Genomic DNA, 52,039 nt, shown 5'->3' with positions numbered 1-52,039 from the left:
GCCCTGAGTGCCCAGGACCGCCGTCACCGTGCCCGCCCCGACCGTGCGGCCGCCCTCGCGGATCGCGAAGCCGAGGCCCGTCTCCAGCGGCACGTCGCGACCCAGCAGGACCGTCATGGTGACGGTGTCGCCGGGCCGGGCGACGGTGTGCTCGCCGAGGTCGACGTCACCGACCACATCCGCGGTGCGGATGTAGAACTGCGGTCGGTAGCCGGTCGCCACCGCCGTGCGCCGGCCGCCCTCGGCTGCCGACAACAGGTGTACCTCCGCGGTGAAGCGCCGGCGCGGCGCGATGCTGCCTGGCGCGGCCACGACGTCGCCGCGGCGGACGGCGTCGCGTTGGACGCCGCGCAGCAGCAGCGCGACACTGTCGCCCGCCTCGGCGGACTCCATCGGCTTGCCGAACGTCTCCAGGCCGGTGACGACCGAGGCGATCCCGCTGCCCGGCACCTCCACCCGGTCGCCGGCCCGTACCGTGCCCCGCTCGATGGCGCCGGTGACGACGGTGCCGCGCCCGGTGATGGTCAGCACGTTCTCCACCGGCAGCAGGAACGGCCCGTCGGTGTAGCGCATCGGCAGCGGCACATAGGTGTCGACGGCGTCGAGCAGCGCCTCGATCGCGTGCGTCCACCGCTCGTCGCCCGCCAGCGCGAGCAGTCCGGAGACCCGTACGACGGGCGTGCTCTCACCCGGGTAGCCCTGCGCCGAGAGCAGTTCCCTGACCTCCAGTTCGACCAGGTCGGTGAGCTCGGGGTCGCCCGCGTCGGCCTTGTTGAGTGCGACGACGATGTACTTGACGCCCACCCGGCGGGCGAGCAGCACGTGTTCGGCCGTCTGCGGCATGACGCCGTCGAGCGCGGAGACGACGAGGATCGCGCCGTCGAGCTGCGCCGCGCCGGTGATCATGTTCTTGATGAAGTCGGCGTGGCCCGGCATGTCGACGTGCGCGTAGTGCCGGGTGTCGGTCTCGTACTCGACGTGCGCGATGTTGATCGTGATACCGCGCGCGGCCTCCTCCGGAGCCCGGTCGATGCGGTCGAAGGGGACGTACGAGCCCGAACCGCGGGCGCTGAGCACCTTGGTGATCGCGGCGGTAAGGGTGGTCTTGCCGTGGTCGACGTGGCCCATGGTGCCGATGTTGAGGTGCGGCTTGGTGCGCACGTATGCCTGCTTGGACATGGCTGCTTCCTCGGAAGTGTCGCGAAGGTGGGACCCCTGGGTCTGGCCGACCCTCCCCTTGTGGGGTCGCCGGACGATCCGGGAAGGGTCAGCTTCGGGCGCCGCCGATGGGCGCTGCGGCAGCGACTGCCGAGGATTCGACGGCAGCCTTCGACGCGTCCGCGACTGCGGACGGGGGCGAGGGGAAGGCGTGCCGGAACATGTGTGAATGATCGTGGCCGGGCGCTCGCGAGTCCAACGATTTAGCGCGCGGCCCAGCCGCCGCGACGCCCCGCCACCGCCTAGCCGCAGGGCCGGAAGACCGCTCGGGTCACCGCCTGCGGGGAGCCGCTGGTCCGCGTACGGCGTTACGGCGATCACACACGTGAGTCGGCTACTCTCCCGGAATGCCCGACCTTGCCATCCGGCCCGCTGGACTCACCGTGCGGTGCGCCAGGGCGCTGCTGTCCCCGTGGTCACGGCTCGTCCTCCTCATCACCCTGCTCGCGGGCGCCGCGACGGCTGTTGTGCTGTTCGAGCCGCAGCGGCTGCTCGCCGACGGCTGGCCGCCCCAGGTGTCGGGCGGCGCGGCCGTGGTGCTCTTCGCCGTGGCGTACGGACTGTGCACCGCCGCGCTGCTGCCCCGGCCGTTGCTGAACCTCGCGGCGGGCGCGCTGTTCGGCTCGCAGGTCGGGCTCCCGGCTGCCATCGCGGGCACGGTGCTCGGCGCGGGCATCGCCTTCGGCCTCGGACGGCTGCTCGGCCAGCAGGCGCTGCGGCCCCTGCTGCGGGCCCGCTGGCTGGCTGCGGTGGACCGTCAGCTCAGCCGGCACGGATTCCGCTCGATGCTGGCCGTACGGCTCTTCCCCGGCGTGCCGTTCGCCGCCGCCAACTACTGCGCCGCCGTCTCGCGCATGGGCTGGCTGCCGTTTCTGCTGGCCACCGCACTGGGAAGCATCCCGAACACGGCCGCGTACGTCATCGCGGGCAGCCGGGCGGCGGCGCCGACCTCCCCGGCCTTTCTGATCGCCATGGCCTTCATCGCGATCACCGGTCTGGGCGGCCTGATCGTCGCCTGGCGCAAGCGCGGGCGGCTGCGGCCGGACACCTCGCGGGACGGCTGAACCTTGCCCGTACCCAGCTCTCGCCCGGCCCCCGCACGGTGCCCGCCGGTCCGGGATGCGGGTCCGGGATGCGGGTCCGGGTGATCGCGGCGATGCTGAGAGTGTCAGGCGTTCCCAAAGGAGGACAGACATGTCCATGCTCGACAAACTCAAAGGCATGCTCAAGGGGCACGAGGACCAGACCGGCCAGGGTGTCGACAAGGCCGGCGACTTCGTCGACAAGAAGACCCAGGGCAAGCACAGCGGTCAGGTCGACTCGGCCCAGCAGAAGCTCAACGAGCAGCTGGGCGACCGCCGCCCGCCGCCCGACGAGCGGTAGCGCCCCGCCGGCCATGCCCACTGCCTCCTAGCTGGGTCGCCGCCACGACGCCCGCGAGCCGAGCCCGCCGCAGGCGTTCGGCGGACCGGCGCGCGCCGGCGGTCACGGGCGAGTGCTCCGTACTCCGGATCGACGGGAGTCATGACCAAGGGAGTTCAGGGAACACATGGGGGTGGGAGACTCCCGGGCGCCCCGGAGGTGCGACAGCGATGGCTCTGCTGCGATCACGACGTACGACGACCCCGCCCGCTCCCCCGGAAGCTCCGTCCCCCCAACGGGGGTCCGAGCGCGGTGCCGGCCGCCGGCCCGGCGCGTCCTGGTGGATCAAGCTGCCGGCCGCACTCGTCGTCCTGATCCTCGCCGTCGTCCTCGCGGGGCGGCTGGACCTGCTGCCAAAGCTGCAGAACCCCTTCGGCACCGAGACCGAGGACCGGACCGGGCCGACGCTGCTCCAGTCCATCAAGGACATGAGCCGCTACCAGGCGGCCACCGGGAACTTCCAGGTCGTCGTGGACCTGGACAAGGACGCCAAGTTCCTGCCGGACGCGGTGCGCGGCAGCCGTACGCTCTTCGTCGGCGCGGGCGAGGTCGGCGCGTACGTGGACCTCGGCGGTCTCGGCAAGCGCTCGGTCAGCATGAGCGACGACCGCAGGAGCGCCACCGTCAGGCTCCCGCACGCCGAACTCGGCAAGCCCGCCCTGGACTCGGACCGCTCCTACGCCGTCACCGAGGAACGCGGCCTGCTGGACCGCCTCGGGGACGTCTTCTCCGACAATCCGGGCGACGAACGCGAGGTCCACAAGGTGGCCGTCCAGCACATCGGCGAAGCCGCGAAGAAGAGCGACCTGCCGGCCAGGGCGGAGAAGAACACCCGGAGCATGCTGGAGAACCTGCTCAAGTCCTTGGGATTCGACCGGATCACGATCGACTTCCCGAAGAGCCGCTGACCGCCGCCGGTAAGCGGACCGGAGGGCCTCCCGCGTACTGCCAAGAAGCCCTCCGACCGCCGCCGATCCCCCGATCAGTGGTGCGTGACGGTCCCCGCCGTCAGCTTTCCGCAGTTCGAGCCGGTGACGCTGACGCTGACGTTCTGGATGGTCCCGCCCCAGTCCACGCAGGCGCCCTTGGCGGCGAGGTAGACCGGACCCGCGTACGAGCGGTATTCGCCCTCGTCGAAGACGGCGTCGCCGCTGCCGTCGGTCCGGCCGAGGTAAGTGAAGATGTAGACCGGCGAACCGGTGGTGTTGCGGACGGTCACCACGCAGTTCTTGCCGCTCGTGCGGTTGTAGGTGAGGTACACCGTGCCCTTGCCGGTGATCGCCGCGGAGTTGACCACGCTGTACCCCCTGCCGCACGCCCCGTTGTAGGCAGCGGCGGCACCCGCCGGAGCGGCTGACGCGGTGGTCGCGGTCGCCATGGTGGCGATACCCGCCACCGCCATAACCGCGGCCCCTGCCATCGCACTTGAACGCTTCATACCCGTTCTCCCCCTTGCGTTGTGGTTTCATCGGGTAAGACACGGGCCGGCCGTGGATGGTTGTACGCGGACGCGGACGCCGGCGGGTCAGCGGAGCTTTTCGAAGAACTCGCGGATGTCGGCCGCGTGCGCGTCGGGGACCTCCATCGCGACGAAGTGCCCGCCCGGGTTCTCCTCGGGCCAGTGGGTGATGGTGCTGTGGCGCTCCGCCAGCCGCCGGATCGCGGGCGGCCCTCGGTAGACGCCGGTCGGCGCCTTCGTCTGCCCCTGCGGCCAGGCGAACTCGGTGCTCTCGTACATGATCCAGGAGGAGGAGCCGGACGTCCCGGTCAGCCAGTACACGGTCGCGTTGGTCAGGAGCAGGTCCCGGTCGATGGCCTCTTCGGCCAGGTCGACCGTGACGGCGAATTCCCGGAACTTCTCCATGAGCCAGGCCAGTTGGGCGGTCGGGGAGTCGTGCCAGCCGTAGCAGAACGTCTGCGGCGCGGCGCGCAGCAGCTTGTGGTGGTCGACGCCGCCGCCGCGCCACCGCTGCAACTGCTCGTACTGCTCGAATTCCCCGGGCGTCAGTTCCGGGACGTCCCGCTCGGTGGGGAAGCCGATCCCGCCGTTGATGTGAACGCCGACGACATGCTCGGGGGCCGCCTCCGCGACCGCCGGGGCGATGTACGCGCCGAGGTCGCCGCCCTGGGCGCCGTAGCGCTCGTACCCGAGACGGCTCATCAGCTCCGCCCACATCCGCGCCACCCGGGTGACGCTCCAGCCGGTCCCGCGGGGCGCTGCGGAGAACCCGAAGCCGGGCACCGACGGCACGACGACGTGGAACGCCTGAGCCGGGTCGCCGCCGTGCGCGCGGGGGTCGGTGAGGGGGCCGATGAGGTCGGTGAACTCCACGAAGGAGTTCGGCCAGCCGTGGGTGAGGATGAGCGGCAGCGCGTCGGGCTCGGGCGAGCGGACGTGCAGGAAGTGGACGTCGTGACCGTCGATCTCGGTCATGAACTGGGGGAACTCGTTCAGCCGCGCCTCGTGCCGGCGCCAGTCGTAGTCGTTGCCCCAGTAAGCGGTCAGGTCCTGGAGGTAGTCGACGGGGACGCCCCTGCTCCAGCCTTCGCCGGGCAGTTGCCGGGGCCAACGGGTGCGGGCCAGTCGTTCGCGCAGGTCGGCCAGGTCGGCCGGGGGGATGTCGATGCGGAAGGGACGGACCTCGGCGTTCATGGCTCTCCTGAGGGGGTGTTCTACGGTGACGTAATCCGATCGTAGAGGCCATATAGGTCAGTTCCTGTCCTCAATGGAGGGGGAATCACGGCGCGGCGACGGCCCGGCTCCGACGGTCGCCCCGAGAGAGCAGAAGGGCAGGTCGAGCGCAGATCGAGAGCAGGGCCAGAGCATGCCTGCGGCTTTTCGGGCGAGTCCCCGGTGACGGCTGATCGTGCGGCGTCGTTGGTCGGGTGACCGATCCCGTTGCACATCACTCACTGGAGCTGACATGCGCCGCACTCTCGCCGCCGCCCTGGCGGTCACCGCCCTCGCCCTCAGCGCGGGGCACGCCGCCGCCGATGCGGGCGATCTCTCCGCGCCGGTCACCGCCCAGGACCTCGCCGCCGGGGAACTGAGGCCCGACACGGGGCGGACCCTCGGCTACGTCGAAGGGGCGGGCGACCAACTCGGCCTCTGAGACATCGAGGGCCCGGCCGGCCACCGGGCCGCCACCGGCCGACGAGCGGGGCTGCTCAAGACCAGGCCCGCCGGCCCCGACGAGGGGCGGATCGGCGACCCGTCAGCTTCCCGCGTTCAGCAGGGCCGCGTCGGCGGTGCCGTCGATGACCTGACGCGCGATCTCGGTGAGGCGGACCTGGTGGCGGCGGGCGTGCCGGCGCAAGAGCTGGAACGCCTCCTCGGCGTCGATCCGGCGGCGGCAGCACAGCACGCCCTTGGCCTGCTCGATGATGATGCGGCTGTCCAGGGCCTGTTGCAGCTGGGCGACCAAGGTCATCTGATCGCGGACCGCGCGCTGCTGGAGGATGCCGATGGCAGCGGTGTCGGCCAGCGCCTGGGCGAGCCGCACCTGGGTCGCCTCCAGCGGACCGGGGCGGTCACGGAAGAGCGCGAGGGCGCCCAGCGTCTGGCCGTGTCCGCGCAGCGGGGCGGCGACCACCGAGCTGAAGCCCAAGTCCCGCGCTCGGGTCGCGAAACGCGGCCAACGGCGGTGCGCGTCCTGCGCGCCGAGCCGCACTTCGGCGACCGGCGCGCCGGTGCGACAGCAGTCGCGGCAGGGGCCCTCGTCCCACTCCACACCGGACAACTCCAGCTTGCGGGTGCGGTCGTCCGAGGCGGCCGCCTCCACGATGTGCCCGTGCGGGGCGCCCAGCAGCACGCCGGCGGCCGTCACGTCGAGGAGTTCGACGCAGTGCTCGGTGAGCGTGTACAGAAAGCCGATGACGTCGAAGTCGCCCACCAAGGTGTCGGCGAGCTCGACCAAAGCTGCGGCCAACCGTTCCTCGCGCGGCAGTTCAGGCATGACAGGCGTCCTCCCCATAAGCGACGGGCGGCCCCCGGGCCCGCCCTCCCCCGCCTCCGGCACGCGAGACTCTCGTCGCCGTGTCCGGGGCGTGTTCATGGTCCCACCTGCGGGCATCTCCCGGCGGGCGACTCGGCCGATCCCGGCGGTGCGGCCCTCGAATCCCGGGTTCGACGGGTCCGCTGTGGTATAGAGGCGTCGGGGTGGCGGGCGGTGGCTGGGAGCCTCTCTCCGGGGCCGCCGGACTGGGCCCACCGGATGCCGGCGTCAGGGCCGCGCTCACAGCAGAGGGCATCGACGGACACCCTCGCGGGCACTCGGCTCGCCCGCCCCGACGCGAGTGACGATACTCCGGATGACTCGCCGCGGACCCGGCGCTCACCTGACCTTCTCCGGCGACCGGGACAGCGACCGGGACAGCGACGGGGACGGCGATGGCCCACGGCGCCCAGGCCCAGGACAGCGGCGGCCCAGCCGTCACTCCGCCCCGGCACCGACCGTGACAGCTGGGGCTTCAGGAAGTCCGTTCACCCGGGGGCGCTAGGCTGCGTTCCGCCGCGAATGATCACTTTCGGCTCACACTCGAACAAGCCCGAACAAGGGAGCAAGCGGCTGACGACGCGCCAGGTACGTCGGCGACGGGGCGGCGCGAGGCCGCTCGCAGCCCCTTCCGTACGACCGCGCACGCACTTCGCACAGAAACCCGGCAAGCCCGCCCGACCTTCGTTTCCGCCGGTCAGGCCATGATCATTATTTGGATGGCACCAGCCTCATGTCTTGGTTCGAATCATTCATCCTCGGACTCGTCCAGGGGCTGACGGAGTTCCTTCCCATCTCCTCCAGTGCCCACCTACGCCTCACCGCCGCTTTCGCCGGCTGGCACGACCCGGGGGCGGCCTTCACCGCGATCACCCAGATCGGCACCGAGGCCGCCGTGCTGATCTACTTCCGCAAGGACATCGCGCGGATCATCTCGGCCTGGAGCCGGTCCCTGTTCAACAAGGACATGCGCGGCGACCACGACGCCCGGATGGGCTGGCTGGTCATCATCGGCTCCATCCCGATCGGTGTGCTCGGGGTGACCTTCAAGGACCAGATCGAAGGCCCGTTCCGCGACCTGCGACTCATCGCCACCACGCTCATCGTGATGGGCATCGTGCTGGGCATCGCCGACCGGATGGCCGCCCGCGACGAGACCGGCGGCAAGCACCGCGCCATCAAGGAGCGCAAGAACCTCACGGACCTCAGCACCAAGGACGGCCTGATCTTCGGCCTCTGCCAGGCGATGGCCCTGATCCCCGGTGTCTCCCGCTCCGGCGCGACCATCAGCGGCGGCCTGCTGCTCGGCTACACCCGCGAGTCCGCGGCCCGCTACTCGTTCCTGCTCGCGATCCCGGCCGTGCTGGCCTCCGGCGTCTTCGAGCTGAAGGACGCGAGCGAGAGCGGCCATGTGTCCTGGCCGCCGACGATCTTCGCCACGATCATCGCTTTTGTGGTGGGATATGCCGTTATCGCATGGTTTATGAAGTTCATCACCACCAAGAGCTTCATGCCGTTCGTGATCTACCGGATCCTGCTCGGCATCGTGCTGTTCGCGCTCGTCGCGACCGGCCACCTCAGCCCGCACGCGGGCGAGTCGGCGGGCTGACCGACGCCTGACCTGGTGTTTTGTGGGCCGTATGGCTGCTTGCGCTGGGGGCCGTGCGCTCAGGATGGGCCGGAGCCGACCTTCGTTGACCAAGGTCGCCTCCGGCCCATTCCCCGCTCACCCAAGCCTCGCGGGTCGTGCCAGTTAGCTCGCTAGCTAGTCTCACTTAGTCCTGAGCGTCCTGGCTTAGACATGATCATCTCCCATTCGTCTCCCACGCCCACCCCCTGAGGTCGGAGCGGGAGCCACGTGGACAGACGCAGACCAGGCCCGGATCGCGGTGTTCACCTTGGGGGGTGGGACTGCGGTCCGGGCCTGGCTTTCTGCTCAACGAGTGCGGGCTGCACTGATGTTGCAGAAACGGTTCACTCGTTCGAGTGAAATTGACGCGCTACCGTCAATAACTGGAGACCGCCCACCCTCGACTACTGGGGTGCTGCCGATGATGGACGGCCGATCAGGGGGTTGATGCCGAGAACTCTCTTTGCACCTTCAACCATTTTCGCATTCGCTGGAGGCGATTCACAGCCTCCAGCCTCGGCTGGATATATCCAGCAGACCGCCAGATTTCTAGCCTGAACCCTCACGAAGCATGATCATCGAGGGGTCGGGATGGCGGAGGCGCGACACCGTCGCATCGCAGCCGACCTCACCCGCCGCATCCACGCCGGCCACTGGCAGCCCGGCCAGCAGATCCCCTCCCGCGTCGACCTCGCCGCCGAATACCACGTCCATGAACAGACGATCCGCCTCGCCGTCACCCTGCTCCGCCGCCGCGGACTCCTCGAAGGAGAACCGCGGCAGCGCCTGTACGTAGCGCATCCTCCAGCCATGCGCGCGCTCACCGACCCGGACGCCGACTGGCCCCACACCTCCGAGACGACCGACACCCGCCCCCGGCGCGCCACCCCCGAACTGGCCGCCCGGCTCGGCGTGAAACCCGGCGCGGTGCTGCAGCACGAGTCGCTGGAGTGCCTGGACCCCGGCGGCCGGTCGGCGATGCTCGTCTCGTCGTGGTGGCGCGGCCGGCGCGTCAGGCACGTCAGGCGCCTCGTGGAGGTGGGGGTGATGGAGCTCGACGTGTCCCAGGCTCATTCGCTGGGGCTGACCGTCGGGGTGCTGGCGTACCGGGTGGTGCGGACCCGTCTGGACAGGGAGGGCGGGGTGCTGGAGACGGCTGATCTGGTCCTCCCGATGGACCGGTGGGTGCTGAGGTTCGATCTCGGTGAGTCTGATGCGCCGCGCTGTGTGACTGGTTGAATCTGAAAGTGTGTCACGGAACCGGTGTATGCGTCAGGCATATGCCTGGACTTCGTATACGGCCCCCGCGGTCACGGCACCTCGCGCGAGCGTGACCCACAGCAGGACGGCCAGCGTCGCAGCGTGCACGAGGCCACAGCCGTCACGCACGCCGCGCCCGCTCGGCGTCGAGCCCACGCTGGATGCTGTCTATCAACTCAACGTCCGAGGGCGGCATGGGGTACAGGTCCTGATGTCGGCTGCACGCGGCGACCGCACCGCCCGGGCCGTTGGCCGTCTCGACGGTGGAGATGAGCCGGACGTTCGTCGTCGTCGTGCCGCAGTGGGTGCAGCTCAGCATGGCCCGACCTCCGCGCGGTAGGTGTCGGTGAGTTCGGCGAGGCGGGCCGGGTCGACGAGGGCGCCGGAGCCGTCCGGGGGCTGCATCCAGTGGACGGCCTGCCCGCTGATGCGGCTTGGTGTGGGGACTGCGATGTAGCAGCTGTCGCCGAGACATGCAGTGCCGGCCACGGTCCATGTAGTGGCCGTCCCGAGGGGTACCAGGTAGTAGTAGGAGCCGTGGTCTTGGATGACGGGGCCGTCGATGCCTGCTTGGAGGATGCGGGTGGCGAGTTGGCCGTCGATGCGGACGGCGTCCCAGATCCTGCCGACGGGGAGGAGCGCGACGCCGGCGTTGGCGAACCAGGTGCGGGCGTGTTCTCGGTCGGGGTCGGCTTTGGCGAGCCAGGTGCGGGCGGCTTCGGTGGTGGGCATGACGCGATCCCCTCATTGTGATCAGTGAGGGGATCGTGTCGTATCGCAAGGGGGCGTTTACCCACAGTTTGTGGGGATGATTTTTCGCCTTACGGCTTGACGTTCCGTCACATCCCTGCCCAGCGTGCGAATCCGGCGACGGAGTCGTCCTGGCCTCGGTCGAGGCGGACGAGTGTCGCTGCGGTGGCTCGCAGGGTGGGGTGGGAGCGGGCGTGGTTGGGGCTGATGCGGCGGGCTTCGGCGAGCTCGTGGTGCGCGCCGTGTCGGTCGCCCTCGATGAGGCGGGCTGCGGCGACGTCGATGTGGTGGTGGGAGGTGCGTTCGGCTGCGATGCCGTCGGGGAGTTCCCACTCGTCGCGGTCCTGCTCCTGGCCCCACTCGCGGAGTCGGGCGAGGGCTTGCTCGGTGTCGCCGGAGTCGATGAGCGCGGCGACCTGGTGGATACGGACGTTGGTCGGCCCGAACGACATCTCGTAGTGGGTGGTGTCGCCGCGCAGGAACGCCGCCGCGGTACGGGCCTCAGCCAGGCGGTGCTCGGCGCGGGCGGGCTGTCCGTCGCGGGCTTCCAGGATGGCGAGTTTCAGGAGGATCGCGCCCTGGACGGCCATCTGCTCCTCGTTGAGCGACGCCTCCGGGGCGAGGCGATCCACCTCGTCAGAGAGCCCTTCAAGGACTCGGCGGGCGGAAGCGTAGGCACCCATGCGGACCATCGCGCCGGCCTTGAGGTACGCGCTGGTGACCTGCATGAGGGAGTCGCCCGAGCGGTCCGCTGCCCAGCGGACTCGCTCGATCGCGGTGAGGCTCAGGTCGTGGTAGCCGAGCTTGTGGGCGAGGGAGTTCGTGGCGCGGTAGCCGCGGGAAAGCCACCAGAACGCTTGCTGCTGCTCCCGTCCCCGACTGTCGAGGGCGACGTGCGTCAGCTCGGTGAGCAGGCCGGGGAGGAGCGGGCCCATGGGGACGTAGCGGCCGTCCTGCCGCATCTGGGTGACGTGGTCCATTTCGGCGGCGAGGACGGGGAGGGGGCGGGGGTTGGTGAGGAGGTCGTCGGGGTTGTCGTAGGTGAGGAGTATCCGCCGCAGCTCGGGGATGACGGCTTGGACCTGCTCCTCGGACTCGGTGCCGTTCATGTAGGGCTGGCCGGTGAGGCGATCTGGGCCGATCTTGAGGGTGCGGGCGATTTGCGCGATGAGGCCGGGCGTGGGGTTGCGGTCACCGGCTTCGATCTTTTCGAGGAGGCTGACGCTGATCGCCAGTTTGCCCGCTAGCTGGCGGACGGATAGCTGCCTGACCTTGCGGTACTCGCGGATTCGCATGCCGACGTGGTGCGTGCTGCTCATGCTGCCCCCAGCTGTGGCGGTTCGGAGGGCCAGCGTATGACCGCCGGCCCGAATCGGGACAGCGGCGCAGGCGAACGGTATGTAACTGGCGGCTTGCATCTGCCGCTTGTCACCGCCCGCAGATACCATGTGACGCATGCCCCCTGTCCTCCCGCGTCTTGCTGCGGGTCCGTCTGCCGCTGAGGTGAACGTGCAGATCCGGGCGTTCGTCCGGTCGCGGCGTGGGCTGGCGTGGTCGGCGGAGGACCGTGCGGAGTACGCGCGTCTGCTGGCGGCGTGGTCGGCTGCCGCGGCCCTGTGCCCGGCCTGCTCGACGGCGTGAAGTAGGGCCGGGAGCCGGATTCGAACCGGCACCATCACGGACACTCGACCCGATGTGTGCGTCTACCTGTCTGCGCCATCCCGGCACCGCCAGTGTCCCACCCGGAGCTGACAGCGGGCAGATCCACAACGCCGGGCGTTGTGGATCTGCTTGTGCCTCTGGAGCAGCAGCTAGCGCATAACGTCCTATGGGTTATGCGCTAGGGGCGCCGAACCCGTCCCATGGGGACCCGTACTGCTCCGCCATCTGAAGCATCGCGGCCGGAGGGCGGTCCCGGTACGCAGCAAACGACGGGGCGTCGGAGAACGCCTCGGCCGTGTTGCAGTTGGTGCACAACAGCCCTCGGATCAGGCCCGACCTGTGGCAGTGGTCGACCAGCAGTCGGCCGCGGATCGCGCTGCACATGGCACACGCGCCCGCCTGCCACAGCCGGAGAGCCGCCGCGGCGGACAGATGAGGCGGAACTCTTCCGCTCGGCGCTTCCCATGCGTGGCATGAGGGGGTGCCTTGCCGGTCGAGCACCTCTGCCTCTGCGAACGTGGGCCGCCTGGTCGTTGTCGAGCCCAGCCAGTCGCGCTCCGCATCGCGCTGGCGGCTCACCTCCGTCATGGCCCACTCAAGGCTGGCGCGCTGCTCCTCGGGAGTTGTGTGCTCCGAGCAGGGCCCGCCTCGTCGCATGCAGGGCTTGCCATTGGCCTTGGGGCGATCGCAGCGGGGGATGTCGTCGTGGTGGGTGGTCACAGGCCGATGTCCTCGGATGCGGCGTCGGTCCACTTGTCGGCTTCGCGGATGTATCCCCAGAAGGCGGGGCTGTTCTCGGCGTGGCCGGACTGGGCGCGGATCTTCTCTTCGCGCTTGCCTGCGACGCGTGAGGTGGTGATGAACCCGGCCCGCATGCTGTGGCCCGTCAGGCGCACCGCGATTCCGGCGCGTTCGGCGTTCCGGGCGATGATCTCGCGGACGGCTTCGGCGGACAGGTGTCGGTCGCCGATGTTGCCCCAGACGTCGATGGCGCGGAAGGCGGCCCCGGCGGTGATGCCGCCGGCTGCCTTCCAGGTGGACCAGGCGCGGACGGGGCAGGTGTCGGGGTTCTTGCCGTACATGACGACGACCTCGCGGGCGGGCCTTCCTTTGACACCGGGGACGCGGATCTTGAGGCCCTTGCTGTGGAGGGTGATGCCGTCGACGCGGAGGGCGGCGACTTCGGCGGAGCGTCCTGCGATGCCGAAGGCCATGAGCCAGAGGGCGCGGTCGCGGAGTCCGGTGAGTCCTTCGGGTACGGCGGCGCTCATCTGCTGGAGTTGTTGGGGTGTTGCGGCTGCGGCTTGTCCGCGTCCGCGAGCGATGCGGTCTTCGTCGGCTTTGAGCGGTTTGAGGGCTTGGCGGGCTGCGACGGTTGCTTCCTTGGGGACTTCGACGCCGTGTTCGCGGCGGGCGGTGACGGTGACCCCGGTGATCCTGCGGTCGATCGATGTTGGCGCGGCGAGCTTGATCGTGTCGAGCCAGACGACGAAGCCCACGAGAGTGCCTTTGGTGACATCGGTCAGGGCGAGCGGGTGCCCGGTTCGTTCGGCGAGCCACTGGTGGAACTCTTCCCACAGCTTCCAGTCGTTGGCGTAGCCGCGCTTCGTGTTGTGGGGGCGGATGGCGTCGAGGTGCTTCTCGGCTGCCTCTTCCATGGCGGCCAGGACGGCGAGCGTCGCCGGGTCGTAGGCGGCGGGGGCGGCGTCCGACTGACGAGGGACGAGGGCGTCGGTCACTGGGCCTCCTGCCACACAACCTCGTCGATGCCGCCATGGCCGACTGCGACTCTGACGATCCCAGGGTTGATCCACATGACAGTCTTCATAGGCACGTCGAACATCTTGAGCTGGAACCCGGCCTGCTCGGCGGCAGTCTCCAGTTCCTGAGCGGGCCGGTAGTCACCAGCGATCGTGCGGAAGGCACTGGCCCACGACGGATTGTCCGGTCGCCAGTCTTCCGGTCGCTTACTCAGCTTCCGCTCGATCATTTCGGCGAGTGCGACGCGGAAGTCGTCGATCTGCTCGGGCGTCTTCGGCTTGCGGCTGACAGCAGTCGCAGCGTTCGCGAAGTCCGACTGCTCTTGGGCTCCGATCCCGTGGACGGGTGGCTGTGCAAGTTGGAGCGCCCACCAGTCGGCGGCAGCAACAGCTTCGGGACGGGGGGGCGTTCGCTCGCTGTCGAGGCCGCTCCAGTAGCGGTCGATCTCGAAGCTGAGGCATTCGCAGGCCAAGCCGTAGGAGTCGCGTCCGGAGCACACGTCGTCGTGCTCCGAACGCACATGCGCACAGGTACAAACAAGCGGGAGGTTCTGAGGAACGCGCGGTCCGTAGTGCTTACTCATCGTCGCCCCTCCCAGCGGGCCGGGCGGTGCCGTTCTTGGTCGTCCACCGCGCAGGCATGGATGCCTGCCGCGCGCTGGCGCTCGAACATGGCGGCAATCCAAACATGATCAGGTGCGTGAAGCGCGAGGTCGGCCCAGCCTTCAGGGCTCAGCCGCATCGGATCCTTGCGGTCGCCGCAGTCGCAGGGGCAGTCCGGAGAGGGATCGAGGAGGACGTCTACACCCGCGCACTTGTGGTGCCAGTGCCGGGAGCACGCCTCGCAGGCGTTCGCGGGGATGAAGAAGAAGGTGATCCACCCGGGTAGATCATCTTTGCTTGAGGGGAGCGAGGCGCCGTTGCTTGCACGGCGCGTACCCACTCTTTGGCGCTTGGAGCGCCGACCGGACAGTTCGTCATGCGGGTTGTCAGCCATAGCTAATTGTACCGTTTTTGCGCCCGCGATATCGCATGTTATCAAGGGTGGGCCGTTCCCTGAGTGAGCTTCACGTCGGGCATGGCCTTGACTGTAAGTCTTGACTTCGCCTCTTGGCTTGCTACCTTGAGTTCATGATGACAACCGAGAAGCAAGCAGCGACCCCGGCCGACGAGTTGGCCGTGCAGGTACTCAGTAACGAGGGTGCCATGTGCGGAGTCTGCGGCGATGAGCCCGGCGACCACAACTGCCCCGACTGTGAGCGGTGCCGCCGTGACTACGTTGCCGCGCTGCGCGCCGCCGGATGGGCCCCTCGCACCGACACTCTCGCCGAGGCGATCGAGGCCGCGCGTGGCGAGTACCTGACGGACGCCCCCGGTACCCCAGAGGCGTACAACGAGGCCGTCGCCGGCGCTGTCGCCGCAATCGGCGTACTACTGCTGGAACGTTCGAAGTGACCGACCGTCTCATCCCCACCGGTACCTGCTGGTGTGGCTGCGGCAAGGAGGTCGGCATCGGCCGGTTCTTCGCCCAGGGCCACGACAAGGTCGCCGAAGCCGCCCTCATGGCCGTCCGCTACGGCGCGTCCGTCCCCCGCCTCCTCCACGACCACGACTTCGGCCCCGCCAACTCCGTCACCGCAGCCGCCGTCGAATCGGGTGCGTGGGAGAAGTGTTCCGACTGCGACTACGTCGGAGCACCCGCCAGCATCCGCAACCATCAGAAGAAGACCGGGCACTGAGCCCTCCCCCACCCCACCGTTCCCGCGAGTGGGTCCGCCGCACCACCGAGCAGTGAGGAGCATGGCCATGGCCGTCAGGGCGGGTCAGATCTACATCGCCTGCAACCCACGCCAGCCCACCCACCTGCGTGTCGACCGGATCTACGAGGGCCGCGCCCTGGTCACCGACCCGAGCAGCCTTCACGCGCGGTACCGGCTGCGCTGGATCAAACTGTCGTCCCTGCACGAGACGGGGCAAACCCGCAACGGGATCCCCCGGCGAACCGGCTACCGGCTGCACAGTCAGCCCCCGCAGCTCGGACAGATCCTCTGCCTGCGCTGCTGCCGGTACGTCGACCGCGAGCAGCTCCACGAGACCCGCCTCGGCGTCACCGAACCCACCTGCAAGCCCTGCGCGGATGACATCGCAGCCCTCGTCGCCACCTGGACCACGAGCAACGACGAGGAGATCGGCTACCGGGACGACGTCCGGGACGTGCTCACCGCACAGGGCTGGACCGAGAACTCTGAAGGCGCTCTGATCAAGAACGGAGCACTCTGGACCGAGGCCAACGACTGCCTCGACTCCGGCGTCGTCGGGCCCGGCCAGGACTACAGCGTCGCCTTCGACAGCGGCGTCCCCGCGCGCGTCATCACGGCCGCCTGCGAAGCCGCCGCAACCGAACAGGCAGGAGCATGACCATGAGCATCCCGAAGACGATCTACTACGGCATCTGGGACCCGGTGAAGGAAGAGGACGGACCCGCCAACGGCCGCGCCTGGATGGAATGGTGGCCCTCCATGCGCGCCGCCCACACATCGATGCGCGGGCGCATCTACAGGGGAGGCATCGACTATGGCCCCGGTCACGGGATGAGGACGTCCCGCCAGTACGCCTTGTTGGTCAGCGATGTGACGGACCCGGTGGACAGGGCCATGTAGCCGCCGCGGTAGAGCGAGTTGGTCACGGTGAGGACCACGTTGGGGGTCACGTCGGTGCGGCGGAGGATGACTTGTGTCGGCGTCACTGTGGTCTCGAAGGTCATCGTCGCGCCGGCGACGGGCGTGGCGCTGGCGATGGTGCCGAGCTGGGTGCCTGCGGTGACGCCGGTGGTGTGCGTGTAGATCTGGAGGTCGCCGTTGCCGCGGATCGCGATGTGGTAGCCGCCGGTGGGGTTGGCCGTGGCGAATTTGTAGATGTCGTCGGCTGTCTTGCAGAGCGCGATGCCGGAGTGCTCGGTGGATCCGGGCAGCGCTCCGAATTTCATCGACCAGTAGATCGTGTACGTCGTGGCCGTCACTGGCCCCAGCGAGGCGAGGTCGGCCGATGCGTTGGGGGTGACGTTCAGGTACGCCCAGCCCGTCCCGTCGTACTGGAGGGCTGTGGCGGCGTCGTAGTTGACGGTGCCCATGTCGCCGGGGCTGCGGACCTGTGTGGCGAATGCGTCGCGGGTGAGCAGCGGCGTGGTGCGGCGGACGTGGACGAGCTCGGAGCACATCATGCCGCGGACGCCGAGGCTGGAGAGGTGGTCTCGCTCGGAGCGGCGGTGGACTTCCCAGCAGATGACGGGCTTGCCGCGCGCGATGACGGCAGAGATCCGCGCGTCCGACATGGTGTGCGGCACGCCCCACATGTCGATGTTGGCGGCCACCGCGTCCATCTGCGCGTCCGTCGTCCCCGCATCTACATAACCCCAGGTCTGGAAGCCGTTGGCTTTGGCCCAGGCGAACGTGTTGCCGGTGTAGTACGCCTTCCAGACGACGCTGCGCGGGGCCTCCGGGTAGGAGGCGAGGAGCATGGCCTGGACGATCGGGACGGCCGAATTGCCCTTGGCCTCAAGGAAGATCGTGACCTTGCCGAGGTATTTGTCGAGGACTTCCCGCAGGGTGCACAGGGGCGGGTCTTCCCACCCTGCGCCGAGCAGGGGCTTCGCTGAGGCGCGGACCTTCTGACGCAGCGCCGAGTACGTCCAGTCCGCGACGGTGACGACGCCGGTGGTGATGTTCGTCGTCCGGGTCAGCGTCCCGTCGTGGATGCAGACCGGGACGCCGTCGGCGGTCGCCTGGACGCTGACTTCGATCGCCTTCGCCCCGGCGGCGACGGCCGCGTCGTAGGCGGGCATCGTGTGCTCCGGTCCCAGCTCGGCACCGGAGCCCCGGTGTGCGATGTAGAACGGGGTCGCCGCGATCAGGTCGGCGACGGTCGCCACGTAGCCGGGGGCGGGGAGTCCCTGGGCGCCGGTTGGCCCGGTTGCTCCTGTGGGGCCAGTTGCTCCGGTCGGGCCAGTGGTTCCCGTTGGTCCTGTCGCTCCCGTTGATCCTGCCGGGCCTGCTGCTCCGGTGGGGCCGGTGCTCCCCGTCGCGCCGGTTGTGCCCTGTGGTCCGGTTGCTCCGATGGGTCCTTGGGGGCCTTGGGCTCCGGCCGTACCTGTCGGGCCCGCTGCCCCAGCGGGGCCTGCGATGCCTGGGGGTCCTGCGGCTCCGGTTTCGCCGACGGCTCCGGCCGTCCCGGTCGTTCCTTGCGGTCCGGCGGTGCCGGTGTCGCCCTTGATTCCGGGGGCTCCGGCAGCGCCCGCCGTCCCGTCCGCTCCGGCTGGCCCCCGTAGGGACACTAGCCACTGGGCTTCGGTGCCGCCGTAGCCCTCCTGGACTGCGAGGTGGTAGGCGGATGCGCCGGCTTCGCCCTGGGCGCCCGCCTGTCCTGCGACCCCTGGTGTGCCTTGGATGCCTGGCGCGCCGGGGGGTCCGGCCATGCCGGGGATGACGACGTAGTCGTCGGGGAGCGTCTCGTAGATGGGGAGGCTGGCGAGGGTGACGGTGCCGGCCGCAGCGGGGACGCTGATGTTGAAACTGCGGGGTGGCTGGCCGGAGATGTCTTCGTCGACGCGCCACAGGAACGGTTCGTCGGCGGCGTCGTTGGCCACCAACTGCTTGGCGAACGCGCCGAATTCGTCCAGGGTGACGTTTTCGCTGCCGACGAGGACGACGCCGAGGCTGCTCGATGCGAGGACGGCGGGGATCGGTGTGAACCGCAGCGTGCCTTCCCGTTCGGTCCCGTCGGGTGAGAGGGGCGGGTACTCACCGACGAGGGTGAATGTGGGGATCCCGGCGGGCAGCGGCATGTCAGGCTCCCGAGTCGTGCTGGGCGGGCGGTTCGTCCGGCGCTGCGTCGCGGACTCGTTGGGCGGTGATGACCATGCGGGTGCACTGGATCATGACGACGCCGACGGCGAGGAGGAGCGCTGTGCGGATGAAGCGGAGGATCGTCGCTGGCAGGCCGTCGAGGCCCCATGCGGTGATGAGGACGGTGTAGAGGCAGAGCATGCCGATGGACGCCGCGAAGGTCATTAGGTACCAGCCGATGACCGTGGACCGCCACGGTGCCCGCAGGTGGTACGTGATCATGAATGTGGCGGTGCACACGACGACGACACCCGACACGAACGCGTTGGCCAACTCGGCAGACGTCATCGCCCTCTCCCCTCCAGCAACGTTTGGAACAATTCCGCGAAATGGTTTCGCTCGCGGGCCACCCTGATCTGCTGGGCGGCAGCGGTGACCTCGGGGCCCCGCAACTCGGCGGCCACCTGGGCAGCCTCGGCGCGGACGAGCGCGGACGACGCGGCCTGCTGACCCGGCGACCTGCCGCGTGGGGGGCGGACGTGCTTACGGAGCAGGCGCTTGATCCAGATCGGCATCGGGCGTCACCTCCTCCCGGGTGGGGCCGGGGCGGGGCAGGGACGTGAGGACGTGGCCAGCGGTTTTCGACAGCTCCAGTAGCTCGGAGACTTGCTCCCGTTCGAGCCGGCGGGCTGCTTCCGACGCGGTGTGGGCGTCGCGCCACGTGTCGCGTTCGGCTCGGAGGTCGTCGTAAGTACGCCGGGGTAGGAGGCGGCCACTGAGGACCCAGACGACGGCGAGGGCGAGCAGCGCGGCAGAACCGCCCTGGACGATGTTGATGCCCATCAGCTCAGTCACGGGCCGCCTCCGGATGACTCTCGGTCTCGATCAGGCGTCCGTCGGAGCCGGAGTCTTGGCGCTGGGGATGGGTTCGGGCGTCACCTGACCGCGGGTGAGGAAGACGAGCATCGCTACGACCAGGGCGTTGAGGGAGCCCACGGTCTCGGGCGCGACGTCGAAGTGGAACGCGGCGAGGAGTGCGACGACGACGGTGACGAGGCCGGTGAAGGCGCTCGGGGCGATCGGCCGGGTGATCGCGGCGGTGAGGGCGGCGAACACGGCACCGATGACGGCGACGAGCGCGCCCGCCTGCTCGGAGGACAGGCCGACGTTGAACGTGACGATGAGGCTGAGTGCGGCGCTGGCGACGCCGAGGAAGATGGCAGGCTCGCGGCCGAAGATTCTCAGGCGCATGACGGGTTCCGTTTCTGTGGCGGGAAGCTTGCAGGTCGTGTGGGGTTCGGGGCGGTCAGACGTTGGGGATGCGGAGCTTGTCCCAAGTGGTTTTGCCGGGCGGCCATTTGGCTGCGGTGCCGGTGTGGCCGCACTTGCGCTGCCACGCCTCGTAGCTGGCGACGTCTGCTGTGCCGAGGGTGGGGCCGGGGCCGACGTGGTACTTTCCGCAGCCCACGGAGACGAGGCGTCGACCCATCGCGGTGAAGATCTTCGAGGACTTGCCGAGGGCGGGCTTGCTGCCGTTCATGAAGAACGTCGCGCCGGGGAACGGCTCACAGGCCGGCGTCGGCGTGGGGGTTCCGCCGGGGCGGGGTGCGCCCTGCTGGACCCAGGCGTAGAGGGGTCCGCCGGGGCATGCGGTGGCGTAGCCATCGCGGTGGCCTTTGATCTCGTTTCCTGCGCCGTTGTTGCGGAGGAGGTCGATGCCGTCGCGGATGGCGTTGAGCATCGCGTCGGTGGGGTCGGTGAGGCCGCTGCTGCCGACGAGTCCGACGATCGCGTAGTGGGCGCGGTTGAGGTCTTGGTTGCCGTTGGCTCCGGTGCGCTTGCCGATGCCGCGTCCTTCGAGGAGGTAGCCGTGGGGGCAGGCGCCGTAGTTGTAGGCGATGTCTGAGTAGCCCTCGGCGGTGTTGGCGAGGTGCGATTTGCGGATGGCTTTCCACTCGGCGAGGCACGCGCCGTGGTCTGTGAGGAGTTTCGTGGAGACGGGGCTGCCTTCGTAGTGGACTTTGACGCCGCGTGTGGTCTTCTGCAGCGGCGCGGCTGAGGCGGGCCAGCCGAGTGTGGTTCTGGTGACGAGCTTTTTGGCCATGCGGGTCTCCCTACCGAGGGTCTACCTACGAATCGTAGCTTTAACCCCAGCCGTTACCTACGAATCACAGGTAACGGGTAGTCTCGGCGGTGGGTCCTCTTCACGGTCCGACCCGCGGCGGGCCCTGCCGTGCGGGTCTGGGCCCGCCGACCAACCCGCACACCCGCACCGGAGACCCGCATGAGCAACCTCGTAGATCACGCCCGCCAGCCGAACGGCGCTCAGCCGGAGCAGCCGCCCGCCTTGTCCCTGGTGGATCAACTACGGGCGGACAACGCGGACTTGCGCGCGATAGTCGAGCGGGCGCGGTGGGCCCTCGGCACCGACCAGCCACAGGACACCACCCACGCGCGGCTCCAGGCCGACCGGGGCCGGCTCCACGTCGCGCTCGGCGAAGTCCTCGACCAGTTCCGCACCGAGACGCACCCCGGCCAGAAGCGCGTCCAGAGCGGGCACGTCGACGCCGCCACCCTCAACCACTGGCGCGACATCCTCAACGGGGAGCAGCCGTGAAGAAGATCCCGACCGTATTCGTCCGTGACTTCGACGGCCGTCCCGCCATCGTCACCCGTGCTGTGACGCCCGGCTGTGAATGGGTCCTCGCTGGGGAGGGCGTCGCGACCCGGAAGTATGACGGTGTGTGCGTGATGCTCGACGCGGCTGGGGAGTGGTGGGCCCGCCGTGAGGTCAAGCCCGGCAAGATGCCGCCGCCGAACTACAGGGTCGTCAGCACCGATGGGGAGACGGGCAGGACCGTCGGGTGGGAGCCCATCGGGCAGTCGTCCTTCGCGAAGTTCCACGCCGAGGCCCTCGTCAACTGTGGCGGCGTTGAAGGCGCGGGGACCTTCGAGCTGCTCGGCCCGAAGATCAACCGCGATCCGGACGACTACCGGTGCCACATCCTCATGCCGCACGGATGGTCCCAACTGTCCGTCCGGGAGGACTTCGCGACCGCGCCCCGCGACTACGACGGGCTCCGCGAATGGCTCCAGGCCCGCCCCTACGAGGGCGTCGTCTGGCATCACCCCGACGGCCGGATGGCGAAGCTCAAGGTGAAGGACTTTCCGCACCGGGACGCCGCGTGATCAACCTCGCCGACTACAGGGTCACCGCCGACGAGCCATCCTCAGATGCGCCCATTGTCGCCCTCACCTGCGAGATCTGCGGGGAACACGGCGCTCCATCTGATGTCCGATGGTGGGAAAACGGGTACAGCCCATCCATCGCCGACCTCATCGCAGAAGCCGAGCAGCACGAGAAGCAGGGACACAAGCCATGAGCGGCATCGACTATGACCTTGAGTTCATCGAGTACCGGCACGGCTGGCGGAAGAAGCGCTACACGATCGAGCTGATCAGCATCGCGCTCGTCGCCGACGACGGCCGCGAGTACTACGCCGTCAACCGCGACATGCCCGTGCGGCGCATCCGCAAGCACCGCTGGCTGATGGACAACGTCGTTCCGTCACTGCCGAAGGGGCACGGCGACGCCCTGATACACATGCCGAAGCGCTGGCTGTTCCACTACGCAGACCCCAACGTGAAGCGTCGGCAGCGGATCGCCGACGAAGTCCGCGACTTCATCCTCGCCACCGACAGCCCCGAACTGTGGGCGAACTACGGGGCCTACGACCACGTCCGGCTCTGCTGGCTCTGGGGACTGATGGCCGACCTCCCCGAGGGCGTGCCGATGTACACCAACGACATCCAGCAGGAACGCGCCCGCCTCGGCCTCGCCTGGGACGCTCTGCCCGCACAGATGGACGGCGAGCACAACGCGTTGGCCGACGCCCGCCACAACCAATTCGTGCGCCGCTGGCTCGCCGAACGGGACGGGAGCACGCCCGGATGAGCACGACAGCAGACACATCACCACCAGCGACGTGCCCGAAGCGCTACGCGGCCCGCACTGGAAGCCGTAACCCGACCACAGGAGCCCGCGCCCATGGCTGTACCGATCGAAGCAGCGCGCCCGGAACCCGGCGGATCATGGACGGTCGACTTCGCCGACGGCGACACCCAAACAATCCGCGCCGACTGGATCGAACCCGTCGGCGCCTGGGTCGAGTTCCGCACCACCAGCGAAGGCCTCGTAGCGCTCGCCCGCACCGACGCCACCGACTGCATCACCTACACGCCGCCCGCAAGCTAGACCACCAGGAGCCCGCGCCATGGCCCGCTACTTGATCAGTTACCTCGACGGCGAGTCGGAGACCGTGACCGCCGCCAACCTCGAACCCTCCGGCAGCCAGTACATCGCCTGGGTCGGAGATGGCTCCGCAGCCGCGTACATCCCGGCCGTCAACGTCCGCAGCATCGTCCGTCAAGACGACGGGCAGGTGGACGACTGATGGACCGCTACCGCAAGAAGCCCGTCGAGATCGAAGCCGTGCAGTGGGACGGCACCGCCGACGGCGCCACCCGCATCATCGACTGGATACTCGGCCACGGGGCGAGCGCGAGCTACACCTGCTCGAACCCCGACCGCTGCGCAGAGAACGACGGCGACACACCGCACTCCATCAGCATCCGCACACTCGAAGGAACCATGCGGGCCGACCTCGACGACTGGATCCTCCGAGGCGTACAGAACGAGTTCTACCCCTGCAAACCTGACATCTTTGCCGTCACCTACGAGCCGGTGACCGGCTGATGGCCCGCCTGCAGATCCTCGAACTCCCCGAAGGCACCGAAGACGACCGGCCGCCATTCGTGCTCGTCGTCGACCAGTGCGAGCCGCGCCGCTACATCACCGGCCTCGACCAGCCCGAGCCAGTCAATGAGTTCGACGGCATCGCCGAAAGGATCGGCGCCCGAGGGGTCATCGTCACCCCCGAGACCGTCGACATCCCCGCCAACGAGACCTTCGTGCAGACGGAACCGCTGCTGCGCGCCGGAGAGTTCCCGAACAGCGACGAGGCGCAGCGGACGGCCAAGGAGCGGGACGAACTGCACGCGGAACTCGGCCTCGCCTCCGGACAGCTGCACAGCGCGGCGCTAGCCGCCATCCGAGGCAAGCACGCCAACATCCGCGAGCTCATCAAGCGGGCCGAGCAGACGGAAGCCGACCGCGACGAAGCCCGCACGTGGGCGCGTCACGGATACGAGACCGGGCAACCGGTCGGACCCGACGGGCAGCCGCTCTTCCAGGCGCAGATCGATCACAGCATCGAGGAAGCCACGGCAGACCTGGTGAGCGCGATCAACCGCGCCGACGAGCGCACCGACATCGCCCGCCTGCGCGCCGAACTGGACCGGCTCCGTGGCGAATCCACCAAGCCCGATGCCTGACGTGACGGTAAAGCTGTCCGACGGCGTCCGTGAGATCAGCGTCGAGATCAACGGCAGCAGCGACGACCCCCTCGGCCGTGCCGAAGAGGCGGCCGTCCGGCTGTACGCAGTCGCCGTCGCCAGCGGCCCAGCTGACAGGCGCGCCGGATTCGCGGGCTGGTCCCCCAGTAGCAGCACCGAACGCAGCCCCGAGGAGTAGAGAATGACCATCGCAGTCGACTTCGACGGCGTCATCCACGCCTACAGCAAGGGCTGGCAGGACGGCACCATCTACGACGAGCCGATCCCCGGCGCGCAGGATGCCCTCCACGAACTGCTGCGCCGGGACGCCGTGTTCATCCACACCAGCCGCGACCCGCAGAAGGTGGCTCTGTGGATTGTCGAGAAGCTCGGGATCACCGCCACCTGGGAGCTGGAAGGCGCACGGCCGCACGAGTTCTGGAACGACCGCGCCCGACTCCTCGTCACCAACCGGAAGCTGCCCGCCACCGTCTACATCGACGACCGAGGGCTGCGCTTCGAATCCTGGGAGCAGACCCTCACTGCGCTATCGGAGACCACCTCGTGAGCAGCAGCTACCACGTCCTTTGCCTGTCCCACGACCCCTCCATCATCGCGAGTGAGTACGGCCACCGTCCCGAGCCCGCCCTGGAAGCGATCACGGCAGGCATCGACGGGCACACCGGATGCGACCTCGTCGTCGGCCGCTACTCGTACCCACTCGTCGAGGTCGGCTGTCCGGCCACCCGCGATCAGCCCGCCAAGCTCCGATGCTGTCACGGCGGCCCGCAGTGGATTGACCGGGACTGGCTGCGCCTGCTCGCCGCCGGATACCAGACCACCGACCCACTCGTTGACGCGGCGGTGAAGAAGGTGTCTGGCCTGTGTTGGCCGTGGGAGAGGCTCCGGCGACTGCGCTTCGAGCTCGAAGTCGAGCTGCGGGAGCCGTCGTGACCGGCCGGGTACGGCGTTTCGTCATCCTTCTGGTCAAGACTGTAGGCGCCTGTGCGATGGTCCCTTTTTTCAACGACCGGAATCCGCAGGTGACGGCCTGCGTGCTCGCCGCCTGGTGCTGCTTCCTCGTCGCCATCTGGACGGCTAGGCGACCATGACGCCACACCAGGCTTCCGTGCGTGAGGCCTCAGCGAGCGCCTGGCTCGCTGAGGTCACGGCCTACCGGGCGCGCGCATCCCTGGCGCTCGCCCACGAGTCTGCCCGCCGCGTCCGCGAGTCCGCAGAGCGCGCCCTCGCCAGCTTCCCGCCTACTGTGCGCGCCCGACTCGGACGTTGAGCGTCTGCCCGAATGCGGCCCGGTACTGGTCCGGTGTCCATGCCCGGCCGTCCGCGAGAAACACCGGATCCACCCGCGCCCCACCCGCCACGTCACCGTCTGTGACCAGCACCCAGCCCACCACCATCCCGCCCGGCGGAACCCCCGACGTATCCGTGTCGGGCGGCGCCGATACCTGCACCCGCAAGCCGTCGAACGCAGGCAGTGCAGCCAAAACGCCGCCGACCGAGTCCACCTTCACCAGGATCGGCATCAGGCCGTGTATCCATAGGCCAACAGACCCACACTGCCACCGAACGCTCCGGCCGTGAACGCGCCGGCCGTGACCGTCGGGGGCGTCGACTGACCGGTGCTCGTGTCGCCGAAACCGGGCGCGGCGCCGGGGCCGGTGGACATGGAGCCTTCGCCGACGAGGTTGGGCAGCGTCGTCGCCTTGATCATGACGCCGAGGTAGTGGAGGCCCGTATACGTCGTCGTGTACGAGGATGCCGTCCCCGCCGTCGTCTGCGCGACCGCCAGCGTCTTGACGGTGTTCGCGGCCCAGGCGACCGTCGTCTGGTCCGCCGTCCGGGCCAGCGCCACCCGCGACGAGTTGTGGAGCGTGAACCACCAGTTCGTGGGCGTGCCCGCCGCAGTCGCCCCGTTCATGAACGAAATGTTGGAGACCACGGCCCCCTTGGGGAGCCAGATCGGCACCAGGTAGAGGGTGCCCGACACCATGGCCGCCGACGTCGCCCCACACCGCAGGCGGCTCGTCGTCTCGTAGCGGCCCGCCGGACGCATCGCGTCCTCGATGCTGCCGCGGTCATCGAACGGGGATGTGTCCGCGCCCGTCGACTGGTCATCCAGCGGGCCCGACGTGCCCGAGTCCGCGAGGTCGTTGCCCCAGCGGCGGACGTCCGTGCACGTGCTGGTGATCGACAGTCCGTAGGCCGCCTCGTTGCCCGACCCGAACTTGCGGATGCTGTTGCCGACGACGGTGACCTTGTCGGCGCCCGACGACACCCGGATGCCATACGAACCCGCCGCTGCCCGCGACGCGCCGCGCACCGTGTTGTCCAGCACCTGCACGTCCGAACCGCCCAGGACGTGGATGCCGTTGACGCCGGCGTTCTGGACGACGTTGTCGGAGATGAGGACGCCGGTGCCGGTGTCGCAGCTGATGCCGGAGCCGGTAGGGGCGTAGATGCGGTTGCCGGTGATGACGACGCCGTCGACGTTGTCCTGGCTGATCCCGGTGTTCCCCGCCGTGCGGATGACGTTGCCGTTTACGGTGACCTGCTGGGCGTGGATGAGGCGCATGCCGTTCTCGGGTGCGGTGACGCCGTCGATGGTGTTGCCGGAGATGGTCACGTTCATGACCTTTCCGGTGGTGACGCCGTCGAGGATGATCGCCTCGTCGTGTGAGCCGATGTTCCTGAACGTGTTGCCGGTGATCGCGAAGTTTTTGACGGCCTGGCTGGCGCTGGTCTGCGTGCCATCCGGAAGTTTGGTGTCGTTGGGGTCGCTGGTGACCGGCGGTTGGGCCCGGAACCCGGCCGCGCACCCCGAGATGGTGTTGGCCTCGAACGTGACGTCTTCGTAGTTGTAGGCGGTCATCGCGTACTGGGTCATGCCCTCGAACGAGCAGCCGATGACGCGGACGCGCCGGTGCCATTTGGTGATCGTCGCACTGTGGGAGCCGATGCCGCGCGGCCACGCCACCGTCCCCACCGTCCCCGACGGCCCGAAGTAACAGCCAGAGATCAGAAGGTCTTCGCACGGCGTGTGATCGTAAGGGCCGAACGCACCGAAGTAAGAGCTGCCCTTCGCGAGGTCCGGCTGGATCGCCTCACTGAAATCACGCCCGCCCGGATCGACGTAGCCCCGGAACCGGCAGCCGATGACCCGGACGTCTTTGCTGCTGTTGACCTCGATCGCGTGATAGCCGGGAACGTCCCGGATCTCCGTGTCCCGGACCAGAATGTTGTAGCCGTGCCCGAGACTCATGCACATCCGGGACGCGGTGAGGCCCACAGCGGTCCCCCGCATGTCCCACAGACCACCCTCGATGATCAGATCTCCGTGGCCCGTATACCCCCCGAACACCTGCGCCGCATCACCGTTGGTGAGGACGGTGACGTCCGCGTCGCGGCGCATCGTGGCACCCGGCATCAACGTCAACCGCGTCTTCTTGTAGATCCGCAGGGGCAGCGTCGCCAGCCGGTACGTCCCCGGCGGGACCAGCACCTGCCCGCCGTTCGCATCCCGCACCGCGTCCAGCGCCCCCTGGATCGACGGCGCGTCATCCGTCACCCCGTTGCCGGTCGCCCCGTAGGAGGTGACCGAATAAATGCCCATCGACGACAAGTTGAACTCGGCCGACAGGACGCCGGCCACCGTCAGGTTGCCTGCGACGGTGGCGTCCGCAGTCGCCGCCAACGTGCCGTTGACCGTGACCCCGCCGGCCACGGTGAGGTCACCGTCGATGGTGTCGCCGGCCCGGTCGACTTTGCCCGCGGTGAGGGTGTCGATCTGGGAGCCGAGGTCGGTGGCGGCCATCAGGTAGCGGGTGGAGTAGCCGAAGTCGATGTACACGACGCTGATGTTGTCGGGGCCGTAGAAGCCGACCGATCCGTTGGCGTCGGCGGTCACGGTGCTGGTGGGGTTGGATTCGAGGTCGGTGAGGTCGCCGTATGGGCTGCCGCCGACGAGGCTGTCCCATGCGGTGCCGGTGGCTCCGGGGCGGATGTACAGCTGGTCGCCGACGCGCTCCATGGCTATGTCTGCGGTCGAGAGTCCGAAGGCGTGACGGCTCATAGCAACACCCTTCTAGGCGATTTCGTAGGTGCCGGTGATGGTCAGCACGTCATCGGGGCGGATGTTGAACGGCTGGTTGGTGAGCAGGTTGAACGCGTTGGGGATGGCTGCTGAGGTGTTGCCGCTGGCGGTGGAGAACCGCAGGCGGGCGATTTTGCTGGTGGAGTCGGTGGGGAACGTCATGCCCACACCGAATGCGGCCCCCTCGTCGTTGGCCGACGTGAAGTTCCAGGTGAAGAGGCTGCGGACGAGGCTCGTGCAGGGGAACGGCAATGTGACCTGGATCGGGTCGTCGTAGGCCGGGGGGTTGCCCGTCGGGATGATCTGGATGGTCAGGTCGCACTTTTTGCCCAGCAGCTTGTAGCGCCCGTAATTTTTGGAGCCGGAGCCCCAGTTGATGGTGGTGGCGCCTGCCGTCCAGATCGGCGTGTACGAGTCGTAGGCCGTCGATCCGGCGGTGGCGAGGAGGTCCCAGCCGGTGCCGTTGCCCAGGTACACGTCCTTGTTTTCGACGAGGAGCATTCCCTTGCGGGATGGCCGGCGGGATGCCGGGTTGCCGACGGCGGCCGGTTTGCCGGAGAACCAGCGTTTGTCGGTGACGTTGCCTGCGGTGACGGCGGATGCTCCGGCGGCGACAGTCGTCTGGGCGAGGGGCAGTTCGTAGACGCCGGCCTCGTCGGTGGCCAGCGTGGGGGCGGAGGTGCCGCCCGCCTTGTACTTGGCGGAGACGATGTTCCCGGACTGGTCGGCGCGCAGCACCACGAGGTCGATGCGGGCGCTGGAGCCGGCCGAGTTGGAGGTGACCGGGACGGTCAGCGTCTCGTCGAGCCTGTAGAAGAACCCGTTGACGTAAGCCTCGCCCGCGCCCACGGTCACGGTGGATACGCCGGAGCCGGTGACTTTGAGGGCGCTGGAGGAGGGGTCGTCGGAGATGACGCCGTCGAGGCCGGGGTTTCGAAAAATTCGGGACCACTGGTATTCGGTGGCGATCTGGGAGTCGGAGAACGGCGCGGAGTACTCGACCATCAGCCTGCCTTTCGGGTCTTGACGCGGTTGACGTCCCGCTTGATGCCTGCGATGTAGCGGTAGATGCGGGCGATGACGTCCCCGCCGCCGGTGTCCGCGCTGCCGACCGTGGCTTTGGTGGAGATGCCGTCGGGGGCGGCGGTGAGGGTCACTTCGCGGACCACGTCGGTCCACCACGTCCCGCCCCGCAGCTGCGCGGCGACGGTGTCGCCCACGTTGTAGTCGCGGGCGTAGCGGAGCTTCGGCAGGTCGATGGGGCTGATGGCCAGCGACCCCTGCCCGGCACCAGTGGTGAGGGCTTCGGCGGCGGCCTGGTCCATCTGGGCGGTGAGGTCGACGGATGCGGTGTCGACGCCGGTGAGGTCGACGAACTGCTCGACCACCAGGGCCGGGAACAATGGGTCGGTCTGCGGGTAGGTCTTGCAGACGCGGGGTGAGGATCCGCCGCCTGCGACGACGATCGCCTTCGTGCAGGTGGGCGGGGTGGTGGTGTAGGAGGCGTCCTGCAAGTTGCCCCAGCCGAAGGAGAAGCGGGCGGTCTGGGAGCGATCCTGGGGCTCGTACACCTGGAACTCGACGCCGCCGCCGCTGAACGCCACCCGGAACCCGAGGCCGGAGGCGATGTCCTGCAAGGCGGAGAGGAGGTTGTCGAATTGGTTGATCTCGCGGGTGACGAGGGGGCCGCGGCCGAGGTCCGGGGCGAGGGCGAGGCCCGCGATCCGGCGGGCGGCGGCGGCTCCGGGGCCGATGTTGATGTTGACGAGCTGTCGCATCGCGGTCTCGGCGGCCACGCCGGAGATTTTGTAGACGGAGGAGGTCTGGGAGCCGATCGCGGCCGTCGGGTTGGGCCAGCAGGTGGCCTCGGCGAGGATCGTCTCGTCGGACACCCCGCCGACGGTGAGTTTGCCGAGTCCTCCGTCGGAGGTGGAGCGGGTCCAGTCGACGGTGCGCAGCGGCCCGGACAGGACGGTCTGCCCCAGACTGCGGATGATCAGGCCGTTGCCCTCGACCAGGTGCGCGGCCTTGCTGGAGGACGCGGACAGTTCGAGGGTGTACGCGCCGACCGCGTTGTAGCGGGGGACGGCGGTCACGGCCGTGCAGTCGTCGATCGCCGCGATGCGGTTCAGTGCGGTGTCGCGGGCGTAGACCTCCAGCGGGAAGCGGGGCATCAGGCCGCCAGGAATCGGGGCGAGTACGTCAACTGCAGCTCCGTGGGCGTATCGGCGCCGAGGACGGTGAGCACCAGGATGTTGAGGTCGGCTTCGAGGCCCCAGAGGTCTGACGTGTCCGAGAGGGCGGGCCAGAGGTTGTCGGTGCCGTTGAGGGTGACGGTCTGCTCGCGTTCGCGGGTGTCGATGACGAGGGTGTCGGAGCTCGTCATCGTGTGGGCGAGTTCCAGCGTCAGCCCGCTCGTCGAGTTGGTGAGGGTGATGCTGGTGGCGGGGCCTTTGAGGGTCCAGACGGGGTAGGCGAGGTCGTCGCCGGGGTTGTCGACCTGGACGCCGCCGAGGACTTGGGAGTCGCGGACGCGCAGTGGCAGCAGTGGCAGGAACGGGCCGGTCTGCGCCGTCTCGAACTGCAAGTTCGCGGGCTCCCCGTACCAGAGCGGGCTGGGGCAGTTGAAGGTCAGCGTCGTCATCGTCCAGCGCATCCCGGACGCGTCCAGCGACTCGTCGCCCTCCATGCCGGCGGTGTAGTAGCAGGAGATGTGGCGGGTCTCCCCGTCGGGGTGGGTGACGGTGAGGGTGCCGGGGCCGAGTTTGGGGTTGAGGGAGCGGATGAGGCCGCGGCGGCGTGTCAGGTAGGCGGCGCGGGAGTCGTCGCACCAGAACGCGATCGGGAGGGTGATGTCTTTGGCTTGGCCGCGGACTTGCCGCACGAATGTCCCGTCGATGCCGGGCGATTCGTCGGTGGTGAAGGCGTAGCTGGGCATGTCGAGACCTTTGGTGCCGGGTTGCAGGACCCAGCCGTTTTCCCAGTCGGTGAAGTGGGTGACGCGGCCGAGCGCGTCGGTCCATGTCATCTGGGGTGCTTCGGCGATGTGGGGCGGGAAGAGGGGGATGACGGGCTGCTCGCCGACCAGGATGGGCATGTCAGCCTCCGATCAGGACGGGTCGGTGGAGCAGGTCGTGGTGGTCCCAGCCGCGCATGACGGCTTGTTCGGTGGGCTGGTCGGTGGTGGTGACGTTCATGGTGAGGTTGCGTTCGCCGCCGTTGTAGGTGCGGTGGTCCATGCGGGTTCCGGCTGCGGCGCTGCCGCTGGCTCGGACGATGGCGGCCATCTGGGAGGCTGCGGCGGCGACTTGGGGGGTGGAGGCGCGCAGGCCGCCCTCCAGGCCGAGGCCCGTATTGAGGCCGATGTCGTGGAAGACCCGCGACGGCGACTTGATTTTCAGCGCGGACCGGACGGCGTTCGCGATCTTCTTCGCCAGCGACGACATGGCGTTCTCGATGCTCTTCTCCGTCGCCTTCAGCCCGGCGAGGTACCCCTTGCCGGACTGCTTGCCCGCGTCGTACATGGCGTCGGAAGCGGCCTTGCCGTAGGCGCTCGAGGTCTTGCCGATGGCGATCTGCGCGGCGTTGATGGCCTTGAGCTGCGAGGAGGTCGCCGCCACCAGCGCCTGCGCGTAAGCCGCGCCGCCGTCCGGACCGGCCGAGATGAGCTGCTGGAGCAGGCCCTTGTCGAGGCCCCGCTTGGCCAGGATGCGGAGGTTCGCGGAGAACGCCTTGAGCTGCCCGAGGCGCACGTTCATGCCGGCGAGGATGCCGCCCGCGTCGAACGTGTTGCCGCCGTTGGGGAGGGAGGTGAGGGCGGCGAACGATTTGGCGGCGCCGGTGGATTCGGCGGCGAGGGTGTCGGCTGCCTTGATTTTCGCGCGGATCTTGTCGCGCTCGGCAGCGAGTTTCTGGAGTGCCTTCGACTGCTTGCTCAGGCTGGTGAGGAGCTTGTCGTCGACGGTGGTGTCCGCGCCCTTGAACGCGGTCTTGATCGCTGTGGTGACCTTGGCGACGGCTGCCTTGATGGCTCCGACGGTGCCGGTCAGGCCCTTGACGAACGCGGCCCCGATGGAGGCGGCGATGGGCCCTTCGTCGATCTTCTTGCCGCCGACGGTGACGACGTTCTTCTTCGGCGTGCGGATGATGCCGCCCGACGCGAAGCCGGGAACGGCGGTGCCCATCGTGCGGGCCATGCGTTTGGACTGCTCGTGCGGGTAGATGCGCACGCCGCCGTCGATCACCCGCATCAGCTCCGCGCCGCGCTCGCCGACCCAGGCCAGTTCGCCGGGGCGGGCGGTGCCGCCGGCCGCGTAGCCGCCGGGCCGGTTGTAGGCGCGGGACAGGGAGCCGTAGCTGCCCAGCGCGTACCGCATCGAGGAGTAGAGGTTGGCCATCGGGTCGATGGAGACGCCGTACATTTTCGGGCCGCGCTTGCGGTACTTCCCGGCGTAGGCGTCGAACGTCGGACCGATGACCTGCATCAATCCAACGGACGGGTGGCCCGCCTGCCAGTTGACGTCGCTCCGGTTGACGGCCTTCGGGTTGCCGCCGGACTCCTGGTTCATGCGGCGCAGCGTCGTGTTGACGAGGCTGACGGACTGGCCGACTTCGCGCAGGGCGTTGACGACGACGCCGTGCCAGCGGGACACGCCGGTGCCGCCGCCGGGGTCCGCGCCGCCCTTGAGGTACGGCATCGGGTCGACGGTGCGGCCCTTGAGGCGTGCTTCGAGGTGGAGGTGGGGGCCGGTGACGTTGCCGGTCGCGCCGACGGACCCGATGCGGTCGCCCTGCCCGAGGGACGCGCCGACCTTGGCGGCGATGGCGGACATGTGGGCGTAGAGGGAGGAGAGGCCGCCGCCGTGGGTCAGGGTCAGGTGGTTGCCGTAGGGGCCGCCGGAGGTGGCGGAGGCTACGGTGCCGCTGGCCACCGCGCCGATGCGGGTGCCGGTCGAGGCCGGGAAGTCGAGACCGGTGTGGTGGCCGCTGGACCACATGGGGCCCTTCACACCGAACCGCGTGCCGTAGGGCACGTTGACGGGCTTGGCCCAGGCTCCGGTGGACGCCGTGTCGTCCTTGTCCCGGATGAAGTCGATCATCTGGTCCATGAGGTACAGCGGGACGCGCTGCACCATGTCGCCCCACGAGCCCTCGTTCTTCCCGCCGGGAGCGTCCGACGTGATGATGGCCCTGATCGGTTTGAATGCGGCTTCGGCGAGTGCCGCGATGCCGCCGCGGGCGAGGCCGACGCCCTTGTCGATGACGTTCCCGACGCCGCTGGCGACGTCGCTGGCCATGTTTTTGGCGCCGCCCCAGAGGCTGCCGAGGATGCCGCCGTCGGAGTAGCCGGGGACGCCGAGGGCGCGGCGGACGGCGGGTGCGCCGCCTGTTGCGGCGAGGCGGTTGAGGCCGTGGACGCGGCCCGCTCCGAGGGCGCGGGTGAACTCGGGGCGCATCACGGACTCGCCGCCGGACAGGTCGAGGGCTCCGCCGGATTTTGAGTAAAAGCGGTGGATGTCGCGGCCGGGCGACCAGCCGGGGAGGACGCCGCCGCGGGCGAAGCCCTTCGGCAGCGACACGGCGGGGAGGTTGGGGATGCCGAGCTTCCCTGCCGTGGCCTTCCATGCTTTGCGGAGGCCGCCCATGTAGACGGTCTCGATGAAAAATTTGACGGGGGCCTTGACGACGGCTTTCAGTCCGTCCCAGATCTTGCCGAGGCCGTCCTTCAGGACGCGGAATGCGCCCTTGAGGCCGTCGGCGAAGCGGTCGAATCCCTTGCGGACCAGGCCCCAGGCGCTACTGGCGACGCTTTTGATGCGGCTCCAGATTTTGGTCCAGGTCTCGACGATCCCTTCCCGGATCGAGTTGAAAATTTTGACGCCCTTGTGCCAGAGCGAGGTGAACCAGCCGACGGCCCCGCGGACGATGTCGGGGATGATCGAGTGTCCGAGGAGTACGTCGAAGAGCCACTGGAAGCCCTTGACGATTTTCGTGACGACCTTGGTGACGATCGTGGCGAGCTGAACGACCCAGCCGAGAACTTTCACGACGATCGGGACCAGGTGCTTCAGGGCTGCGCCCAGGACGCCGACCAGCAGTTTCGCGACGAATCCGATGATGGCCATCAACGGTTTGAGGGCGACGGTGACCAGCTGCAGGACGGCCATGACGAGCTGGGCGAAGAGCGGCATCAGGGGCATCAGCTCGGGGAGGAGCTGCTTGAAAATGTCGGCGACCATTTTCAGGATGGGGGTGAGGGTCTGCATCGCCAGGACGAGGACCGTGCCGATGAGCCGCGCGATCATCGGCATGATCGGAATGAGCGGCTTGAGGATCATCAGCAGCAGCTGGGTGAAGATCTTGACGATCGTCATGATCACGGGGACGAGCGGCATCAGCGCCGGGACCAGGGTCTTGATGACGCCCGCGAACGCGCCGACGAGTGACGCCACGATGCCGATCAGCGGGGTGATCGCGGGGCGCAGGGCGACGAAGACCTGAGCGAAGATTTTCCCGAAGAGGCTGATGAGGGGCAGCAGCGACTTGATCACCGCGAGGAGCGGCCCGGCCAGGGCCTTGACGATCTGCACGATCACCGACACGACCGTGCCCAGCACCGGAGCCAGGGCCTTGATAACGCCGGTGATCAACTGGCCGATCGGCTTCAGCAGCGGCATCAGGGCCTTGACTACCTGAATCAGCGCCTTGCCGACCATCACGACGACCGGCCCCAGCGCCTTGGCGATCGGCATCAGCGCCTTGCCGAGGGTCTCCGCCAGCGTCGCCAGCACCGGGCCCAGTAGCTTCGCGAGGAGCACGATCGTCGGGGCCAGGGCGGCGAGGACCGGCAGAACCGCCTTGACCACCGCACCCAAGGTCGTCGCGATCAGCCCGGCGATCGCGTTCAACGCCTGGAAGATCGCCTTCAGCGCGGCCTGCACCTCAGGCATCGCCGTGACCCTGCGGATTTCCTTCAGCGCACCGCCGATGACGGCGAAGAAGTCGCCTCCGGCCGCCCCGGCGGCCTTCATGATGTTCCCGATGCTCGCGAAAAGGTCGGCGATGACGTGCCCCATCGACACCATCACGTCGAGCGCGTGATTGATCGAATCGGTCAGCTTCCCCGACTCCATGCCCTTGGCCAGCTTGGCCATGACCGTGTCCATCGCCGACCCGGCGCCCTTGGTGACCCGCTCGAACGCGGGCTTGGCTGCGACGGTCAGCTGGCCGAGGCCGGTGACGACCTGACCGGGAATTTTCCTGAGGTTGCCGAGGCCGGAGCGGACCACGTCGAAGACGCCCCGCAGCTGGCCCGTCTTCTGCAAGTTGGCCACTGCGGTCAGGGCGTACTTGCCCATGGAGTTGAGCTCGGTGGCTGCGTCGCCGATGCCCGAGCGCAGGGTCGGCATGACCTGCCGGGCCACCTGCCCGAGGCGGCTGCCGAGGCCGGCGAACAATTTGTCCTGGACATCGAGCTTCAGGCCACGCCAGGCCGGGGCCAGCGCCCGGATCTCGTTGACGAATGCCCGCGCGTTCGGCGACAGTTTGGCCATGGCCAGGCTGAACTTCGAGGCCTGGGTGGCCGCGCTCTGGTGGGACTGGGCCACCTGCCGTGCCGCGTCAGCGACCTGCCGGTGCGCGTCGGCGAGGGCCCGCGACTGGTCGGCGACCCGCGCGTTCGCGTCCCGGATCTTCTCGCGGGCCTGCACGACCTGATCGGATCCGTCGATGCCCGCCTTGTTCACCGCGGCGGTGTCGGCCTGCAGGCGCTTCTGCTGGCGGGACTGCTCGTCGACATTGGCGCGGGCCCGCTGGGTGGCGAGGTCAGACTGCTGGATCTGCAACTGCGTCGCGGCCGGATCGGAGCGTGCCGCCTGCAGGTCCGCCTCAGCCTGCAAGAGGTCGAGGGCCGCCTGCTCCTGGTCGAGGTGCCCGGCGCGGAGGCGAGCGTTCATGTCCTCGATGTCGCGGGCGGCCTGCCTGCGGGCGGCGGACAGTTCGCCCTGCGCTATGCGGGCGTCTCGCTGTGCTTGGGTCAGGGACCGTTCTGCGTCCGCGACGCCGCGTTGGGAGGCGGCGAGCTGACGCTGCGCCGATTCGACCTGGTTGGTGGCCGACGCCGCCGCATTGGCATCGGCAGGCGTACTGGCGAAGGCGGCCTTGAGGGCGTCGCCGACTCCACTGGTTCCGATCTTGATGGCGGCCATCGAGGTGCCGAGCAGGGCCATCGCCGGCGCGGCGAGCGCGGCAGCCGGACCCATCTGCCAGATCACGTTGGCGAGGGACACCAGCGTGGGCAGCGACCCGAGCGCCCCCACCGCCAGCAGCCGCGTCGACGAGATCAGCGACTTCAGGCCCCCCGAACCCCGCTCCCCGCTGGAGCCCAGCGCGTCGAGGTTCCGCAGTGCAGACCGGTTGACGCGCACGTCGATGTCGGCCTGGCGGCGGCGCGCCAGCCAGTCCAGCAGCAGCCCGGCCGCCGCGAAAGGGGCGCCCATGACGGTGGCGCGGATGCCTGCGGTGACCGGGTCGGCGAGCGCGCGCAGCCGGGCGCGGACAGCGGCGGCGGCGGTCGAGTCCCAGACGGGCCGGACCAGGACGTCGATCGGCTCGCGGAACGCGTCGATGTGCGCGGCGACCACCAGCGCCGCAGCACTGTCCCAGATCGGTTTGATGATGACTTCGATGGTTTCGCGCAGCCGCTGGAGGTGCGCGGCGACCACCGGTGTCGCCGACGAGTCGAAGACCGGCTGGATCGGGACCTGCAGCGGGTCCTGGAGGGCGTGCAGGTGGGCCCGGACGATGGCGGCGGCGGACGCGCTCCATTCGACGTGGACGGGTACGTCGAGGGGGCGGGTCAGGTCGGCGAGGGCGGCGGCGGCGGTGAGTGATGCGGCTTGCGAGATGTCGGGGGTGATCGCGATGGTGATGGGTTCGCCGACGCGGGCCCGCCACCGGTCGACGAGGAGTGACCGCACCAGACTGACGCGCGGCTCGATCGGCACCTGGATGGGCCGACTGAACGCGGCCGTGTAGGTGGCGAGGCGGGCGGCGATGTCGTTGTCGCGGCCGGTGGACGCCCCCACGCTGACCCCGGACATCGCCCGGTTGATGCCGCCCTGCAGCTGGGAGACGTAGTCGGCGATCTCCGACGCGCCAGGGAGTTGCAGGGCGGGGGTGACGGCGACGTGCAGCGGGGTGGTGATGCTGGACAGGTCTGCCTCGGCCTGGGCGGTGGCGACGACGGCGACGACTTCGGTGGCCCGCGGGCGGGTCAGGGTTTTGAGGCGGGCGAGTGCGGCGGTGTCGTTGAGGTCGACTTTCAGTTTGGTGGTGCGGTCGGCGGCCAGCGCGTTCATCCGGGTGCGGGCGGCCGTGTCGTCCAGACCCACGATTATCTTCGCGGTGCGGTCGGCGGTGAGGGTCTTGAGCGCCTGGGTCGCGGTCCGGTGGGCGGCGGCCTGGATCTCCGGGAGGATGTCGACGGTGATCGGCTTGCCGAAGAGGGTGTCGAGGGTGGACTTGGCGGCCCGCTCGTCGAGAGCGACGCGGACGGTGACGGTGCGGTCCGCGGTGAGCCGCGCCAGGGACGCGCCGGCCGCCTTGTCGTCGAGGTCGGCGGTCAGCTGGACCGTCCGGCCGGCGCTGATCTTGTCGAGGCCTGCGGCGGCGGCCTTGTCCTCCAGCGCCGCCCGGATCGTGACGTTGATCGGGGCGGTCAGCTTCTCCCGGATCTGCCGGCCGATCAGGTCACCGGCCAGGTCGCCGGCTGCTTTCGCCGGGTCCCGGATCGCGAGAGGCAGCTCAGCGCGCAGGGCCGCCCCGAACTGGGTGAGGTCCGGCGTCAGCGCCACCTGTGTGGCGCCGACGGTGGTGGCCCCTGCCATGCTGCCTCCCCTCTGCTACGTGGCGGGCTGCGACTGCTCCAGCTCGCGGATCTTGTCCAGCCACTCCTGCCGCACCGCAGGGTCCTCGTCGACGGGCTGGGGGCGGAGTCGGTCGAGGACGGCCCGGTTACGGGCGTCGAGCGCCGCAGCCGCCTCGGCCAGCCGGTCGTCCTGCTCCAGCCGCGGCGGGTCCATGAGCTCCATCTCCGGGGCACTGCCCTTGAGGTGGGCGGCCCACAGGACCCGGATCATCAGCAGCGACACGTTGTACTGCGCCGCGCCGATGTAGGTGTCCTGCGACCAGCGTTTCCCCTCGACGTCCCCGGCGAGGGCGGACTTGGTGGCGGACTCCTGCGGGAGTCCGTCGATGAGGTCGCGCAGTTCCGCCCAGGTCATGGACGCTGCGTCGGGTCCGTCGTCCAGGGCCCAGAATTCGTCGAGCCGCCGGCCGGGGTAGTAGCGCTGGAGGTCGGCGCGTACCGATCGGGAGTGCTCCTGGAGAGTCGTCAGGAGCCATTCCCTTCCCCCTGGGTGGTGCCCGCCTCGCCGCTCATCTCCTCGACGATGGCGACGAGTTCGCCGACGGTCAGTTGAGCTGCCTTGATCAGCTCATCGAACGCTTCGACGGGGGTGGCGACCTTCCGCATGACGGCGACGTTGCCGCCGCCGTTCTCTTCCTTGACGGCCTCGACGACTTCGATGGGCCAGTAGTCCTGCGCGAGGAAGCTGACCGTCCGCTCCACTGGCACGGCCCCTTCCGGCTGGTCGCCGGTGAGCGGGACCTCGAAGATCACGTCGATGTACTGGAGCTTCTTCTGCTCGATGCGCTGGGCGCGCATCTCCTGCAGGCGGACGATCTTGCGTTGGGGGCTGGACACGGTGGGGCTCTTTCCTCGGGCCGGGGCAGGCGGGGGCTTGCAGGTGGCCTGCTGTGCCGCCCCCGCCCGGGGATGTGAGCGCAGCAGGCCACCGTTCTGGGGTTACGCGAGGGTGAGGCCGGTGACGAAGCGCTGGACGGCTTGGCCGCCGCTCGGCGCGGCGAGGGGCTTGAAGGTCAGTTCGTAGTTTTTGGAGTCCTCGGCGGACTGCTTGAGGTTGCCGCGGTCGGAGATGTCGACGCGGGCGATCATGATGCGTTCGATCTGGTCGCCCTCGATGACGTCGATGCCCAGCGCCCGCTCGATGCCCGGCGACGCACTGCCGGTGCCGAAGGACACGAAGCTCGGGTTGCCGGAGAGTGCGGCGGTCTCGGTCATCGCCGACGCCGCGACCGCGTAGTACAGCTGGAGGATCGCGGCCGTGGTCTCCAGGAACGTCATTTTGAACGTCCCGTCCCTGCTCTTCACGCGGGACTTGACCGGGGCCTCTTCACCCCAGGCGGGGATCTCGGTACGGTCCTCGCCGAGGGCCTCCTCGAGACCGTCGGGGTGCATGTAGCCGAGGTCGACCCACCCGACACCCCACGCCACAAACGGGGAGACGGGGAAGGCGGTGGCGAGGGGCGCGATGTAGGCCCGCCCCTTTACGCCGATCTTGATGTTGTCTGCGTCGCCCACGATGGGCCTCCTAGCTGGTCAGACGGGGTGGGCGGACGCTCATCCCCAGGATCATTCCGATGCGGGCCACGCTGGTGTTCGGTTCTTCCGGCCGGTCCTGCGGGCCGATCTCCTGCCACGCCTTGGTCACCGATCCGTCCTCAGTCGTCCGGCCGGGCAGTAGCTCCCACTCGTCCAGCACCCGCAGTGCGAGGCGAGTGGCCTCCCCGTCGGTCGGCGCGTAGCAGTCGACGGACAGCCGCGCGTCGTCCCGCGACGCGGGCCCGCCCCACGCTTTGAGAGCCCGCAGGCCCCCGACGCGCAGGACCCGCACCATCGGCAGGAGCTGACGGAACTGCGGGTCGGGCGGTGTCCGGCCTGCGACGTGCACTCCGCTGAGGGCGGCGTCGAGGAGCTCGACCGCCATCTGCTTCGCGTCGGGCATCGCAGGGGCCGGCATCTACTTGGCGGTCTTGGTCTCGGTGGAGACGGCGGGCGGCTTCTGTGTGGCGGGGGTGTGCTGCTTGTCGGGGTCGCGGGACGGCTCGGTGGCGGGCTGCTCACTGTCGGGGAGCCGTTCGGCGAAGCCGTGCCAGGAGCGGACTTCGTCGCTACGGACTTCGACGATGTCGCCCGGCTTCTTGGAGCCGTGCCAGAACGTGAGCTTCATGCGGACCATGTCGGCCATCAGACGGACTCCTTCGGGGTATGGCGCGCGACAGCCGCGTTGGCGAGCATCACGGCGTCATCGACGGCGTTCACGGCGCGTGTCAGCTCCGGACTGGACGGGCACAGCTCGGCGAGGAGCTCGGCGAACTCCCGGCCCCCGGCGCGCAGTCGCTCATACCGCTCGGCCTGATCGCCGTGGGGGCGGTGGTGGGTGAACCTGTTCTCCAGGTCCAGGTCGTAGGCCATCAGTGGTCGCCTCCTGCGGCGTCGAGTGCGGTGGTGAGGGTGAAGCGCGGCGGGTGGATGCTCCGGCCGTTGCGGTCGGTCTGCCGGGTGCCGTGCTCCACATAGATCGCGTAGTGGACGTCTGCGACGACGTAGACCGTGCCGTCCGGGTCCGGGTCCGGATCGCGGTAGATCGACGCCCTAAACGCCCCCGTATCGACCGGAGCGATGGCCTGGGCGACCTCCACCACCCGGTCCATCCGCGCCGCCAAATCGGCCTGCACGCTGGGGTGCAGAGCCAGGGAGGCGATGGCGTCCTCGTACACGTCCACATCAGCCATCAGCCCGTCACCTCCAGCAGCAGGACGACCTGACCCGAGAGCACCCCGGCACCCTCAGGAGCCGCCGGATGCCCGTCGACCTCCCAGATGCGGCCCGACCACACGACGCGGTCGAACGGCCCCACCGTCACAGCGCCGGGTGGCAGGAACGCCGTCGCCCGCGTCGTCGTCTGGTCGGCGGCCTGGGTGCTCTCCGTGGTGCCGGTGACATCGATCGTGACCCGGCCGACCGGCGTCCGAGTCGCGTGATCCCAGTCGCGGACCTGCGCGTTGTAATCGCCCGCGACGAGCAGTGCACGGAGCACCGTGACCGTCGACCGGCCTATCGGCCCCGGCATCAGCCCACCACCAGCGGATTGATGACCAGCAGCCCCGCCGACCGCAGGACACTCGCCGCCTGATGCCCGACCCGCGGCCCACCCGGCGTCCCAGCAGCGGGCGCGCGGCGGGTGAACGACCGCTGCCCCGTCGTCATCGACTGCAGATCGGAGTTCGCGCCCGTCTCGTCGTCGCGCTCCATCCGCCAGTGGACCTGCCGGACACACGCCCGCCGCAGCACATCCGCCACCTCCGGATCGCCAATGTCGTACACGGCGCCGATCAGCGACTCATCCAGCGCCTCGGATGCCGTCTCCAGCAGCCGGCGCGCGTTCGGCGGCACCGGTTCGGGGTGCAGCCAGTTGGTGAGGTCGTCGACGCTCGCGTAGGCCACGGCTACTCCCCGGCGGTCTCGTGGTCGGCGGCCCATTGCTGAAGCTGCGCCTTGGTCATCTCGTCGGCCTGCGCCGGGTCGAGGCCCTGGGCGGTGGTGTAGCCGCGCCAGTCGTCGACCTTGTCGCCGGTCTTCGGCTTCCCCGCCTCCGGGTCGTCCGCAGCGGGTGCGTCGTCGGCGGGTGCGTCGTCGGCGGGCTGGAGGGAGTCGTCGCGCGCGATGGCGTCCTCGGCCTCGTCGCGGGCGTCGACCCATTCGACGAGCTGCGTCAGCGTCAGTGATGTCGCCTGCGTGGCGAGCAGCCCGCGGCGGACCGCGTAGGTCGCCCACTCGGAGGCTGTCGCGCTCTCGTCGGGGCGGTTTCCGGCGGCGGGGACGTGGCGGCCGACCCGGTCGACGGTCTGCGCCTCGGAGCCGTGGACGACGACGAGGCTCGTCTCGCCGCCTCCCACGTCCGGGGTGTCGCCGTCTGCCGGGGTGAGGTGTCCGCGCGCGACCTGTTCGGCCATCTGCGGGGACAGGGGCTCGTCGAGGTGGAACTGGGCACCCCCCGGCCCGACATACTCGCGGGCGACCACGTCAGAGCGCCTTCGGGAGCTTGAAGACCGTGATCGTGCCGGTCGTACCGGCTGCGAAGTCGATGTACAGCTTCGTGCCCTGCTGCTGGAAACGAGCACTGGTGAAAGGCCCGAGCCATTCGACGCCGGTGGTCGCAGCGACCGTGGTCGCCGAATCCCCCGAGCCGGCCATCCACGACTGCGGGCCGGTCCCCGCCTTGACGGTGATGACCTTCGTGGCCCCCGAGGTATTGGTGACCCGAAGCAGGGTGCGCTCGGGGTTGACGCTGTTGATGACGACGCCAGCGGTGACGAGCGTCGCGTCGATGGTCGTCCCGGCCACGTCGGTGAGGTGGCTGTTGGGGACGAAGGGGGTGTAGGCGATAGCGGTACGCGCCATGGTGCTGCCTCTACTCTCTGGCTCAGGCCGGGTCGACGATGGCGACCGCGATGCCGGTCGGGCGCAGGAGCTTGGCGCCGTACACGTGCAGGCCACGGATGGCGTCGGCGATCGTCGACTCCAGGCGCAGCGCCTCGGTTTCGATGATCTGCTCGGCGTAGGTGATGGCCCCCGGATAGCCCGCCTGGATGACCTGCAGGTCTCCGGTGGGGTTGGGGGCGTTGTTGCTCTTGAGGATGTCGAAGCCGGCGGCGCGGCCGACCATCCCGTTGCGGAGGCCGGTGTCGGTGCCGGCGTCGCCGACCTTGACGAACCGGTCGTCGCGGAGGAGGGAGCCCTCGAACTCGGGGGTGACGACGACGTAGCGGCCCTCGGTGGGGACGTTGGAGCGGTCCAGGCGGGTGCGGAGCGGGACGAGGACCTTGTCGTAGGCGTCGGTCGGCGTGGTGAAGGTGTTGATCGGTGCGCCGGTGGTGCCGAGCAGGTTGGCGGCTGCGACGCCGGTCCACAGGGCGGCGACGTAGGCGTCTGCCTTGTCGCGGAGTCCGTAGGCCGCGTTCTGTGCCATCTGTGCCATGGGGTCGACCAGGGCCTGGGCCTTGTCGACGTCGTCGATCTTGAATGCAAAGAACTTCGCCTGATCGATGATCAGGTCCGTGCCAGCGGTCTCGATGTCCTCGTAATTGAGGGTGGTGCCAGGGCTGTAGTCGCTGATCGTCGGGTCGCCGATGGTGGTGATGTGCACCGACTGGCCGTGCGACTGGATCTCACCCTGGTAGTTGGTGTTCACCAGCCCGGGCTGCGCGTACACGAGTGCGTTGCGGAGGCCGACGAGAAGCTGGGAGGACCAGATCTCGGGCTTGAAATTCTGGACGGACACGGAGGCTCCTAGTGCCTATGTGCTGCCCAGGTAGGACTTGAATCGTCCGTCCTTGACAGCCTGAACGCGCTCTTCGGGTGTCATCCGCTTCGAGTCCGCCTCGCCCAACTGCCTGGTGCCGCCCGGTGCTCCGGTCATCGGTGCGCCCCCAGCTGGGGCGGTCGGTGCCGGCGTCGGCTCGGGCACCTTGGCCGCGAGCTTCGTATTGCCCTCCACTGCTGCCTTCACCGCGGTCTCCATGTCCACCGCAAAAGTGGCGGAGGCGGGGTCGAGGTCCTTGATGGCGGTCTCGAACCCACGGGAGTCCAGGAGCGATTCGGGGTCGCCGCCGTGCTGGGCGGCGGAGCGGTAGACGGCGAGCTGGACTGCGTGCTGGCGGGCCTGGTCGCGGGACGCCTTGGTCTCGCCGCGGGCCTCGGCCAACTGTGCGGCCAGCTCTTCGGGGGTGGGCGGCTTCTCCTCGCCGGAGTCGATGCCGAAGGCGAGTGCGACCTTCTTCAGGAAGGCGGCCTGTTCGTCTGCGGCTTTCGTTTCGGCGGCTTCGCGTTTGGTCTTCTCCGACGCGACGTCGCCGCGCAGGTTTTCGACCAGCTTCTCGAAGCGCGCCGGGTCGAACTCGCCGTCGAACGTGGGCTTCCTGGCCGTGGGTTCGGTGGTGGGTTCAGTTGCGGCGGGGGGTGTGGTCGGCTCTGGCGGAGTCGGCGCGGGGGTCGGGGCGGGTGGGGTGGGCGTCGGCTGGGTGCCGGGCTCGGCCGGTGTCGGCTCCGGGGGTGCTGCGGGGGCGGGGGTCGTCACGGGTGCCTCCTTGGGCGGCCTCCACGGGTGGTGACACCTAGATCACCGTCGTGTTGGCTCCGATCGTAACCCTGACTTGCCCCAATGCTGCACAATCGAAGGCAGAAGTGCAAGGATTCCTTAGAATCGCAAGTTTTGGGAGGTGTGGTGGTGAGCGAACCCGACGACTGGGCCGACCAGGCCCTCCGCTACCCCGACGCCCTCCGCACCCTCGAACACGACGCCATCCACACCGCCACCCTCCGCCTCATCGCCGCCCTCGAAACCGCACAACGCACCGCCGCCAACGGCTGGACCGCCATCACCGCCACCGCCCGCGACCTCCCCGGCGCCGACGCCATCCGCCAACTCATCACCCGCATCCGGCAACTCCTCGACGCCGCCTTCCGAGGCCAAGCCGCCCACGCCCAACGCACCGCCCGCGACGCCGCCACCACCGCAGCCCGCCTCGGCGCAACCCAAGCTGCTGCCACCGTCGGCACCATCACCGGCACCACCCCGCCCAACCCCCCGCCCCAGACCAGCGACACAGCACAACAGGCCGCCGACGCCATCCCCGCCGCCGTCGACGCCGAACACCACGCCGCCCTCGCCCTCCTCACCACCGCAGCCCTCACCGCCGCCGGACTCGCAGCCCTCGCTGCCGTGTTCAACCGGGCCCGCCGCGCCGTCAGCCGCATCGCCGCCGCCGTCGCCGTCGCCGTGACCAGCGCCGCAGCAGCAGGCTCCGCCGCCGTCGCACGCGCCCTCGGCCCCCGGATGCTCCTGCTGTGGGTCGCCGAACCCGACGCGTGCCCGGCCTGCGCCGCCTACGCCGGCCACACCGTGCCCGTCGGAAAGAAATTCCCCGGCGGGCTCAGCCTCGACCCCCGCCGCACCGTTTTCGCCACCCCCCTCTACGGTCCCCCGCGGCACATCCACTGTCGCTGCGTCGTCATCCCGTGGCGCTCGGACTGGCAGACCACCGGCACACCCCTCCCCCAACTCCTGCGCAAGCGCGCACGCCAGACCGCCCGGAGGACCGCATGAACGCAGGGAAGCCCATCGCCGACGAGGAGCGCGCCCGCATCCGCAAGCTCCACGCCGCAGGGCAGGGGCGGAACGAGATCGCGCGCGAGCTCAACCGGCCGGTCGGCACCATCAGCAACCTCGCCAAAGCGATGGGCCTGTCGTTCGACAAGTCGGCGACGGCGGCAGCCACCGCCGTCCGCAAAGCCGACCTCGCCGCGATGCGCACCGCCTCCGCGATCACCCTCCACGAAATCGGCGACCGGCTCCTCCAGCAGGTCTTCGAACCTCACACCGTCTGGTCTTTCGGCGGCAAGGACAACGTCTACAACGACGAGCCGCACCCGCAGCCGCCCGCGCCCGACAAGAAGGCCCTCATCCAAGCCGCCGCGACCGCCTTCGACCGGTCGATGAAAATGTCGCCGCCCACCGAGGGCACCGCTCTCGACGACGCGCGGTCGATGCTCGGCGACCTCGGCACCGCCCTCAAGCAACTCGCCGAAACCGACGACGGCGCCATGACCGACGGCGACGAGGCATAAGCGTGCTCGACACCCTGCCGCTGTCCCACAAGCAGATCCGGTCAGTCGCCGAATCGACGACCCGCATCTCCTGCTGGGAAGGGGCGATCCGCTCGGGCAAAACCATCGCGTCGCTGCTCAAGTGGCTGATCTACGTGTCGAATGCTCCGCACCGCGGGGAACTCGTCATGATCGGGAAGACCGCGCAGACCATCCACCGCAACCTGTTCCTGCCCCTCCAGGACCCGACGCTGTTCGGGGACATCGCCCACCACGTGCACTACACGGCCGGCGCGCCGACAGCCCGAATCCTGGGCCGCACCATCCACATCATCGGCGCGAACGACGCCAAGTCGGAGCCGAAGATCCGGGGCATGACCTTGTGCGGCGCCTACGTGGACGAGGTGACGCTGGTCCCGCAAGCCTTTTTCGAGCAGCTGCTGGGGCGCATGTCGGTGAAGGGCGCGCAGCTCTTCTGCACCACCAACCCGGACAATCCGGCGCACTGGTTCATGCGGGACTGGCTCTCCCAGGAGGGCCGCAAGCCACTGCGCCGCTTCACCTTCACCATCGACGACAACCCGTTCCTGGACCCCGAGTTCGTCCGGGACCTTAAGTCGATGCACCAGGGCCTGTTCTACCGCAGGTTCATCCTCGGCGAGTGGGTCGCCGCCGAGGGCGCGATCTACGACGCGTGGGACCGGGACACGCACATCGTCACCGACCTGCCGCGCGAGCGCATCCACCGCTGGATCGCGCTGGGCGTCGACTACGGCACGAAAAACCCGTTCCACGCCGTCCTGCTGGGCCTCGGCAACGACCGGCGGCTGTACGTCGCCCGCGAGTGGCGCTACGACTCGCGGCAGGCCCGCCACCAGCTCACCGACTCCGAGTACTCCGAGCGCCTGCGGGACTGGCTGTCCGACGTCCCCGGCATGGGGATGGTGCACCCCCAGTTCGTCACCGTCGACCCCTCCGCCGCGTCGTTCGTGGCGCAGCTCAAGCGCGACAAGCTCACGCCGACCCTCGCCAAAAACGACGTCATGGACGGCATCCGCACCGTCTCCAGCCTCCTGGCCCGCCGCAAACTCCTCGTCCACTCCTCCTGCACCAGCCTCATCGGCGAGATCGGCGGCTACTCCTGGGACGACAAGGCAGCGCTACGCGGCGAGGAGCGCCCCATCAAAGTCGCAGACCACGGATGCCTGGTCGCCGGCACCCCGGTTCTCACGAGCCGCGGGTCCAGGGCCATCGAGACGATTCAGCCCGGCGAGCTGGTCATGACCCGTGAGGGATACCGGCGAGTCACAGCATCTGGGATGACCTCACCACAGGCCACGATATTCAGGGTTGACATCTCCGATGGGCAATCCATTGAAGGGACTGGAAATCATCCCGTGTGGGTTGAGGGGAAAGGGTGGACACGTCTCAATGAACTGCGTTACGGCGATATCCTTTTCACATGTCGAGAAACGTTGAAGCCATTCAGTTCCGAGGCATCACCTTCCGTCGATACCCCAACGCGAAAGGCTGGTCAGAGCGCTCCTACTACACCTCCGGTGGAACGGACCGGGCCAACGGAGTTCGCCGCCTCCACGAAGAGATCTGGATGGCACACCACCACCGCAGCATCCCCAGTGGAAGCCACATCCATCACCGTGACGGAAATCCGCTCAACAACACCCCCGCCAACCTCGAATGCCTCACCGAAGCCGAGCACGGCAACCATCACGCCCACGCCCGCCGCGGCTCATGCACCCCGGAGTCCTACGCCAACCTGGAACGCATACGCCCCTTGGCCTCAGCATGGCACCGATCCGAGGCAGGCCGAGAATGGCACAGCGAGCACGGCCGGAAGGTATGGGCATCCCTCGCCCCGCTCCCTCACACCTGCGAGCAATGCAGCGAGCGCTACGAGACGCGTTCACGCCGCGGAGGCGAACGGTTCTGCAGTGGCGCATGCCGCGCCGCATGGCGAAGGGCAAGTGGCGTTGACGACGAGGATCGCAGCTGCGAGCGCTGCGGAGCCTCATTCCGAGTCAACAAGTATCACCGCACCCGCTTCTGCGGGAAGTCATGTTCTCGGCGTAACAGCATTGCTGAACGCCGCGCCGGTCTGGAATCTGTCGGTCGCTGACTGTCCGGAGTTTTTCGCCGGTGGCGTTCTGGTGCATAACTGTGACGCATTGCGTTACGCGGTATTTACGACCCGCTCTTTGTGGCAAAACCGGATCGCCGCCACCTCAGCGGCATAACGAGAGGGATCAACCATGCCGCTGCCGCCGTCCGGGAAAACCGTCTGGCCGCCCGTCCAGTACGCCACGCCTTTCGCCGATATGGACATCTGGCATGCCTGGTACAGCGGCGACATCGACCACCTGCGGCAGGTGTACGGCGGGGCGATGTCGGTGTCGGCGAACCCTGCCGCCCGGTCGTTCTTCGACCTGAACAGGCCGTCGCAGATGCGCGGCGGCCTCGTCGGGTCGCTGGCCCGTATGTTCTGGGGACAGCCCCTCACCCCCGGCCAACCCCCGTCCAAGCTCCACATCCCCGTCGGCGGGGACCTCGCCGAACTCTCCGCCAACCTGCTCTGGGCCGACGCCCCGTCCATATCCGCCGACGCCGCCTCGACGAGCGACATGGTCGCCACCACTGACCAGCTCAGGCGGTACCTCGACGACCGCGGACACGCCAAAATGAGGGAGGCAGCCGAAATCGGCGCAGCCCTCGGCGGGGTGTACCTGCGCGTCGTCTGGGACCAGAACCTCAAACCCCGCCCCTGGCTCGACGTCGTCTACCCGGACGCGGCCGTCCCCGAATGGCGGTGGGGGGAACTCTCCGCCGTCACCGTATGGCGGGAGCTCGCAGGCCAGGACGACGCGCACTGGGTGTGGCGACTGCTGGAGCGGCACGAGCCGGGCACCATCGAGTACGGCCTGTACCGCGGCAATACGGAAACCCTCGGCATGCTGATGGCCCTCGATGACCACCCCGACGCGGCCGATCTCGCCAGCCGGGTGCGGGACGGCGGCGTCCAGGACACCGGCGTCGACCGGATGCTTGTCACCTACGTCCCCAACATTCGCCCCAGCCGCATGTGGCGGGGGTTGCCGGACGCGGAGCCGCTGGGCCGTTCGGACTATGCGGGTGTCGAGCCGGTCATGGACGCACTGGATGAAGCGTGGACGTCCTGGATGCGTGATCTTCGTCTGGGCAAGGCGCGGATCATGCTGCCGCAGTCGCTGCTGGAGACCGACGGCCCCGGCGCCGGCGCGACATTCGACATCGACCGCGAGGTGTTCGTGAACCTCAACATGCTCGACGACGGCGGTTCGGCGATCACCGCGACTCAGTTCGCGATCCGCGTGGATGAGCACGAGCGGACCACGAAGGCTCTGCGGCGGCAGATTTACAGTTCGGCGGGCTACTCGGCGCAGTCGATGGGCGAGGAGGGCACGGTCGCGGTGACGGCGACGGAAGTCGCGGCGCGCAAGGAAGAGTCGCTGACGACGCGCGGCCTCAAAATCCTGTACCAGCGTCCGGCGTTGATCGAGGTGATGACGACGCTGCTCCTCGTCGACAAGACCATTTTCAAAGCGCAGGTGGATCCTGAGGCGGAGTTGACCGCGTCGTGGCCTCAGGCCGTCCAGCCCGACCAGGAGGCCACTGCCCGGTCCCTGGCGCTCCTCGAGAGCGCGGGTGCCATCTCCACTTGGATGAAGGTCAAATCGCTGCGCCCGGAGTGGGATGACGAGGAGGTTGCGGAGGAGGTGCAGCGGATTCGTGAGGACAAGACCGCATCGATGCCCGCGGGCGACCCGTTCAATCGTGGCGGTCCGCTCGTGCCCGTCGACCCTGAGGCGGATCCGGAGGGTGAAGTGCCGGACGCCGGTTCGGATCCAGGCGAGGATGATCCGGAAGCGGACGGCGAGGGCGGGGTGCGGGACAAGGCGGCGTAGCTGCCTTATCGTTCGGTGCACGTGTTGTGTGAGGGGGCGTTGTGGGGGTTCGGTTGTCGGGTGGTGTTGGCCCGTTGCGTGGGTCGATGCCGGTTGTGCCGGTGTTGTTGTTGCCGTTTGCGGTGATGTGGTGGCTGGTGTTTTGGCTGATGTGGATGCCGTGCCGGTTGATGTTTTGGGATGCGCCGCGTGCTGTGATGGGGCGGGGGCGTCGGGCGGGACGGTAGTCGCCGCTTCATCCCCACAAGGCAACACCGGCCTTGCATTTGAAGGTTGAACTAGTGGTTTGCCTTGGATTCAATCACAGGGCCTTGTCGACCGCCGCAGTCCCCACCAGCTCATCCCCCGACGCACCAGCCCGGCGCGCATCCTCCACGAACGCTGCCACCTCATCCAACGTCAACGACTGCTTCTTCGGGGCTGCGAGCTCAACTCTCCTGGTAGCCATACCCCCATCATCCCCGAACCCCCCGCACCGAGCATCCCCTCCCGCCACACTGTGGTCATGGATCCGGTAGTCACGGTGCAGGCGGATACGGAGGCTGAAGTACTGGCGCTCCGGGATCAATTGTGTGCTGCAGTCGGCCTGGTGCCGTTGGGGCGTCCCCATCAGGCGATCGGTCGGGTTCGGTGGATGGCGCGGGCCCAGGTGGCTGGGGAGCGGGGCCGGGTGCCGGCCGGGTCGTGACTGCGGCCCCGCCTAACGACGAGGCCACAGGTGACGTGAGGCGGGTCAGCGGCGCAGCGTCCGGCCGGGCTTCGCGAGGACCGCGAGGGCCTCCTCGACGGCGGCCGGGAGCGTCTCGCGGACGGGGACGTCGTGGCGGCGCGCGACATAGACGAGGTATCGGTTGCGTTCGGGGTTGGGGCAGTCCGGCGGGACGCCGAGGACCGCGCGTTTAGTCGCCACGTCGAGGCCGAACTCGACGTTCGTGGTGAAGCCCGGCATCGTCGCCAGGTCGCGCGGAATCCAGAACAGGATCGCGTCGGCCATACTGCGGGCGTATGTCTCCCAACCGACCTGGTCGTCGTAGTGCGCGGCGCGGACGCCGCCCCGCGACTCGGGGGTGAGCACGGTCAGCGGCTGCTCGCCGGTCCACTGGGCCGCGAGTTCCTTGATGGCGGCCGGGCGCCAGGACTCGACGTCGTCTCCGGCGCGCGGGGTAGGTCCGGCGAGGAAGACCTTCGGGCCCTTGGGGACGTCCTCCCGGGCGTACACGACGGCCACCTTGTCGGTGTTCTCAGCGGCCTTCTTCTCCTTCGCCGCTTCCTGCTGCGGGGTCCAGGGCAGCGGCAGGCCATCGTCCGCGCTGCGGGGCACGACGTGGATGTGCAGGTGATGGACGGTCTGAGTCGCCTCGGCGCCCTTCGAGGTGATGATGTTCGCGTTCGGCAGCTCCGCCATCAGCTCGGCGGCGCAGGCCATGGTGCGGGCCGCCACCGTCGGGTCAGACCCGGCGTCGGCGACGTGGACGCGCGGGATGACGAGGACGTGGCCGTCGGTGACTCCGCCGCGCGGGCGGATCGCGAGGACGTCGTCCCACTGTCGCACCACGACGGCCGGGGCCGTCCCGGCGACGATCGCACAGAAAACACAAGACGACCGCGAGCGGCGGATGAGGTCGTCGGCGGTGATCGAGGTGGTGGGCATGTGGTGCTCCTATCAGTAGGCGGGGCCGTCGTATTCGACGGCGAAGATTCGGGCGTTGGGGTGTTCTCGCTGGGTGCGGAGTACGTCGGCGGCGAGTGAGTCGATGCTGTTGGTCGAGTTGAAGCTGATCAGCTGGCCGGTGCGGCGGTCGTACAGCCGGTAGTGGATCTCGGTGTGGTCCCTGCCACGCTCAGGTAGCGGCTTGCCGTTCCACATGTCGGGCATGCGTTCTCCTCATTCGGTTGATCGGTCGTGGGCTGCTGGAGGGGCTCTACCTTCCCCCGTCGGGGAGTTGGTTGATGGTCCTGCCGAACCAGCGGGTGTCGGTGTGCACCTCGGTGTGCTGCAGGTACGTCGGGCCGGTGTGCTGGTGGACGGTGTGGTCGGGCAGTGCGGACGCGCCATCGTGTACGGCGCGGCCGATCATCCGGGCGGCAATGCCGATCGTTGCCACCAGTCCGGCGGGGGCCGCCGCGGCGATGGCCAGGGTCGTCGCGTCCACGCTGGAGAGCGACCACAGCACCAGGGACAGCGCCGCGCCGACGGGCAGGGAGCCGAAGGAGTAGGCGAGGACCAGGGAGGCGTGATCGGTGGCCTTCTGGGACATGGGGGGCCGTCCGGGCTGGGTGAAAGGCACGGCGTCCCCCTGGGGCGGCGCGGGCGTGATGTCGCGGTACTGGGTGGCGAGGGGGGCGTCGCTGCTGTACGCATCGGCCAGCAGGCGCGCGGCCTCGAACGCTTCCTGAGCCGTCGTCTGCCGTGCCTGGCCCGTCAGGTTTTCGCTGGGGTCGGCCATGGGTGTCACTCCTTTCTGGGGAGGCCGGGGCGTGAGCGCGGCAGGGGCGGTCCGCCGGGC

Annotated in this window: 64 protein-coding genes and 2 pseudogenes; 25 read left to right on the top strand and 41 right to left on the bottom strand. The window is 69.0% G+C overall.

What is annotated here, in order from left to right:
- Window positions 1-1,179: elongation factor Tu (tuf, locus tag QMK28_RS07405; RefSeq protein WP_326436208.1), on the bottom strand; the 1,179-nt coding region annotated here is incomplete at its 3' end.
- 386 nt (window positions 1,180-1,565) lie between these two features.
- Here tuf and QMK28_RS07400 point away from each other — a divergent pair.
- The 3 genes from QMK28_RS07400 (at window position 1,566) to QMK28_RS07390 (ending at window position 3,548) form a co-directional block, all read left to right on the top strand.
- Window positions 1,566-2,282, top strand: coding sequence for a TVP38/TMEM64 family protein (locus QMK28_RS07400; RefSeq protein WP_326436207.1), 717 nt, complete (start codon window positions 1,566-1,568; stop codon window positions 2,280-2,282).
- A 130-nt stretch (window positions 2,283-2,412) separates the two neighbouring features.
- On the top strand, window positions 2,413-2,601 hold the full coding sequence (locus QMK28_RS07395; protein ID WP_326436206.1) for an antitoxin: 189 nt from the start codon (window positions 2,413-2,415) through the stop codon (window positions 2,599-2,601).
- 209 nt (window positions 2,602-2,810) lie between these two features.
- The gene (locus tag QMK28_RS07390; protein WP_443050567.1) at window positions 2,811-3,548 is read left to right on the top strand and encodes a DUF4230 domain-containing protein; all 738 of its coding nucleotides are present in this window, start codon (window positions 2,811-2,813) and stop codon (window positions 3,546-3,548) included.
- A gap of 74 nt (window positions 3,549-3,622) precedes the next feature.
- Here QMK28_RS07390 and QMK28_RS07385 read toward each other — a convergent pair whose 3' ends face one another.
- Entirely contained in the window at window positions 3,623-4,078 is a 456-nt protein-coding gene (locus QMK28_RS07385; RefSeq protein WP_326436205.1) for a spore-associated protein A, read from the bottom strand.
- Window positions 4,079-4,165: 87 nt separating this feature from the next.
- Complete coding sequence (locus QMK28_RS07380; RefSeq protein WP_326436204.1) at window positions 4,166-5,293, bottom strand: epoxide hydrolase family protein; 1,128 nt, start codon at window positions 5,291-5,293, stop codon at window positions 4,166-4,168.
- Window positions 5,294-5,564: 271 nt separating this feature from the next.
- On the opposite strand from QMK28_RS07380, the gene QMK28_RS07375 reads away from it, so the two are divergent.
- Window positions 5,565-5,753 (top strand): hypothetical protein, encoded by a 189-nt coding sequence (locus QMK28_RS07375; RefSeq protein ID WP_326436203.1) that lies wholly within the window; start codon window positions 5,565-5,567, stop codon window positions 5,751-5,753.
- Window positions 5,754-5,855: 102 nt separating this feature from the next.
- On the opposite strand, the gene QMK28_RS07370 is transcribed toward QMK28_RS07375, so the two are convergent.
- Window positions 5,856-6,596, bottom strand: a complete 741-nt coding sequence (locus QMK28_RS07370; protein ID WP_326436202.1) for a GAF and ANTAR domain-containing protein — start codon at window positions 6,594-6,596, stop codon at window positions 5,856-5,858.
- A 772-nt stretch (window positions 6,597-7,368) separates the two neighbouring features.
- Here QMK28_RS07370 and QMK28_RS07365 point away from each other — a divergent pair.
- Together QMK28_RS07365 and QMK28_RS07360 are read left to right on the top strand one after the other, a co-directional pair.
- Window positions 7,369-8,244: an undecaprenyl-diphosphate phosphatase gene (locus QMK28_RS07365; protein WP_326436201.1), complete on the top strand. Its 876-nt coding sequence runs from the start codon at window positions 7,369-7,371 to the stop codon at window positions 8,242-8,244.
- A 612-nt stretch (window positions 8,245-8,856) separates the two neighbouring features.
- Window positions 8,857-9,504, top strand: coding sequence for a GntR family transcriptional regulator (locus QMK28_RS07360; protein WP_326436200.1), 648 nt, complete (start codon window positions 8,857-8,859; stop codon window positions 9,502-9,504).
- A gap of 142 nt (window positions 9,505-9,646) precedes the next feature.
- On the opposite strand, the gene QMK28_RS07355 is transcribed toward QMK28_RS07360, so the two are convergent.
- The 8 genes and pseudogenes from QMK28_RS07355 to QMK28_RS07325 form a co-directional block, all read right to left on the bottom strand.
- On the bottom strand, window positions 9,647-9,844 hold the full coding sequence (locus QMK28_RS07355; RefSeq protein ID WP_326436199.1) for a hypothetical protein: 198 nt from the start codon (window positions 9,842-9,844) through the stop codon (window positions 9,647-9,649).
- Entirely contained in the window at window positions 9,838-10,257 is a 420-nt protein-coding gene (locus QMK28_RS07350) for a bifunctional DNA primase/polymerase (protein WP_326436198.1), read from the bottom strand. Before QMK28_RS07350 ends, QMK28_RS07355 begins: the two co-directional genes overlap by 7 nt.
- A 107-nt stretch (window positions 10,258-10,364) precedes the next feature.
- Window positions 10,365-11,594: a helix-turn-helix domain-containing protein gene (locus tag QMK28_RS07345; RefSeq protein ID WP_326436197.1), complete on the bottom strand. Its 1,230-nt coding sequence runs from the start codon at window positions 11,592-11,594 to the stop codon at window positions 10,365-10,367.
- Window positions 11,595-11,921: 327 nt separating this feature from the next.
- Window positions 11,922-12,001, bottom strand: a pseudogene (locus QMK28_RS07340).
- Between the two features lie 107 nt (window positions 12,002-12,108).
- Window positions 12,109-12,525 carry an endonuclease domain-containing protein gene (locus QMK28_RS34215; RefSeq protein ID WP_443050570.1) on the bottom strand — a complete coding sequence of 139 codons (417 nt, stop codon included), beginning with the start codon at window positions 12,523-12,525 and terminating at the stop codon, window positions 12,109-12,111.
- 128 nt (window positions 12,526-12,653) lie between these two features.
- On the bottom strand, window positions 12,654-13,676 hold the full coding sequence (locus tag QMK28_RS07335) for a tyrosine-type recombinase/integrase (protein WP_326436196.1): 1,023 nt from the start codon (window positions 13,674-13,676) through the stop codon (window positions 12,654-12,656).
- A complete protein-coding gene (locus QMK28_RS07330; RefSeq protein WP_326436195.1) occupies window positions 13,673-14,281 on the bottom strand; it encodes a hypothetical protein in 609 nt (202 codons plus the stop codon). The genes QMK28_RS07335 and QMK28_RS07330 overlap by 4 nt, the downstream gene beginning before the upstream one ends.
- A complete protein-coding gene (locus QMK28_RS07325; RefSeq protein WP_326436194.1) occupies window positions 14,278-14,694 on the bottom strand; it encodes a hypothetical protein in 417 nt (138 codons plus the stop codon). The genes QMK28_RS07330 and QMK28_RS07325 overlap by 4 nt, the downstream gene beginning before the upstream one ends.
- A gap of 134 nt (window positions 14,695-14,828) precedes the next feature.
- Here QMK28_RS07325 and QMK28_RS07320 point away from each other — a divergent pair, with 134 nt between their 5' ends.
- From QMK28_RS07320 to QMK28_RS07310, 3 genes are all read left to right on the top strand, one after another.
- Window positions 14,829-15,152, top strand: a complete 324-nt coding sequence (locus tag QMK28_RS07320; RefSeq protein ID WP_326436193.1) for a hypothetical protein — start codon at window positions 14,829-14,831, stop codon at window positions 15,150-15,152.
- Complete coding sequence (locus QMK28_RS07315) at window positions 15,149-15,436, top strand: hypothetical protein (protein WP_326436192.1); 288 nt, start codon at window positions 15,149-15,151, stop codon at window positions 15,434-15,436. Before QMK28_RS07320 ends, QMK28_RS07315 begins: the two co-directional genes overlap by 4 nt.
- A 67-nt stretch (window positions 15,437-15,503) precedes the next feature.
- Entirely contained in the window at window positions 15,504-16,115 is a 612-nt protein-coding gene (locus QMK28_RS07310; RefSeq protein WP_326436191.1) for a hypothetical protein, read from the top strand.
- 166 nt (window positions 16,116-16,281) lie between these two features.
- Here QMK28_RS07310 and QMK28_RS07305 read toward each other — a convergent pair whose 3' ends face one another.
- Genes QMK28_RS07305 through QMK28_RS07285 form a run of 6 tightly spaced genes read right to left on the bottom strand, consistent with a single transcriptional unit; the run spans window position 16,282 to window position 20,642 of the window.
- The gene (locus QMK28_RS07305; RefSeq protein WP_326436190.1) at window positions 16,282-18,537 is read right to left on the bottom strand and encodes a glycerophosphodiester phosphodiesterase family protein; all 2,256 of its coding nucleotides are present in this window, start codon (window positions 18,535-18,537) and stop codon (window positions 16,282-16,284) included.
- 1 nt (window position 18,538) lies between these two features.
- Window positions 18,539-18,886, bottom strand: a complete 348-nt coding sequence (locus QMK28_RS07300; protein ID WP_326436189.1) for a putative phage holin — start codon at window positions 18,884-18,886, stop codon at window positions 18,539-18,541.
- The gene (locus tag QMK28_RS34210) at window positions 18,883-19,113 is read right to left on the bottom strand and encodes a DUF7620 family protein (protein WP_443050566.1); all 231 of its coding nucleotides are present in this window, start codon (window positions 19,111-19,113) and stop codon (window positions 18,883-18,885) included. Before QMK28_RS34210 ends, QMK28_RS07300 begins: the two co-directional genes overlap by 4 nt.
- Window positions 19,082-19,393 (bottom strand): hypothetical protein, encoded by a 312-nt coding sequence (locus tag QMK28_RS07295; RefSeq protein WP_326436188.1) that lies wholly within the window; start codon window positions 19,391-19,393, stop codon window positions 19,082-19,084. The genes QMK28_RS34210 and QMK28_RS07295 overlap by 32 nt, the downstream gene beginning before the upstream one ends.
- 30 nt (window positions 19,394-19,423) lie before the next feature.
- Window positions 19,424-19,789, bottom strand: coding sequence for a hypothetical protein (locus tag QMK28_RS07290; protein WP_326436187.1), 366 nt, complete (start codon window positions 19,787-19,789; stop codon window positions 19,424-19,426).
- Window positions 19,790-19,844: 55 nt separating this feature from the next.
- Complete coding sequence (locus QMK28_RS07285) at window positions 19,845-20,642, bottom strand: peptidoglycan-binding protein (RefSeq protein ID WP_326436186.1); 798 nt, start codon at window positions 20,640-20,642, stop codon at window positions 19,845-19,847.
- 180 nt (window positions 20,643-20,822) lie between these two features.
- Between QMK28_RS07285 and QMK28_RS07280 the strand changes: the two genes are divergently transcribed.
- From QMK28_RS07280 to QMK28_RS07230, 11 genes are all read left to right on the top strand, one after another.
- Window positions 20,823-21,155 carry a hypothetical protein gene (locus QMK28_RS07280; RefSeq protein ID WP_326436185.1) on the top strand — a complete coding sequence of 111 codons (333 nt, stop codon included), beginning with the start codon at window positions 20,823-20,825 and terminating at the stop codon, window positions 21,153-21,155.
- Window positions 21,152-21,727 carry a hypothetical protein gene (locus QMK28_RS07275; RefSeq protein ID WP_326436184.1) on the top strand — a complete coding sequence of 192 codons (576 nt, stop codon included), beginning with the start codon at window positions 21,152-21,154 and terminating at the stop codon, window positions 21,725-21,727. Before QMK28_RS07280 ends, QMK28_RS07275 begins: the two co-directional genes overlap by 4 nt.
- The gene (locus tag QMK28_RS07270) at window positions 21,724-21,921 is read left to right on the top strand and encodes a hypothetical protein (protein WP_326436183.1); all 198 of its coding nucleotides are present in this window, start codon (window positions 21,724-21,726) and stop codon (window positions 21,919-21,921) included. Before QMK28_RS07275 ends, QMK28_RS07270 begins: the two co-directional genes overlap by 4 nt.
- The gene (locus QMK28_RS07265; RefSeq protein WP_326436182.1) at window positions 21,918-22,493 is read left to right on the top strand and encodes a hypothetical protein; all 576 of its coding nucleotides are present in this window, start codon (window positions 21,918-21,920) and stop codon (window positions 22,491-22,493) included. Before QMK28_RS07270 ends, QMK28_RS07265 begins: the two co-directional genes overlap by 4 nt.
- A 93-nt stretch (window positions 22,494-22,586) precedes the next feature.
- Window positions 22,587-22,793, top strand: coding sequence for a hypothetical protein (locus QMK28_RS07260; RefSeq protein WP_326436181.1), 207 nt, complete (start codon window positions 22,587-22,589; stop codon window positions 22,791-22,793).
- A 19-nt stretch (window positions 22,794-22,812) separates the two neighbouring features.
- Window positions 22,813-22,992, top strand: coding sequence for a hypothetical protein (locus tag QMK28_RS07255; protein ID WP_326436180.1), 180 nt, complete (start codon window positions 22,813-22,815; stop codon window positions 22,990-22,992).
- Window positions 22,992-23,294 (top strand): hypothetical protein, encoded by a 303-nt coding sequence (locus QMK28_RS07250; protein ID WP_326436179.1) that lies wholly within the window; start codon window positions 22,992-22,994, stop codon window positions 23,292-23,294. The genes QMK28_RS07255 and QMK28_RS07250 overlap by 1 nt, the downstream gene beginning before the upstream one ends.
- Window positions 23,294-23,932: a hypothetical protein gene (locus tag QMK28_RS07245; protein ID WP_326436178.1), complete on the top strand. Its 639-nt coding sequence runs from the start codon at window positions 23,294-23,296 to the stop codon at window positions 23,930-23,932. Before QMK28_RS07250 ends, QMK28_RS07245 begins: the two co-directional genes overlap by 1 nt.
- Window position 23,933: 1 nt before the next feature.
- The gene (locus QMK28_RS07240) at window positions 23,934-24,131 is read left to right on the top strand and encodes a hypothetical protein (RefSeq protein WP_326436177.1); all 198 of its coding nucleotides are present in this window, start codon (window positions 23,934-23,936) and stop codon (window positions 24,129-24,131) included.
- A gap of 3 nt (window positions 24,132-24,134) precedes the next feature.
- Entirely contained in the window at window positions 24,135-24,500 is a 366-nt protein-coding gene (locus QMK28_RS07235) for a hypothetical protein (RefSeq protein ID WP_326436176.1), read from the top strand.
- Window positions 24,497-24,886: a hypothetical protein gene (locus tag QMK28_RS07230; protein WP_326436175.1), complete on the top strand. Its 390-nt coding sequence runs from the start codon at window positions 24,497-24,499 to the stop codon at window positions 24,884-24,886. The genes QMK28_RS07235 and QMK28_RS07230 overlap by 4 nt, the downstream gene beginning before the upstream one ends.
- 308 nt (window positions 24,887-25,194) lie before the next feature.
- Here the strand turns inward: QMK28_RS07230 and QMK28_RS07225 are convergent, their stop codons facing one another.
- The 19 genes from QMK28_RS07225 to QMK28_RS07135 all read right to left on the bottom strand — a co-directional run bounded on the left by QMK28_RS07225 (window position 25,195) and on the right by QMK28_RS07135 (window position 44,044).
- Complete coding sequence (locus tag QMK28_RS07225; protein WP_326436174.1) at window positions 25,195-25,476, bottom strand: hypothetical protein; 282 nt, start codon at window positions 25,474-25,476, stop codon at window positions 25,195-25,197.
- Entirely contained in the window at window positions 25,476-28,022 is a 2,547-nt protein-coding gene (locus QMK28_RS07220; protein WP_326436173.1) for a right-handed parallel beta-helix repeat-containing protein, read from the bottom strand. The genes QMK28_RS07225 and QMK28_RS07220 overlap by 1 nt, the downstream gene beginning before the upstream one ends.
- 12 nt (window positions 28,023-28,034) lie before the next feature.
- A complete protein-coding gene (locus QMK28_RS07215) occupies window positions 28,035-29,048 on the bottom strand; it encodes a hypothetical protein (protein WP_326436172.1) in 1,014 nt (337 codons plus the stop codon).
- A complete protein-coding gene (locus QMK28_RS07210; RefSeq protein ID WP_326436171.1) occupies window positions 29,048-30,217 on the bottom strand; it encodes a siphovirus ReqiPepy6 Gp37-like family protein in 1,170 nt (389 codons plus the stop codon). Before QMK28_RS07210 ends, QMK28_RS07215 begins: the two co-directional genes overlap by 1 nt.
- On the bottom strand, window positions 30,217-31,140 hold the full coding sequence (locus QMK28_RS07205; RefSeq protein ID WP_326436170.1) for a phage distal tail protein: 924 nt from the start codon (window positions 31,138-31,140) through the stop codon (window positions 30,217-30,219). Before QMK28_RS07205 ends, QMK28_RS07210 begins: the two co-directional genes overlap by 1 nt.
- Before the next feature lies 1 nt (window position 31,141).
- Window positions 31,142-37,930 (bottom strand): peptidoglycan DD-metalloendopeptidase family protein, encoded by a 6,789-nt coding sequence (locus QMK28_RS07200; protein WP_326436169.1) that lies wholly within the window; start codon window positions 37,928-37,930, stop codon window positions 31,142-31,144.
- 15 nt (window positions 37,931-37,945) lie between these two features.
- The gene (locus tag QMK28_RS07195; protein ID WP_326436168.1) at window positions 37,946-38,326 is read right to left on the bottom strand and encodes a hypothetical protein; all 381 of its coding nucleotides are present in this window, start codon (window positions 38,324-38,326) and stop codon (window positions 37,946-37,948) included.
- Window positions 38,327-38,436: 110 nt separating this feature from the next.
- Window positions 38,437-38,808: a hypothetical protein gene (locus QMK28_RS07190; RefSeq protein ID WP_326436167.1), complete on the bottom strand. Its 372-nt coding sequence runs from the start codon at window positions 38,806-38,808 to the stop codon at window positions 38,437-38,439.
- Between the two features lie 102 nt (window positions 38,809-38,910).
- Window positions 38,911-39,486 (bottom strand): phage tail tube protein, encoded by a 576-nt coding sequence (locus QMK28_RS07185; RefSeq protein WP_326436166.1) that lies wholly within the window; start codon window positions 39,484-39,486, stop codon window positions 38,911-38,913.
- 10 nt (window positions 39,487-39,496) lie between these two features.
- Window positions 39,497-39,925: a hypothetical protein gene (locus QMK28_RS07180; protein WP_326436165.1), complete on the bottom strand. Its 429-nt coding sequence runs from the start codon at window positions 39,923-39,925 to the stop codon at window positions 39,497-39,499.
- On the bottom strand, window positions 39,926-40,153 hold the full coding sequence (locus QMK28_RS07175; protein ID WP_326436164.1) for a hypothetical protein: 228 nt from the start codon (window positions 40,151-40,153) through the stop codon (window positions 39,926-39,928). It lies immediately after the preceding gene.
- The gene (locus tag QMK28_RS07170) at window positions 40,153-40,380 is read right to left on the bottom strand and encodes an Acb2/Tad1 domain-containing protein (protein WP_326436163.1); all 228 of its coding nucleotides are present in this window, start codon (window positions 40,378-40,380) and stop codon (window positions 40,153-40,155) included. Before QMK28_RS07170 ends, QMK28_RS07175 begins: the two co-directional genes overlap by 1 nt.
- Window positions 40,380-40,700 carry an HK97 gp10 family phage protein gene (locus QMK28_RS07165; protein WP_326436162.1) on the bottom strand — a complete coding sequence of 107 codons (321 nt, stop codon included), beginning with the start codon at window positions 40,698-40,700 and terminating at the stop codon, window positions 40,380-40,382. The genes QMK28_RS07170 and QMK28_RS07165 overlap by 1 nt, the downstream gene beginning before the upstream one ends.
- Window positions 40,700-41,038, bottom strand: coding sequence for a hypothetical protein (locus tag QMK28_RS07160; protein WP_326436161.1), 339 nt, complete (start codon window positions 41,036-41,038; stop codon window positions 40,700-40,702). The genes QMK28_RS07165 and QMK28_RS07160 overlap by 1 nt, the downstream gene beginning before the upstream one ends.
- A complete protein-coding gene (locus QMK28_RS07155; protein ID WP_326436160.1) occupies window positions 41,038-41,412 on the bottom strand; it encodes a hypothetical protein in 375 nt (124 codons plus the stop codon). Before QMK28_RS07155 ends, QMK28_RS07160 begins: the two co-directional genes overlap by 1 nt.
- 2 nt (window positions 41,413-41,414) lie before the next feature.
- Window positions 41,415-41,990: a hypothetical protein gene (locus QMK28_RS07150; protein ID WP_326436159.1), complete on the bottom strand. Its 576-nt coding sequence runs from the start codon at window positions 41,988-41,990 to the stop codon at window positions 41,415-41,417.
- A gap of 1 nt (window position 41,991) precedes the next feature.
- A complete protein-coding gene (locus QMK28_RS07145; protein WP_326436158.1) occupies window positions 41,992-42,369 on the bottom strand; it encodes a hypothetical protein in 378 nt (125 codons plus the stop codon).
- Window positions 42,370-42,391: 22 nt separating this feature from the next.
- Window positions 42,392-43,249 (bottom strand): P22 phage major capsid protein family protein, encoded by an 858-nt coding sequence (locus QMK28_RS07140; RefSeq protein ID WP_326436157.1) that lies wholly within the window; start codon window positions 43,247-43,249, stop codon window positions 42,392-42,394.
- A 15-nt stretch (window positions 43,250-43,264) separates the two neighbouring features.
- Entirely contained in the window at window positions 43,265-44,044 is a 780-nt protein-coding gene (locus QMK28_RS07135; protein ID WP_326436156.1) for a hypothetical protein, read from the bottom strand.
- A gap of 150 nt (window positions 44,045-44,194) precedes the next feature.
- On the opposite strand from QMK28_RS07135, the gene QMK28_RS07130 reads away from it, so the two are divergent.
- From QMK28_RS07130 to QMK28_RS07115, 5 genes and pseudogenes are all read left to right on the top strand, one after another.
- Window positions 44,195-45,073, top strand: a complete 879-nt coding sequence (locus tag QMK28_RS07130) for a hypothetical protein (protein ID WP_326436155.1) — start codon at window positions 44,195-44,197, stop codon at window positions 45,071-45,073.
- Window positions 45,070-45,594 carry a helix-turn-helix domain-containing protein gene (locus QMK28_RS07125; RefSeq protein ID WP_326436154.1) on the top strand — a complete coding sequence of 175 codons (525 nt, stop codon included), beginning with the start codon at window positions 45,070-45,072 and terminating at the stop codon, window positions 45,592-45,594. The genes QMK28_RS07130 and QMK28_RS07125 overlap by 4 nt, the downstream gene beginning before the upstream one ends.
- Window positions 45,595-45,596: 2 nt before the next feature.
- A pseudogene (locus tag QMK28_RS34205) lies at window positions 45,597-46,766 on the top strand (PBSX family phage terminase large subunit); the annotation flags it as partial.
- Between the two features lie 269 nt (window positions 46,767-47,035).
- Window positions 47,036-47,710 (top strand): HNH endonuclease signature motif containing protein, encoded by a 675-nt coding sequence (locus tag QMK28_RS34200; protein WP_443050569.1) that lies wholly within the window; start codon window positions 47,036-47,038, stop codon window positions 47,708-47,710.
- A 133-nt stretch (window positions 47,711-47,843) separates the two neighbouring features.
- Window positions 47,844-49,532 carry a phage portal protein gene (locus QMK28_RS07115; protein ID WP_326436152.1) on the top strand — a complete coding sequence of 563 codons (1,689 nt, stop codon included), beginning with the start codon at window positions 47,844-47,846 and terminating at the stop codon, window positions 49,530-49,532.
- 301 nt (window positions 49,533-49,833) lie between these two features.
- Here QMK28_RS07115 and QMK28_RS07110 read toward each other — a convergent pair whose 3' ends face one another.
- From QMK28_RS07110 to QMK28_RS07095, 4 genes are all read right to left on the bottom strand, one after another.
- Window positions 49,834-49,980, bottom strand: coding sequence for a hypothetical protein (locus QMK28_RS07110; RefSeq protein ID WP_326436151.1), 147 nt, complete (start codon window positions 49,978-49,980; stop codon window positions 49,834-49,836).
- Window positions 49,981-50,265: 285 nt separating this feature from the next.
- Window positions 50,266-51,183 carry an HIT domain-containing protein gene (locus QMK28_RS07105; protein WP_326436150.1) on the bottom strand — a complete coding sequence of 306 codons (918 nt, stop codon included), beginning with the start codon at window positions 51,181-51,183 and terminating at the stop codon, window positions 50,266-50,268.
- 12 nt (window positions 51,184-51,195) lie between these two features.
- The gene (locus QMK28_RS07100; RefSeq protein WP_326436149.1) at window positions 51,196-51,408 is read right to left on the bottom strand and encodes a hypothetical protein; all 213 of its coding nucleotides are present in this window, start codon (window positions 51,406-51,408) and stop codon (window positions 51,196-51,198) included.
- 46 nt (window positions 51,409-51,454) lie between these two features.
- Window positions 51,455-51,979, bottom strand: a complete 525-nt coding sequence (locus tag QMK28_RS07095; protein ID WP_326436148.1) for a hypothetical protein — start codon at window positions 51,977-51,979, stop codon at window positions 51,455-51,457.
- Window positions 51,980-52,039: the final 60 nt, after the last annotated feature.

Source organism: Streptomyces sp. H27-D2 (assembly GCF_035828615.1).
Lineage (GTDB): Bacteria > Actinomycetota > Actinomycetes > Streptomycetales > Streptomycetaceae > Streptomyces.
The sequence above is the reverse complement of the archived record's forward strand: the minus strand, read 5'-3'. Positions and strand labels throughout refer to the sequence as shown.

What these genes read in the sequence shown, in the direction of transcription:
- QMK28_RS07285 (WP_326436186.1), bottom strand. Translation starts at nt 20,642, where the DNA reads ATGGCCAAAAAGCTCGTCACCAGAACCACACTCGGCTGGCCCGCCTCA.
- QMK28_RS07100 (WP_326436149.1), bottom strand. Translation starts at nt 51,408, where the DNA reads ATGCCCGACATGTGGAACGGCAAGCCGCTACCTGAGCGTGGCAGGGAC.
- QMK28_RS07160 (WP_326436161.1), bottom strand. Translation starts at nt 41,038, where the DNA reads ATGCCGGGGCCGATAGGCCGGTCGACGGTCACGGTGCTCCGTGCACTG.
- QMK28_RS07195 (WP_326436168.1), bottom strand. Translation starts at nt 38,326, where the DNA reads ATGACCTGGGCGGAACTGCGCGACCTCATCGACGGACTCCCGCAGGAG.
- QMK28_RS07290 (WP_326436187.1), bottom strand. Translation starts at nt 19,789, where the DNA reads ATGCGCCTGAGAATCTTCGGCCGCGAGCCTGCCATCTTCCTCGGCGTC.
- QMK28_RS07325 (WP_326436194.1), bottom strand. Translation starts at nt 14,694, where the DNA reads ATGGCTGACAACCCGCATGACGAACTGTCCGGTCGGCGCTCCAAGCGC.
- QMK28_RS07400 (WP_326436207.1), top strand. Translation starts at nt 1,566, where the DNA reads ATGCCCGACCTTGCCATCCGGCCCGCTGGACTCACCGTGCGGTGCGCC.
- QMK28_RS07145 (WP_326436158.1), bottom strand. Translation starts at nt 42,369, where the DNA reads ATGGCGCGTACCGCTATCGCCTACACCCCCTTCGTCCCCAACAGCCAC.
- QMK28_RS07385 (WP_326436205.1), bottom strand. Translation starts at nt 4,078, where the DNA reads ATGAAGCGTTCAAGTGCGATGGCAGGGGCCGCGGTTATGGCGGTGGCG.
- QMK28_RS07170 (WP_326436163.1), bottom strand. Translation starts at nt 40,380, where the DNA reads ATGGCCTACGACCTGGACCTGGAGAACAGGTTCACCCACCACCGCCCC.
- QMK28_RS07215 (WP_326436172.1), bottom strand. Translation starts at nt 29,048, where the DNA reads ATGGTCGAGTACTCCGCGCCGTTCTCCGACTCCCAGATCGCCACCGAA.
- QMK28_RS07370 (WP_326436202.1), bottom strand. Translation starts at nt 6,596, where the DNA reads ATGCCTGAACTGCCGCGCGAGGAACGGTTGGCCGCAGCTTTGGTCGAG.
- QMK28_RS34210 (WP_443050566.1), bottom strand. Translation starts at nt 19,113, where the DNA reads ATGCCGATCTGGATCAAGCGCCTGCTCCGTAAGCACGTCCGCCCCCCA.
- QMK28_RS07280 (WP_326436185.1), top strand. Translation starts at nt 20,823, where the DNA reads ATGAGCAACCTCGTAGATCACGCCCGCCAGCCGAACGGCGCTCAGCCG.
- QMK28_RS07205 (WP_326436170.1), bottom strand. Translation starts at nt 31,140, where the DNA reads ATGCCCATCCTGGTCGGCGAGCAGCCCGTCATCCCCCTCTTCCCGCCC.
- QMK28_RS07095 (WP_326436148.1), bottom strand. Translation starts at nt 51,979, where the DNA reads ATGGCCGACCCCAGCGAAAACCTGACGGGCCAGGCACGGCAGACGACG.
- QMK28_RS07375 (WP_326436203.1), top strand. Translation starts at nt 5,565, where the DNA reads ATGCGCCGCACTCTCGCCGCCGCCCTGGCGGTCACCGCCCTCGCCCTC.
- QMK28_RS07330 (WP_326436195.1), bottom strand. Translation starts at nt 14,281, where the DNA reads ATGAGTAAGCACTACGGACCGCGCGTTCCTCAGAACCTCCCGCTTGTT.
- QMK28_RS07245 (WP_326436178.1), top strand. Translation starts at nt 23,294, where the DNA reads ATGGCCCGCCTGCAGATCCTCGAACTCCCCGAAGGCACCGAAGACGAC.
- QMK28_RS07350 (WP_326436198.1), bottom strand. Translation starts at nt 10,257, where the DNA reads ATGCCCACCACCGAAGCCGCCCGCACCTGGCTCGCCAAAGCCGACCCC.
- QMK28_RS07225 (WP_326436174.1), bottom strand. Translation starts at nt 25,476, where the DNA reads ATGCCGATCCTGGTGAAGGTGGACTCGGTCGGCGGCGTTTTGGCTGCA.
- QMK28_RS07380 (WP_326436204.1), bottom strand. Translation starts at nt 5,293, where the DNA reads ATGAACGCCGAGGTCCGTCCCTTCCGCATCGACATCCCCCCGGCCGAC.
- QMK28_RS07260 (WP_326436181.1), top strand. Translation starts at nt 22,587, where the DNA reads ATGGCTGTACCGATCGAAGCAGCGCGCCCGGAACCCGGCGGATCATGG.
- QMK28_RS07310 (WP_326436191.1), top strand. Translation starts at nt 15,504, where the DNA reads ATGGCCGTCAGGGCGGGTCAGATCTACATCGCCTGCAACCCACGCCAG.
- QMK28_RS07300 (WP_326436189.1), bottom strand. Translation starts at nt 18,886, where the DNA reads ATGACGTCTGCCGAGTTGGCCAACGCGTTCGTGTCGGGTGTCGTCGTC.
- QMK28_RS07200 (WP_326436169.1), bottom strand. Translation starts at nt 37,930, where the DNA reads ATGGCAGGGGCCACCACCGTCGGCGCCACACAGGTGGCGCTGACGCCG.
- QMK28_RS07365 (WP_326436201.1), top strand. Translation starts at nt 7,369, where the DNA reads ATGTCTTGGTTCGAATCATTCATCCTCGGACTCGTCCAGGGGCTGACG.
- QMK28_RS07305 (WP_326436190.1), bottom strand. Translation starts at nt 18,537, where the DNA reads ATGCCGCTGCCCGCCGGGATCCCCACATTCACCCTCGTCGGTGAGTAC.
- QMK28_RS07105 (WP_326436150.1), bottom strand. Translation starts at nt 51,183, where the DNA reads ATGCCCACCACCTCGATCACCGCCGACGACCTCATCCGCCGCTCGCGG.
- QMK28_RS07320 (WP_326436193.1), top strand. Translation starts at nt 14,829, where the DNA reads ATGATGACAACCGAGAAGCAAGCAGCGACCCCGGCCGACGAGTTGGCC.
- QMK28_RS34215 (WP_443050570.1), bottom strand. Translation starts at nt 12,525, where the DNA reads ATGACGGAGGTGAGCCGCCAGCGCGATGCGGAGCGCGACTGGCTGGGC.
- QMK28_RS07235 (WP_326436176.1), top strand. Translation starts at nt 24,135, where the DNA reads ATGACCATCGCAGTCGACTTCGACGGCGTCATCCACGCCTACAGCAAG.
- QMK28_RS07360 (WP_326436200.1), top strand. Translation starts at nt 8,857, where the DNA reads ATGGCGGAGGCGCGACACCGTCGCATCGCAGCCGACCTCACCCGCCGC.
- QMK28_RS07255 (WP_326436180.1), top strand. Translation starts at nt 22,813, where the DNA reads ATGGCCCGCTACTTGATCAGTTACCTCGACGGCGAGTCGGAGACCGTG.
- QMK28_RS07180 (WP_326436165.1), bottom strand. Translation starts at nt 39,925, where the DNA reads ATGCCGGCCCCTGCGATGCCCGACGCGAAGCAGATGGCGGTCGAGCTC.
- QMK28_RS07345 (WP_326436197.1), bottom strand. Translation starts at nt 11,594, where the DNA reads ATGAGCAGCACGCACCACGTCGGCATGCGAATCCGCGAGTACCGCAAG.
- QMK28_RS07395 (WP_326436206.1), top strand. Translation starts at nt 2,413, where the DNA reads ATGTCCATGCTCGACAAACTCAAAGGCATGCTCAAGGGGCACGAGGAC.
- QMK28_RS07125 (WP_326436154.1), top strand. Translation starts at nt 45,070, where the DNA reads ATGAACGCAGGGAAGCCCATCGCCGACGAGGAGCGCGCCCGCATCCGC.
- QMK28_RS07210 (WP_326436171.1), bottom strand. Translation starts at nt 30,217, where the DNA reads ATGCCCCGCTTCCCGCTGGAGGTCTACGCCCGCGACACCGCACTGAAC.
- QMK28_RS07390 (WP_443050567.1), top strand. Translation starts at nt 2,811, where the DNA reads ATGGCTCTGCTGCGATCACGACGTACGACGACCCCGCCCGCTCCCCCG.
- QMK28_RS07355 (WP_326436199.1), bottom strand. Translation starts at nt 9,844, where the DNA reads ATGCTGAGCTGCACCCACTGCGGCACGACGACGACGAACGTCCGGCTC.
- QMK28_RS07265 (WP_326436182.1), top strand. Translation starts at nt 21,918, where the DNA reads ATGAGCGGCATCGACTATGACCTTGAGTTCATCGAGTACCGGCACGGC.
- QMK28_RS07110 (WP_326436151.1), bottom strand. Translation starts at nt 49,980, where the DNA reads ATGGCTACCAGGAGAGTTGAGCTCGCAGCCCCGAAGAAGCAGTCGTTG.
- QMK28_RS07175 (WP_326436164.1), bottom strand. Translation starts at nt 40,153, where the DNA reads ATGGCCGACATGGTCCGCATGAAGCTCACGTTCTGGCACGGCTCCAAG.
- QMK28_RS07220 (WP_326436173.1), bottom strand. Translation starts at nt 28,022, where the DNA reads ATGAGCCGTCACGCCTTCGGACTCTCGACCGCAGACATAGCCATGGAG.
- QMK28_RS07115 (WP_326436152.1), top strand. Translation starts at nt 47,844, where the DNA reads ATGCCGCTGCCGCCGTCCGGGAAAACCGTCTGGCCGCCCGTCCAGTAC.
- QMK28_RS07165 (WP_326436162.1), bottom strand. Translation starts at nt 40,700, where the DNA reads ATGGCTGATGTGGACGTGTACGAGGACGCCATCGCCTCCCTGGCTCTG.
- QMK28_RS34200 (WP_443050569.1), top strand. Translation starts at nt 47,036, where the DNA reads ATGTCGAGAAACGTTGAAGCCATTCAGTTCCGAGGCATCACCTTCCGT.
- QMK28_RS07250 (WP_326436179.1), top strand. Translation starts at nt 22,992, where the DNA reads ATGGACCGCTACCGCAAGAAGCCCGTCGAGATCGAAGCCGTGCAGTGG.